Raw genomic sequence first — 56,592 nt, 5'->3', positions numbered from 1 at the left:
GTCCGCTGCACCCGCGTCTTCGCCGAGGCGGCGCGGATCTTCCTGTCCGGCGGCGCGGCGTGACCGGCCGCACCGGCCACGCCTGGAGCGTCCCGATGCGGCCGGGGCCCACGAACTCGATGGCCGACGTCGCCGGGCTCAGGGTCGGGCACGCCCAGCGGGTCGGCGAGGGGTACCTGACCGGGGTGAGCGTCGTCGTGGCTCCGCCCGAGGGGGCAGTGGCGGGCGTCGACGTGCGAGGCGCGGCGCCCGGCACCCGCGAGACCGAGCTGCTCGACCCGCGCAACCTGGTCGAGCGCGTCCACGCGATCGTCCTGACCGGCGGGAGCGCCTTCGGCCTGAGCGCCGCCTGCGGTGTCATGCAGCGCCTGGCCGACGAGGGGATCGGCTTCCCGGTGGCGGGCGGCGTCGTCCCGATCGTGCCCTCGGCGGTCATCTACGACCTGGGGCGCGGCGGCGGCTTCCGCGCCACACCGGACGGCGAGCTGGGCGCCGCCGCCTACGACGCCGCCGTCGCCGCCACGCCGTCCGCCTCCGCCTCGTCCGTCTCCGCCACGTTCGCCCCGGCCGCGGCCGCTCCGGCGCGCAACGGGTCCATCGGGGCGGGCACCGGCGCGGTGGCGGGCGGGCTGGCCGGCGGCGTCGGGACGGCGAGCGCCGTCCTGCCCTCGGGCGTCACCGTGGCCGCCCTCGCCGTCGTCAACGCCGCCGGATCCGTCCTCGACCCCGGCAGCGGCCTGCTGTCGGGCACCAGGTACGGCCTGGCCGGCGAGTTCGGCGACATCGGCGAGCCCGACCTCGACGAGGTCACCCGCTGGCAGCCGGTGAAGGCGCCGTCGTTCAACACCACGATCGGCGTCGTGGCCACCGACCTCACGCTGTCCAAGGCCCAGTGCGGCAAGCTGGCCGGAGTGGCCCACGACGGTCTGGCCAGGGCGATCAGGCCCGCGCACACGATGGTCGACGGCGACACCGTCTTCGCGATGTCCACCCGCGGCCGGCCCGGCGCCGACACCGAGCTGCACGACGTGCTGGCCGCCGGGGCCGACGTGTTCAGCAGGGCGATCGCGCACGCCGTCCTGCACGCGACGGGCAGGGAGGGCGCGCCCGCGTACCTGGATGTGTTCCCGAGCGCGCGCAAGCGAGGATGAGGGGGTCGGACATGACCGAGGGGCTTCCGATCGGAGACGGGTGGGTGCCGGTGGCCGACAGCGCCCCGGTCGTCTTCCCCTACGACGGCACGACGGTGGCGCACGCGCCCGTCGGCACCGTGGCGCTGGCCGGAAGAGCCGTCGACGAGGCGCTCGCCGTGGCGCCCGCGATGGCGCGCACGCCCTCGCACGCCCGCCGCGCCGCGCTGCTCGGGGCGCACGACGCGCTGGCGGCGCGCAGGGCGGAGTTCGAGCGGCTGCTGGTGCTGGAGACCGGCAAACCGCTGGTCGACTGCCGGGTCGAGGTCGCCAGGACGCTGGTCACGCTGGCCACCGCGGCCGAGGAGGTGGCCAGGCTGCACGGTGAGACCGTGCCGATGGACCTGCTGCCCGCGGGCGAAGGGCTGGTCGGGTTCTGGACCAGGCGGCCGATCGGGGTGGTGGTCGGGATCACCGGCTTCAACTATCCCCTCCTGCTGGCCGCGCACAAGATCGCACCGGCGGTGGCGGCGGGCTGCCCGGTGATCGTGAAGCCGGCCCCCTCGACGCCGCTGGCGACGCTCGGGCTGGTTGAGCTGCTGCGCTCGACCGGCGCGCTGCCGGCCGCCGCCGTCCAGCTGGTCACCGGCGACGTCGAGGTCGGCAGGGCGCTGGTGGAGGACCGGCGGATCGGCGCGGTCTCCTTCACCGGGTCGGCCGCGGCCGGGCACGCCATCGCGCGCAACGCCGCGCCCACCAAGGTGCTCCTCGAGCTGGGATCGAACGCAGCGCTCGTCGTGGCGGCCGACGCCGACTTGGCGGCCGCGGCCGACGCGGTGGTCAGGGGCGGCTACTACGCCTCGGGGCAGGCCTGCATCTCGGTCCAGCGGGTCGTCGTCGAGCAGAGCGTGCGGGCGGAGTTCCTCGACCTGCTGGCCGCGCGGATGAAGGACGTCGTGGTCGGCGACCCGCGCTCGCCGGAGACCAGGGTGGCGGCGCTGATCGACGAGCGGTCCACCTCGCGCGTGCTGTCGTGGGTGGAGGAGGCCGTGGCGGCCGGGGCCGAACTGGTCACGGGCGGGACGCGTGAGGGCACGGCGATCGCGCCGGCCGTGCTGGCCGACGTGCCCGACGGGGTGGCCGCGTGGGACGAGGAGATCTTCGGGCCCGTGGTGTGCGTGCGGACCGTGAACGGCATCGAGGAGGCCTTCGAGACCGTCAACAGGTCCCGGTACGGCCTGCACCTGTCGGTCTTCACCAGGTCGCTGGCGACGGCGTTCGCGGCGATCGAGCGGCTGGAGGCGGGCGGGGTCGTGGTGAACGAGGTGCCGGGCTTCCGGGCCGACAACATGCCGTACGGAGGGGTGAAGGACTCGGGCGCCGGGCGCGAGGGGCCGCGCTTCGCCATCGAGGAGTTCACGGTGACCCGGATGGCCATCATCCGGCCGTGACCGCTCCCACGGCCGGTCCTGGACGTGAAGATAGTTTTCCCGTTTGATGGTGATCGTGGCGAATATCTCGCGCAGGACCGTCATCAAGGGCGCGGCGCTCGCCCCCGCGCTTCCCATCGACGCTGTGACGGCCGGCCCGGACGTGCCGGCCGTCACGGACGTGCCCGCGGACCTCGAGCAGCGGGCGATGGCCATGGACCCGCCGGTGTTCCTGCTGGAGTCGGCCGTCCCCCCGCACGTCAGCGGCGACGGCCTGTCCATCGCCGGCCAGGTCGCCGTCTGCGGGAAGCACTCCCTGCGCTGGGACCACGCCGAACGCGCCGTCATCACCGTGCGCGCCCCGCTCAGGTGGGCGCCCGACCCCTACCGGCTCGGCGACGACCAGGCCTGGCAGGGACTGGTCGACGCCTTCTGCGTGTGGATCCACAACGACACCCCCGTCGACGACGTCGTGCGGTTCGAGTTCGGCCGGGGCGACCGGACGGACGTGTGGTTCGAGTTCCACCTGAACTACTCGGGCTGGCGCACGGCGTGGGTGCGTTACGCCTACGACATGCACGGCAGGCCCAGATCCGACATGGACACGCTGCGGATCGTGGCGCCCGGCCGTACCGGACGGCTGCATCTCGACCAGCTCATGCTCAACGTGCCGCTGCGGCCCGACGCGCCGTGCCGCGACCACCAGCTGCCCGACATCGCCCCCGAGGGCGACGAGTACGACAACCAGCACTGGCAGGCCCTCCACCTGTTCGACCGGCTGCTGTCAACCCGGAAGCCGCAGGTGCGCCCCCCGACGCGGGAGGAGAGCGCCGACCTGCGCGCGCTGGTCACCCGCTACCACGACGAGTACCTGATCGCCCAGGTCAAGCCCGACCTGGCCGCCCTCACCGCGCAGGCCGACGCGCTCACGGGCCGTCCCGTGCACGCCTACCAGTCGCAGATCTACCCCGCCGAGATCGCCGCCGAGCTGAAGGCGTTCGTCGACCCCGTCACCCTGCGCGCCTGCACCGACCTCATGAAGACCATCGCGCAGGGACACCAGGCCAGCCCGCCCGACCGGCCCGCGCTGGCCGCCCTCTACCTCAGGATCGTCGACCACCTGCGCGAGCAGGGGTGGACGCGCGGCAGCTGCCAGGGCACGATCCACCACCTCGGCTACGACGTGCGCGGCTACTACGACTCCGTCTACCTCATGCGCGACGCGCTGCGCGAGGCCGGCTGGTTCGAGCAGGTCCGCGCCGACCTCGACTGGCTGACCGGCCTCGGCAGGATCTTCCGCGGCTGGAAGCACCGCATGGCCCACGGCTCGATCATGGACCTGTTCAACACCACCGTCCGCGGCATGCTGGCCGCGGTGCTCCTGCGTGACACCGAGGCCGAACAGGTCGCCTACCTCAAGGCCCTGCGCGACTGGCTCGACACCGCCCTGCTGCCCACCGACGGCATCCAGGACGGCATCAAGATCGACGGCACCGCCTTCCACCACGTCGGCTTCTTCCCCGACTACGTCCGCGACGGGTTCACCGGCCTGGCCCCGCTGGTCTACCTCATGCACGGCGGCGCCTTCGCGCTCTCCTCCGAGGCGTCCGGCTGGCTGAAGAAGGCCCTGCTGGCGCAGCGCGTCTACGCCGGACGGACGCAGTGGCCGATCTCCATCAGCGGCCGCAACCCCGGCGGCACCACCGCCCTGTCCATCGTGCCCTTCCAATGGCTGGCCCAGATCGACGACGAGATCGGCGCCGCCTTCCTGCGGCTGCTGCCGTCCTCGCCCACGCCGCAGCAGCAGGAGATCGCCGGCAGGCTCGCCGCCAGGGGCGTCACCGCCGAGCCTGCGCCGAGCGGGAACTGGGCGCTCAACTACGCCGCGCTCAGCGTCCACCGCCGCGGCGAGTGGCAGGTCACCGTGCGCGGCCACAACCGCTACCTGTGGTCCACCGAGATCTACGTCGGCGCCAACTGGTACGGCAGGTACAACACCTACGGCCAGATCCAGGTCGTGCACCGCGGCACCAACCTCGACAGCGGCTACGCCCAGCCCGGCTACGACTGGAACCGCAGGCCCGGCACCACCACCATCCACAAACCCCTCGACGCGCTCAAGGGCGACCTCACCGGCGCGATCGAGGAGATGCTGCTCACCGACTCCCGGTTCGGCGGATCCTGCGCCATCGACGGGCAGCACGGGATGTTCGCCATGGACCTCCACGAACACCCCAAGTACGAAGGCACCCACCGGGCCAGGAAATCGGTGTTCCTGTTCGACGACCGCATCGTGGCCCTCGGCACCGGCATCGCCAACGCCGACAGCGGACACGAGACCGAGACCACCCTCTTCCAGACCACCAGGACCGGCCGCGTCGTCATGGACGGGACCGACGTCCCCTTCCCCTACGAGCGGCTCGACCTCTCACCGCGCTGGCTGCTCGACGACAAGAACATCGGCTACTACCTCGCCTCCGGCCAGCGCGTCGGCCTGACCCGCGCCACCCAGGCCTCCCGCCACAACGCCACCGAGGCGCCGACCGGCGGCGCCTTCTCCACCGCCTGGATCAGGCACGGCGCCGCGCCCCGCGACGGCTCCTACGAGTACGCCATGGTCGTCGACACCACCGCCGAGCGGATGGCGGCCTTCGCGGCCGACGTGCCGTACACGGTGGTCCGGGCCGACGCCGCCGCGCACGTCGTCGCCGACCGCGCCACCGGCGTCACCGGCTACGCGGTCTTCGAGCGGGTACGGCTGGCCGGCCGGGTGCTCGCCGTCGACACCCCGTCGCTGCTCATGACCCGCCAGGACGGTGCCGACCTCGTCCTCGCGGTGGCCGATCCCGACCTGCGCCTCTACAACGGCATCGACCCCGACCAGTACGAGCGGGGCCGGTACGTCGGCCACTACAGCCCCTGGTCGCGGCCGTGGCTGACCAGCCCGAGCCACCCCCACCTGCTGCGGGTGACGCTCGCGGGACGGTGGCGGCGCGCGGAGGGGCGGTGCCGGGCACGGATCACCGGGGACCGGACCGTCGTCGAGTTCGAGACGGTCCACGGCATCCCGATCCAGGTCCGCCTCACCCCGTCGACGTGACGCCTCCGTCCGGCCGTGGCCCCACCTGACCACCGGCGTCCCAGCCCTGCGCTCCGGGCCGCGGCTCGCGCTTCGGCCCGGGCGTCCAGGGCCGTCAGGTTCCACGGCTGGTCGGCGCGGACGGGCCGCGCCGCCGAGCGGATTGCACGTAGTGCAATTCTTGCGTATTGTGCAAATCATGGATGCGGTGGAAGAGCGTCGCAGGCGCAACAGGGCACGCAAGCGACGGCTCATCGGAGACGCGGCGGTGGGCCTGGCTTTGGAGGGAGGGCTGGAGAGCCTGACCGTCGAGGCGATCGCCGAGGCGGCCGACATCTCCACCCGGACCTTCTTCAACTACTTCTCCACCAAGGAGGAGGCCCTGACGGTCGGCCCCTCCTGGTCGGCGGAGGAGCTGGCGGCGCTGGTGGCCGCGCGTCCCGCGGACGAGCCGGCGGTCCGGTCGATGCGGGTCATGGCCAAGGAGATCGCCGAATCCTACGTGCCCAGCCGCGAGCAGGTCGCGCTGTGGCGCCGTCACCCCGAACTGCTCACCCGGGCGCGCAGGCCCGCCGACCAGGAGCAGATCTTCGTGACCCTCATGCGGGCCGTGGCCGAGCGGACGGGGGCCGACCTGCCGCATGAGGTCTACCCCAGTGTGCTGGTCGTCACGACGTTCTCCATCATCGAGTGGGCCGTACGGGCCTCCTGGCGGGACGGCGTCGGCAAGCCTCTCGACGATCTGATCGACGAGGCCTTCGACCTGATCGAGCACGGCCTGTAGAAACCCGCCTCGCGGGAACCAGAAGATCCACAGACGGTCTGCTCGCCGCGGCACGCCCTGATGAACGGCTCGTTCATCCTGCTGGGGGTGCTGCTGGGAGCCGGTCTCGCGCTGACCCGGCGCGCCTGGCCGCAGGGCCGCGGCACGGTCGTCGGGGGCGCGCTGGTCGCGTCGGCCGCCGTGAGCTGGATCCTGGTCGGCCTGGCGCCGGAGAACGAGAACATCGTCGTGCACGGTCTGGGCGCCTTAGGGATCTTCGCCCTCGGGAACGCGGGAGCGCTGGTGCTCGGATTCGCCACCCGCGGCGCCCCCGGGTGGCGGGTGCCCGCGGTGCTCGGCCTCCTCGCGGGCGCCTTCGGGCTGGTCATGGCGGTCCTGTTCCTGTGCAACCAGTTCCTCGGGCTCGGGCTCGGCACGATGGAGCGGCTGGTGATCTACCCGCTGATCGTCTGGGCGGCGACGGCGGGCGCGTTCATGATCGTCGGACGGCGACGGTGAGCGGGCGCGCGCCCGGCCGTCTCAGCGCCGTCACCTCCACCAGGGAAAGGTCCCCCATGACACCGAGCATGCAGGCGCGGCTGACCACCGTCATGGTCAGGCTGATGGGCGTCAAACGGCGCATGTACGGCAGCGCGGAGAAGGTGCACCGGAGCATCGCCGCCGACCGCCGGCGAGGCCCCGCCGTACCGCGCTTCAAGGACCGGCTCTGCGTCGAGGAGCAGCACGTGGCCGGTCACCGCGTCTACACGGTGAGCCCGAAGAGCGGGCGCGCCAAGCGTCACCTGCTGTACCTGCACGGCGGCGGCTGGTCCCTGTCGATCACCTCGCTGCACTGGGACCTCATCGGCACGCTGGCCGAGCGGCTGGGCTGCTCGATCACCGTCCCCCTGTACCCGCTGTCCCCCGAGCACACCGCCCGCGACGTGTGGGCCATGCTCCTGCCCCTCTACCGGGAGCTCGTCGAGTGGTTCTCCCCTGAGTGCCTGACCGTGATGGGCGACTCCTCGGGCGGCAACCTGTCCCTGTCCCTGGCCATGCAGGCCAGGCAGGCCGGTCTGCCGCAACCGGCGCACCTGGTGCTGGTGTCGCCGTGCGTCGACATCTCCATCAGCGACCCGGTCATGCCGGCGCTGGAGCGGGTCGACCCGATCCTCGCCCGCGAGGGCGTGCGCGAGGCCGGCCGCCTGTACGCCGGAGGCCTGGACCCGCGGGATCCGGTGGTCAGCCCCCTGTACGGCTCGCTCCGCGGACTGGCCCCCATCGCGGTCTTCACCGGCACCCGCGACATCCTCAACGCCGACGCCCACCGGCTCAGGGACAGGGCGCGCCAGGAGGGCGTGTCCGTGGACGTGTTCGAATACCCCGGCATGCTGCACGTCTGGCCCCTGTATTCCCTGCCCGAGTCCAGACGGGCGATCGACGAGATCGTCGCGATCGTCGAGGGGGGCCGCGACTGACACCGCCGGACGGTCCTCGCCCACCACGGAGAGCTGTCCTGCCCCGTCCCCAGGACGGCGACTCGACCGCCAGGCCTCGCTGCGCCCGGCGGTCGAGCCGCGGTCATCAGCGCGGTCATCGGCGGGTCATCGGCGTCTGCCTCCTGCTCGCCGTCACCGAAGCCCGCGCCGAAGCCCGCGCCGAAGCCCGCGCCGAAGCCCGCGCCGAGGGCCCGTCAGTCGCCTTGGCCTTCCTCGGCGGCCTGTCGATCGGGCGCGGCCTTGATGCGCCAGCCCGTCGCGGCCTCTCGCGTCTTCCAGAGGGTGGCGTAGAGACCGCCCGCAGCCAGCAGGCCGTCGTGGGTGCCGCGCTCGGCGACCCGGCCGCCGTCCAGCACGACGATCTGGTCGGCGTGCCGTACGGTGTTCAGGCGGTGGGCGACCATCAGCACGGTACGGCGCCGCGCCAGCGCGCGCACGGCGGCCGCGACCGCGGCCTCGTTCTCCGCGTCGAGCGCCGAGGTGGCCTCGTCCAGCAGCACGATGGGGGCGTCCTTCAGCAACGCCCTGGCGATCGAGACGCGCTGGCGCTCGCCGCCCGACAGCGAGGCCCCGCGCTCGCCGACCTGTCCTGCCCATCCGCCGGGCAGGCGCTCGGCGATCTCGTCGCAGCGGGCCAGCCCGGCGGCCTGCCGTACCTCGGACTGGCTCGCCTCGGGCCTGCTGAGCCTGATGTTGTCCTCCAGGGTGCCCTCGAACAGGTAGACGTCCTGGGAGACGAGCGAGACGTGGTCCATCAGGTCGGTGAACGTCAGCTCTCTGACGTCGGCGCCCGCCACGCGCACGCTGCCCGACGAGACGTCGAAGAACCGGGCGACCAGGTGCAGGATCGTGGTCTTGCCGGCGCCGGAGGGGCCGACGAGCGCGGTGACGGTTCCGGGGGCGACGGTCAGGCTGACGTCCCGCAGGAGCGGGCCATCGCCGGTGTAGGAGAAGGACACGTGGTCCAGCTCGACGGAAGGCTCGCCGAGCGCCGCCGAACGTGCGGGTTCCGGAAGCGGCGGCGTGGCGAGCAGGCGTTCGAGCCGGTCCAGGGAACCCGCGCTCATCCGCAGGACGGCGCTGATCGCGGCGGCGTCCCGCATCGGCTCGACGTACCTGGCGGCCAGCACCATCGCGGTGATCAGGGCTGCCGCGTCGAGGCTGGTCGCGATGGCCGCGGCGGTCAGCAGCAGAACCGCGAACGCGCCCTGGATGGACAGGCCGAGCGCGGTCAGGGCGGGCAGCGCGGTCCGGATGCGCCGCGTGGTGGCGCGGCGGTGCTCCTCGACCGCGGCGGCGAGCAGTTCCAGACCCTTGCCGGTACGGCCGGCCGCCCGAAGCACGGGCTGGGCCTGGGCGAACTCGACGGTTCTCGCGCCCAGCTCGGCGGTGGCGGCGTCGATGTCGTGGTCGGCGACGGTGATCTTGTCGCCCATCCAGCGGGCCGCCAGCCAGACGATCGGGGCGACGGCCAGCGCGGCCAGCGCCATCCGCCAGTCGGTCGCGGCCAGCACGGCGATCGTCACCGTGGGCGCCACGGTCGCTGCGGCCAGCGGCTCGAGCAGGTGGGCCGGGGTCTGCAGGATGTTCATGACGCCCGCTCCCGCCAGGCGGCCGAAGGGGCCGACGCGGGCCTGGCCGAACCAGCCGAGCGGCAGCCGTACGACGTGGTCGCCGAGACGGTCCAGCAGGAGCCGGCACAGGCCGTAGCCGGCCCGGCGCGCCTTGATCATCGCGGCCCGGTGGACGAGGCCGTAGAGCGCGGTCAGCGCGAGCAGGCACAGCAGCGGTGCCGTGGCGTTCGCGCCGGTGAACAGCGCCCGCAGGATCGGCAGCAGCAGGCCGAGGACGGCTCCCATGAGCGCGGCGGAGGCGGTCATCGACACGACGGCCAGGCGCAGGTCGCGGGCATGGGTGGGGGCGGGGGCATGGGTGGGGGCAGGGGCATGGTCGGCGAGGGCGATCAGGCGGCGGATCACGCGGCCACCGCCTGCTGCGCGGCCCACAGGCGGGCATAGCGCCCGTCCGCCGCCAGCAGGTCGTCGTGGGTGCCGCGCTCGGCGACGCGGCCGCCGTCCAGAACGACGATCTGGTCGGCGAACTGGACGGTGTACAGCCGGTGGGCGATGACCAGCAGGGTCCTGCCGCGCATGAGCCGCGACAGCGCCTCCTGCACCGCGACCTCGGACTCGGGGTCGGCGAAGGCGGTGGCCTCGTCGAGCACGAGGACCGGGGTGTCGGCGACCAGGGCGCGGGCGATCGAGACGCGCTGCGCCTCACCGCCGGAGAAGATCGCCTCCTCGCCGACCACCGAGCCGTAGCCGCGGGGCAGTTCCAGGACGCGGTCATGGATCAGGGCCGCACGGGCCGCGGCGTGCACCTCCTCGTCGGAGGCGTCGGGCCTGGCCAGGGCGATGTTGTCGCGCACGCTGGCCCGCAGCAGCCGCACGTCCTGCAGGACGAAGCCGACCCGCCGGTACAGCTCGGCGTCGGGCAGGTCGCGAAGGTCGACGCCGCCGACGCTGATGGTGCCCCGTGCGCCCTCGTGCAGGCGGGCCAGCAGGGCGGCCAGCGTGGACTTGCCCGCCCCGGAGGGGCCGACGAGCGCCGTCACCGTGCCGGGGGAGAGGGTGAGGTCGATGCCGTGCAGGACCTCGTGCTCGCCGTACCCGAAGCGGACCCCGGCGAAGACCACCTCGCTGCCGCTGGGCGCGGGGCCTGCGGGAGGGTCGGTCCTGGTGGGCGTGCGCAGGAGGCCGCCGATCTCGTCGACGGCGGTGCGGGCGAACTGGATGTCCTGCAGGGTGTATCCGAGCGCGAGCAGCGGCGCGGTCAGGCCGGGCGCCAGCAGCAGGTACGGCACGACGTCGGCGGGCGCGAGCGCGCCCAGCCAGACCAGCAGTCCGCCGCCCGCCAGCGCGGTGGCCGTCGCGACGGGAGCGGAGTAGACGACCGTACCGGTCACCATGGGCCGGTCGACCGAGCGCGACCAGTCGTCGAGGTAGCGGCTGAACGCGCCGGTCGCGGCCCGCCAGCGCCCGTGCTCGCCGCCGGTCCTGCCGAACACCTTGACCACCGCGATGCCCTGGACGAACTCCACCGCGGCCGCGCCCAGCCGGGCGAGGGCGTCGTGGTAGCCGGCCATGCCGGCGGTCGCGATGTCGTTGACCTTCTTGTAGAACACCGACCCGACGACGACGGGGAGCAGGACGATCCCCGTCAGGGCCGGGCTCACCCACAGCATGTACGCCAGGGACAGGGTGGGCACCAGCAGGGCGCCGACCGCGTCCATCAGGCTCTGCGCGACCAGCCGGTGCAGGGAGGCCACGTCGTCGGTGACGGCCTTGCGCACCCGGCCCGAACCCTGTCCGCCGAACCAGTCGAGCGGCATCCTGGCCAGGTGCTCGGCCATCCTCGTGCGCAGGTCACGCTGCAGGTCGTTGTCGGCCACGTTGGTCAGGACCGTGACCCCGACCGTGCACACCGCCCTCACCAGCAGGGCCGTCGCCGCCACCGCCGCCACCCACCACGCCGCCGCCGGCGAACCGCCGGCGAGCAGGTGACGGGCGAACTCCGCGATCGCCACCGGCGGGGCCACCGTGGTGACCGCGACGATCACCTGCAGGGCCGCGGCCGCGGCGAGCTTGCCGCGGATGGGGCGAAGGAGCCGTGCGAACACCACGTACGAGGAGCCAGGTTGTAAGGCCATGGGGGGAGGTCGCCTTCCAGGTCATGGATTCGGTCGGCGCGGCACGGAAGCACGCGCGCCTTCTTTGATGCTCACCTGGATCCACATTCAACCCCGGCGGGGCGCGGCCCGACGAGGGTGCCGGGCAGGGGCCGCCTCAATCGGCGTCCGGCACGCCCGCTCGTCGGGCCGTGTCAGGCGTCGTGGGGTCTGGCGGGGCGGACGAGGCCGCTCTCGTAGGCGAAGACCACGACCTGTGCGCGGTCCCTGAGCCCCAGCTTCAGCAGGACCCGGCTGAGGTGCGTCTTCACGGTGGCCTCGGCCAGGTGCATCGCCGTGGCGACCTCGGCGTTGGACAGCCCGCGCGCCACCTGGATGAGCACCTCGTGCTCGCGGGAGGTGAGCAGCCCCAGCCGCTCGTCCCGCTCGGGGGCGCCCGGCGCGAGCTGGGGGGCGAACTTCTCCAGCAGGCGCCGGGTGATCCGCGGGGAGACCGCCGCGTCGCCCGCCGCCACGTTGCGGATCGCGGCCAGCAGTTCCTCGGGCCGGGTGTTCTTCGGCAGGAAGCCCGAGGCGCCGGCCTTCAGCCCGGCGAAGGCGTACTCGTCCAGGTCGAAGGTGGTCAGGATGAGCACGCGTGAGCGCGGGGAGTCCCTGACGATCCGGCGGGTGGCCTCGATCCCGTCGACGCCGGGCATGCGGACGTCCATCAGCACGACATCGGGGCGTAGCAGCCGGGTCATCCGGGCGGCTTCGTCGCCGTCACCCGCCTCGCCCGCCACCTCCATGTCCGGCTCGGCCTCGAACACCATGCGGAAGGCCATGCGCAGCAACGACTCATCGTCGGCGATCAACAGCCGGATCGTCACGCCGTGCCCTTCCCCGCCAGGTCCGCGGCGAGGTCGAGGCTCGCCGCGACCCGCCAGCCCCCGTCACGCAGGGGACCGGCATGGAGGGTACCGCCGTAGGCGGCGACGCGCTCGCGCATGCCGGCCAGGCCCCGCCCTGGCGCGCCTTCCGGCGTCCGCCCGGCGCGGCCGTCGTCGGTGACCTCCACGTCGGCGCGCCGCGGCGTCAGGTGGACCCGGACCTCGGCCGTCGCGCCGGGGGCGTGCCTGAGCGTGTTGGTCAGGGCCTCCTGGGCCAGCCGGTAGACGGTGAGCTGGGCGGCGGCGGGGACCGCCGCGGGGTCACCGGTCACCTCCAGGCGGGTCGGCAGCCCGGCCGCGCGCATCCTCTCGGCGAGCGGACCGAGCTGGGCGATCCCGGGAGCCGGATGGAGCAGCTCGCCGGACTCGCCCTGCTCGCCGGAGCCGAGGGAGCGCCGCATGTCGGCCAGGGCCTGCCGCCCGGTATCGGCGATCTGCTCCATGGCGGCGGCCGCCCGGTCCGGGGCGCGGTGCCGGATGTACGCCGCGCTGTCGGCCAGCGCCACCATGACCGACAGGTTGTGGGTGACGATGTCGTGCATGTCGCGCGTCATCCGGGCGCGCTCGTCGGCCACGGCCAGCCGCGCCCGCTGCTCGCGGTCATGCTCCAGCGACGAGACGTACGCCCGCCGGGCGCGCGTCCACAGGCCCGTGGTGAGGGCGGCGGCGGCCATCGCGGTCAGCGCGGCCACCGTGAACGGGAACTGACCGGGCGGCGCCCACCGTGCCGCGGCCAGCAGCACCCCCGCCTCCAGCGTGAGCCCGGCCGCCAGCGCCTGCCGCCAGGGACAGTAGGCGCCGACCGTGTAGAGGGCGACCAGCAGCGCGGCGTCGGCGGGAAGCTGCACGTCGGCGGCCCATTGGATCGCGGCCGCGGCGGTGATCGCGCCGAACGTCGCCAGCGGCGCGCGTCGTCGCCACGCCAGGGGCGTCACCAGGGCCACCTGAAGCAGCAGCGACCACGGCTGGCCGCGTGTCAGGACCTGGCCGGGCCCGAGCGTGGCAAGAAAGATCACGGCCGCCAGCAGGGCGTCGGCAGGCACGGACGACCATCGAGTGAGCGCTGCGAGGCAGGCCACGGGACGATCGGCGCGTTTCATGCCGCTCACCCTAGTTGTCCTGGGGATTCACTCCCCATCCTCCTCAAGGAGGAACATCCGGGCACCTCAACCAGAAGTCGTAGATGTGGATCAGCCGTACGCCGCTAGCTCGGCGCCGCGCCCCGCTGCCAGCCTCGTGGCACTCATCTCGTCAGGAGGCTCACATGCCCTTCATCACCAAGGCCGCAGGCGTCGCCGCGCTGGCGATGGCCGCGGCCATCGCACCCACCAGCATCCACGCCGCCTCGGCCGTCCCGACCCGGCAGGAGCAGGCCGCGCAGCGGATCACGATGACCCTGCCCGCGCCGACCGAGCCGAATCCCGTCGGCACCATCGCCGTGCGACTGGTGGACCGCTCGCGTCACGACCCCCTCGTCAGGTCGAAGCCCTACCGGGAGCTGATGGTCAGCCTGTGGTACCCGGCGAAGGACGGCGGGTCCCTGCCCGTCGCTCCCCAGATGGCGCCCTTGGCCGCGGCTGACTGGGACCGTCATTCCGCGCCGCCCATGGGCATCGCGGCGGGCAAGGTGGACTGGGCCGCCACCCCCACCCACGCCCGCGTCGGCGCGCCGGTGGACCGCCGGGCCGGCAGGCTTCCCGTCGTGGTCTTCGGCCCCGGCGACGGGGGCCCGCGGACCCTCGGCACCTCCTTGGTGCAGGACCTGGCCGCGCGCGGCTACCTGGTCGTCACCGTGGACCACACCTACGAGGCCGACCAGGTGGAGTTCCCCGGCGGGCGGGTCGTGCGCGCTCTGCCCCTGCCCAGCAAGCTGACTCCGCGCGTCATCGCCAAGCTGCTCGCGCAGCACTCGCAGGCCCGTATCGCGGACATGCGCTTCGTCCTGGACCAGATCGCCGCGCTGGGAGAGGGCCGCGGCTTCGGCGAGGAGGGCGGGCAACTGCCCGCCGGGCTGAGCGGCGCCCCCGACCTGTCCCGGGTGGGAATGCTCGGCCAGTCCCTCGGCGGGTCGGTGGCCGCGCAACTCGTCCACGACGACCGGCGCGTGGTCGCGGGCGTCAACCTCGACGGCGGCTACGTCGGAGGGGTGGCCAAGACCGGCGTCGCCAAGCCGTTCCTGCAGCTCGCGGCCGAGGCGCACACCCGGGCGAGCGAACCGAGCTGGAAGTCCTTCTGGGCGGCCACCACCGGCTGGAAGCGGGAGCTGCGCTTCGCGGGCGCGGCCCACGGCTCGTTCACCGACCTGCAGGTGATGATGCCGCAGATCGCGGCGAAGCTGCCCCAGGTGCCCGTCGCCGACTTCGTCGGCACGATCGACCCCCGCCGGTCCGTGTCGGCCCAGCGCGCCTACGTCGCGGCCTTCTTCGACCTGCACCTGAACAAGAAGCCCACCAGGCTCTTCGACGCCCCCGACGCCCGCTACCCCGAGGTCTCCCTCATCCCCTGAGCCGCCTGGGCTCCACCGCCGGATCTCCGGCCGGACCCGCGGGCGCGCGTCCGTCGTTCGCCGTGTCCGGCCGGGGGCGGGTACCGGCCACCTGCTTGTTCCGGACGCGGCGCGGCTGAGGTGTCGGTAGGGTGCCCCCGGTATGGGTGATAGCTCGGACATGTCGTGAGAAGTGGGGGTGCCGTCGCATCGGGGTCCGGCAGGCGCCGCGCCTGGGCGGGAAGCCGGGGCGCGTCGATCAGTCACCGACCGGCAAGGCGGGTCCGGCCGAGCGGGAGCTCAACCGGACGGCGGTCCGGTACGCGGTGTGGCTGCGCTCGGCGGTGAGCGCGGCCTGCGCGGTGTTCGGGGTCCTCGAGGTGCCGGTCGAACGCCGGCCGGCCGCGCTCGCGGTGATGGCGGTCGTGCTCGGCTGGTCCGCCGTCCGCCTGGTCACCCTCGGTCGCCGCACCACGGGGCGGATCGGGGGCCTCGTCGCGATGGACGCGGTGGCGCTCGTCGTGATCGGCGCAGGTCAGGTGGTGGCCGGCCCGGGGTACGCGGGCGGGTGGGCGTTGGCGCTGATCTCCATCGCCGCTGTGACCTCGTCGTACGAGTGGCCGGACAGGCCGCTCGTCGGCATCGGGCTGACCCTGCTCGGGCTGGGCGCCAACGTCGCCGGCTATGCCGCGCAGTCCGGCGCATGGGCGCCGGCGGTGTTGCCGGGCCTGCGGGTGCTGGTCGAGATCGCCCTGTCCCGGCTGTCGTACCTGCTGGTCCGGTCACAGGCGCGGGCGGCGGACCGGCTCGGCGAGCGGATCGCCGCCCGCCGCAGGCGGGCCGCCGTCGCGGCGGCCAGGCGGGCGGCCGAGCGCGAGTACGTGGCGACACTGCACGACACGGCGAGCACGACCCTGCTGATGGTCGCCGAAGGGCACGGCCGGGCGGGGGTGGCCGAGCGGGCACGCCACGATCTGGAGGCGATCGCCGGCGTCCCCGGCACGGACGCCGGCCACGTCGAGCTGGCCGCTCTTCTCGCCACCGCGGCACGCCACGACGGCGTACGGGTCCACGAGGCGATCGACGCCATGCCGCCGCTGCCCGCGGCGCCCGCCCTCGCGATCTTCCATGGCGTCAGGGAGGCCCTGACCAACGTGGCCAGGCACGCGGGCGTCGCCGAGGCGTCGTTGCGAGCCGGGCTCGACGAACGGGGCAGGGTGGTCGTCGAGGTGCGCGACCGCGGCCGCGGCTTCGTACCCGACGACGTGGGACCGCATCGGCGTGGCCTGTCCGGTTCGATCGCGGGGCGGATGGCCGGCGTCGGCGGCCGGGCGACGGTGGCCTCGCGGGTCGGGTACGGGACCACGCTGCGCTGGATGTGGCCGGTGGAAGGCGATGACTGACGAGAACGCCGACCGGCTCGCCGCCCAGATCGGAGATCGGCTGCTGCGCGGCGTGCGGATCTCCGTGCTGGCGGTCGCGGTGACCGTGCAGTTCAGCCTCTCCCTGCCCGAGCTCCTGCGGAACAGCTCCCGCTACGCTCCGCTGTGGCCGCAGGTCGTGGCGTTCGCGCTGTTCGCTGTGGTGGCCGCCGGCTCCGCGGCTTTCCTCGCCTGCGGCGGGCGCATCCCGCGCCGCGCCCGGGTGGCCGGGGTGTGCCTGGCGCTGCTGGCCGTCGCCGCGGCGGCCGGGTCGGCACCGCCGGGCAGCCACCTGGAACCGGCCGACTGGTACTTCGGGCTGGCCGGCTGGCACGGCGTGCTGCTGTTGTTCGACCTGCGCCTGCGCTTGCTGGCCGCCTTCCTCGGCGCGACCCTCGTCATGACCGTGGTCAAGATGGTGGCACCCGGGATGCCCGACCTCAGGGCATGGGCGGCGATGGCCGTGGCCGCGGTGTCGGTCTACGGCTTCCAGCTGGCGCTCGGGCTGCTGGCCCACGGCGTCCAGCGGATCTCCGTCCGGGCGCGGGAGGCCGCGGCGGAGGAGGAACGGATCCGGACGGAGGAGGAGACGGCGGAGCACCGGCACCGCGATCACCAGCGGCGGTACGCGGCGCTGCTTCCCACGCTGGTCCCGCTGCTGGCCGGGCTCGGGTACGGCTCGCTCGACCCTGCCCATCCGGACGTCCGGCGCCGCAGCGCGCACGAGGCGGCCAGGATGCGCCGGATGTTCGCCGAGAGCGACGACGTGCCCGACCCGCTGATGCACGAGCTGCAGGCGGTGATCGAGGTGGCCGAGCGTCGCGGGGTGGCGGTGCGGTTCGCCGCCCGGGGCGTGCCCAGGACGCCGCCGAAGGAGGTCAGGCGCGAACTGATCGAGCCGGTGTCGGCCATGCTGGCCGCGGTCGCCTCCGACGCCCGGGTCACCCTGGTCCGCGCGTCCGACCAGGTCCGGGTCAGCGCGGTCGGCGACGCACAGGACCACACGCACCTGGCCCGCCGGCCCGGGCGAGTGAAGGTTCATCACATGGTGACGGAGGATCGAGCATGGGTGGAGACGGTCTGGCAATCACGGTGACGCTGGTCGACGACCATCCGGTGGCGCTGGCCGGGACGGAGGCCTGGTTCGCCGCGGCGAGCCCGCCCATCGACGTGGTCGCGGCCGGGGCCTGCGCGCAGGTCGCCTGGACACCGCCGGGCGACTCCGCCGCGGTCGTCGTGCTCGACCTGCAACTGTCGGGGCCGCAGCCCGCCTACGCCGACCTGAGACGACTCGTCGACGACGGCAGGCAGGTCATCGTCTACACCATGCGGGAGGACGAGAACACCGCGCTCACCTGCCTGGACATCGGCGCGTTCACGTTCCTGACCAAGGCCGAGGGCAAGGAGCACCTGGTCGCGGCCACGGTCGCGGCCGCCCACGGCCGGCCGTACACGCCGCCGGCGCTGGCCGGGGCGTTCGGCGTGAACACCCGGCCCGACCGGCCGCAGCTGTCCCAGCGCGAGCAGGAGGTGCTGATCGAATGGTTCCAGTGCGAGTCGAAAGAACTCGTCGCCGAACGGCTGGGCATCACGCCGCGCACGGTCAGCTCCTACCTGGACCGCGTGCGGATCAAGTACGCGAGCGTGGGCAGGGAGGCCAGGACCAAGGCGACCCTCGTCGCGCGCGCCCTGCAGGACGGCCTCATCGGCATCGACGATCTGTGATCGGACGGGCGCGTAACGCATTGCGGGTCGAACGACCGTCACCCGCGAAGATCACCTTTTCCTAGGGTGTGGGGCCACGCCATAACGAGAAGATACGGAGACGGTGTTGTCGATGGCTTCACTCAAGCGAGCGGTACTGGGTGGTCTGGGGGCGGGCGCCCTGCTGACGGCGGTCATGGGGGTCTCGCTGTCGCCTGCCGCCTGGGCCGACCCGGCCGACAACAAGCTGACCGCGGGGGAGACGCTCAAGCCGAACCAGACCGTGAAGTCGGCCAACGGCGAGTACAAGCTGATCCAGCAGACCCAGGGCAACCTCGTCCTGTACGGCCCGGGCAACGAGGCCCTGTGGTCGAGCCCCACCGCGGGCGCCCCGGCGTACGCGACGATGCAGCGCGAGGGCAACCTGGTGATCTACAGCGACACGAACAAGCCGCTGTGGAGCACCAACACGGCCGGCAATCCCGGCGCGTACCTCGCGGTGCAGAATGACGGCAACCTCGTCATCTACTCCGCCGCCAACCAGGCTCTGTGGTCGAGGCAGGGCTACCTCGGCTCGCTGCCCTCCGGCCACACGCTCAAGGCCGGGCAGGGTGTCCAGTCGCGCAACGGCGAGTACCGGCTGATCATGCAGAAGGAGGGCAACCTCGTCCTCTACAACCGGGCGAACAAGCCGCTCTGGACCACGCCGACGGCGGACCAGGCGGGCTCTCGCGCCGTCATGCAGAAGGAAGGGAACCTGGTGATCTACAACGCCGCCAACCAGGCGGTGTGGACCACCAAGACCGCGGGCAACCCCGGCGCCTACCTCGCGGTCCAGAACGAGGGCAACGTCGTGATCTACACCAAGGACAACAAGCCGCTCTGGTCCACCCGGTAACCGGGCAGGCGTGGGCCGCCAGGCGCGGCCCACGCCCGCTCCACCGGGTTTGGCGCGTTTCGCGGAGGTGGGGGCCGGTGGGCACGGGGCCGCGGCCTCGGGCGGGTCAGTTCGGCGGGTCGAACCGGCCGTCGACCGCGGTCCAGCCGCCGTCGACGTAGAGCACCGAGCCCGTGACGAAGCTCGCCGCGTCGGAGGCCAGGTAGACGACCGCCCCCGCCATCTCGGGAGCCTGCGCCCACCGGCCCAGCGCGGACTTGGCGGCATAGGCGTCGTACCAGGACGGGTTGTCCTTGATCTGGCGGGTGAGCGGCGTCTCCACCACGCCGGGGGCCACCGCGTTGACGCGCACGCCGTACGGGCCGAACTCGGCGGCGGCCGTCCTCAGCAGCTGCACCAGGCCCGCCTTCGTCGCCGAGTAGACGCCCTGGCCCGGCTCGGTCACCGACGCCCTGATGGAGGCGAAGCCGACGATCGAGCCCCCGCGGCGCTCCACCATGCCGGCGCCGAACGCGCGGACCACCTCGAACGAGGCCCGCAGGTTGAGATCGACCACCCGCTCGAACTCCTCGGCGGAGTAGTCGAGCAACCGCTTGCGGACGTTCGTGGCGGCGGTGAAGACCAGCACGTCCACCGCGCCGAGCTGCGCGGCGGCGGCGCGCACCGCCGGGCCGTCCAGGACGTCGAGCGGGACGGCCGTGCCGCCGCACAGGCCCGCGGTCTCCTCGGCGGAGGGCAGGTCGCGGTCGGCGCACACCACCTCGGCCCCGTGCGCGGCCAGGGCCAGGGCGGACTCCCTGCCGATGCCGCTCCCCGCGCCGATGACAACCGCCCGCCGCCCGTCCAGCCGGAACAACTGCTCGTAGTCCATGACCGTCACCCTACCCACTGGTCCGACCAGTGCACTAGGTACGCCTTGGCTTCCGCGATGACCTCTCCTTCGCGGACCGTCATAGGCTGCGTGGGTGCTGATCGAGGAACGCGCACCCGGCGACGGTGAACTCCGGTCCCTCCTGGAAGCCGCCTTCGCCGAACTCGTCGCCCGCTACGGACCCGAAGGACGGTCAGGCGTGGACCCGGCGGCCCGCTTCCTGATCGCGGTCGCCGACGGCACGGCGGTGGCGTGCGGAGCCCTCCAGCCGGTCGACGCGGTGACGGCCGAGGTGAAGCGCATGTACATGCGGCCCTCCCACCGAGGGCTCGGAGCGGCCAGGGCGCGGCTCAAGGCGCTGGAGTCCATGGCCGCGGACGCCGGGTACGCGCGCATCCGCCTGACCACCGGCATCAGGCAGCCGGAGGCGATCGCGCTGTACGAGAGCTCCGGGTACGCGCGGATCCCGGCATACGGGAAGTACGCCGACGAGCCGGCCAGCAGGAGCTACGGGAAGGACGTGGGGCGGTAGGTCAGAGCTTGCGGACGTTGGTGGCGCAGAAGTCGAAGCTGTCCTGGCTGCGTTCGACCAGGTCGAACTCGACGGGGTCGCCGGCGTGGAGCACGCGGTAGCCTGCGCCGACGATGTCGCTGAAGTGGGCGAAGGCGTCCTTGCCCGGCGGGAGGTCGGGCGAGGAGATCGCGCCCCAGCCTTTCTCCGGCTTCCAGAACTTGACGGTGCCTCGGGTCATGCAGAGATCATTCCACGTCGGGCCAGATGCACGTCGAGGTGACGCCGATACCGAGGACGTCGCCCTGGGTCCACGACAGGGAAAGGATGAAGTCGTCGGGACGGCTTCGTCCAGAGACGTCAGGTTCTTTGGTCTCGAGCCCGTTCACGTGGGTGACGACGTGGCCTTGTTCTTGCCAGTGGGCTTTCACTTGGTTCGCGACGTCGACGAACCGCTCCTTGGGGATGCCACGAAGGTAGTACCGGCGGTTGACCATGATGCGCTCCGCCGAGCCGCCGTCTGTGGCCCCCACACAGCGCGCATTGTTCAAGCTCGGGAGGAAGAGGTCCAGTTTCGGCTCCGGTTGGATGACGGCGACGGTTGCCCGGATGAGTTGCTCGACACGGGCGACGGCCTGGGCCTCGGTCACGGAGGGTTGGTTCATGGTCTGAATCTCCGAGCATGCGGTCAGGGCGATGACGAGGACTGCGATGATCCGCTTCATCGGTGATTTCCTGGGCGCGTGGTGACCTCGTGCTCTTGTCCCGCGACGATGCGAGCGAGGTTCTTGAGAGAGCTGGAATCCGGGTTCCAGTAGTCGGAGTGGGCTTTGAAGGTCAGGTAGAAGGGGCCGTCTTCGACGTAGAACCGGCGGGCGCCGAAGCTGTCGTCTCCTGGGTCGTTTCCGAAGCGCGCCAGGTCCGCCACCGGGTCTCCCGCAGCCTCTCCCGCCCACACCCTCCCAGGACCGACCCCCAGTTCCTCCGCCCGCCGTACCCCCACCCCGGGGCTGCCGACGAAGACCAGTTCGTCGGCGAACCGCCCGTGCCGCAGGAGGGCCGCCTTGCCGGTCACCAGTGACCCGTAGCTGTGCCCCAGCATCGTGAGTTTCGCCTTTCCCGAAGGGTCGTGGCTGGCTCGCAGCCCGTCCACGAGTGACGCCAGCGCGCGAGCGCCCGTGTCGGCGGCGCCGTCCGTCGCCACGCTCCGGCCGGGGACGGTCAGCTGCCAGTCGATCTGTGGTGCCCGGTAGCCCAGCCAGGCGATGGAGGCGATCTTCGGGCCGGGCGCGAAGTAGTGCGCCTGGTCCCACAGCACCGCGGCCCGGTTCAGGTCCTCGTGGAAGGAGGCGAGCCTGGTGTTCATGCCGGGCACGTACGTCACCACGCGGTCCGCCGTGTCGGGGTCGCCGAAGGAGATCGCGGCCTCCCCGAGGGAGCGGACGTCGAAGGACAGCAGGTAGGCCGGCGGCCGGCCGTTCCTGCCGCCCTGGGCCAGGCCCTGCTCGATGACCTTCACGTGGTCGAGTTCGCGCATCACCCGGTCGAGGACGGCCGGCCACGTGAGCGCGAGGTGCGGGTCGGGCGGGACGGTGGTGAGCAGCGCGGCGAGCCTGGCCTTCTCGGTGGCCAGCAGCGCCCTGTTGGCCCGGTCGCGGACGGTCACGGGCAGCCCGTCGAGGAACCCGGCGGCGGGCAGCGCCTTGAGCACCTGGTCGCGGGCCGTGGTGTCGAGCATGCGCCACCACGCGCTCACCCGGGCCGCGAGCGTCGGGTCGGCCGCCTGCCGCTGCAGGTCGAGCAGCCGGGCGAGGGCGGCGGTGTCGCCCGCGGCGGCACCGTTCAGCAGGCCGGTGGCGGTGGAGGGGGCGTGCCCGCCGTACAGGCCGAAGGCGACCAGGGGCGCGGGCGCGAGCTCGCCGCCGTCGCGCAGGATGAGGGCGAGGCGGCGGCGCAGGTCGCCGGCCTGGGCGGCCGCCCACGCGCCGATGGCGGCGACCTCGGGGGCGCCGAGGCCGGCCGCGGCGCGCGGCAGCTCGTCGGCCGCGATGATCAGGCCGGTGATCAGGCGGCGGAGCTGGGCGGGCTCGACTCCGGCGAACGAGCCGTGGACGGCGCTCACCGCGGTGGCGGGCCGGCTGGGGGAGGGGACGGCGTCGCCTTCTGCCGCGATCCTGCGCAGGGCCGACTCCAGCGCCGCCACGAGGGCGGCGCGCTGCCTGGCGAGGTCGGCGGCGAACGCGGGCGCGCCGCCGCCGACCCAGGCCTGGGCCGCCAGGGCCCGTGCGGGCTCGTCGAGGATCCCGGCGACCTCGGCGGCGTGCCGTACGGCATGCTGAAAGCCCACCATGGCCACACAGAGTAGCCGGGCGGCTACCGGATCAGCTCGCGGATTCCAGCAATGCGGCCGCCCGGGCGCGGTAGTCGGCCACCCCGCGCAGCTTGACGTGCTCGTAGCCGCGGATCACGTCGGGCAGCTCGGCCAGCTGGAGCACCTTCTCCTCCGGCAGGCCCGACGACAGGGCGCGCAGCAGGTCGCCGGTGTACTCCTCGGCGAGGCTCCGCTCGGTGCTGCGCACCTCGCCCAGGCCGAACGGGTCGAGCTTGGTGCCGCGCAGCTTCCGCATGCCGTACAGGGCCTTGAAGGCGGGGTCGAACCACGGGCCGAGGGTGAGCTTGCGCTTGAGCCCGAGCGCGCGCAGCACCGGCGGGTGCAGGTTGTAGGCCACGCGGGTGCCGGGGCCGAACTCTGCGGCGATCCTGGCCCGCTCGGCCGGGTCGAGGTGGAGGCGGGCGACCTCGTACTCGTCCTTGTAGGCCATCAGCTTGTACAGGTGCGTGGCGTAGGCCTCGGTGACCGCGGCGGGCGCCAGGGCGTGCACCTGGCGCACGGCCGCCAGGTAGCGCTGCGCGTAGCGGGGGTTCTGGTAGGCGACCAGGTCGGGCACCCGTACGGCCAGCAGCCGGTGCAGCTCGCTGCCCTCGCCGGCGAAGGCGATTCGCCGCAGCACCTCCGCCGACGGCGCGGCCGGGACCGGGGCGGGGAAGAGGGCGTCCACCGCCGACGGCGCGGCGATGACCGCGCGGCCCCAGTGGAAGGCCGTCGCGGACCTGCCGAGGGCCTTCTCCATCGACGCCAGCGACAGCGGGATGAGGCCGAGCTGCCAGGCCGCGCCCAGCACGATCGTGTTGGCCTGCATGTGGTCGCCGAACAGCGTCTGCGCGAGGCGTTCGGCGTTGAGCGCCACGACCGAGCGGGTGCGCGCCTCCAGCGCGGTCAGCTGCGGCCCGAGGTCGGTGACGTGCGTGGACGGGTCGACGACCATGCCGCCGGTGGGCGACAGGTGCGTGGAGACCACCGCGACCGTGCGCGTGGGGGAGGCGGTGCGAAGGTGCCTGGGGTCGGTCGCGCCGATCACGTCGAGCGCCAGGTAGGCGTCGACGGAGGCGGCGGTGGCCTGGCCCGACCTGTCCTCCTCGCCGTCGAACAGGCGGAGGTCGGAGACGACGGTGCCGCCCTTCTGCGCCAGTCCGGTCTGGTCGAGGCCGCGCGACTGGCGCCCGTCCATCAGGGCGGCCTTGCCGAGCAGCCGGGCGACCGACACCACGCCGGTGCCGCCGATGCCGACCAGCCGGATCGTGGTGTCCTTGGGGTGGATGTCCGGCAGGGGCAGGTCGGGGGGAGTGGGGACGGTCGTGCGCTTCTTGGCGCCCGGAATGATCGTCAGGAACGAGGGGCAGTCACCCTCGACGCACGAGTAGTCCTTGTTGCAGGAGGACTGGTGGATCTCGGTCTTGCGGCCGTACTCCGTCTCGACCGGCAGCACCGACAGGCACTCCGACTTCTGCCCGCAGTCGCCGCACCCTTCGCACACCCGCTGGTTGATCGCCACCCGCTTCACCGGGTCGGGCAGCTCGCCCTTCTTGCGCAGCCGGCGCTTCTCCGCCGCGCACTGCTGGTCGTGGACCAGCACGGTGACGCCCTCGACGGCGGCCAGCTCACGCTGCGCCTGTTCGAGCTCGGCACGGTCGCGCAGCGAGGCGATCGGCGACAGCCGTACGCCCTGGTAGCGGGACGGATCGTCGCTCGTGACGATCACCTTGCGCACACCCTCCAGCTCCAGCCAGTGGGTCAGCGACGCCACCGACAGCGCCGGTGTGATCGTCTGTCCGCCGGTCATGGCGACCGCGCTGTTGTAGAGGATCTTGTAGGTGATGTTGACGCCGGCGCCGACCGCCGCCCTGACGGCCAGCGAGCCGGAGTGGTGGAAGGTGCCGTCGCCGAGGTTCTGGAAGATGTGCCGGGTGCCGGTGAACGGGGCCTGCCCGATCCACTGCGCGCCCTCGCCGCCCATCTGGGTGAGCCCGGCGAGCCGGCCCTTGCCCTCGGGGTTGAGCACGACCATGGTGTGGCAGCCGATGCCCGCCGCCACGACCGAGCCCTCGGGAACGGCGGTGGAGCGGTTGTGCGGGCACCCGGAGCAGAAGAACGGCGTGCGGGTGGGCCCGAGCAGCTTGAGCGGCTCGCGCGGGCGCGGCAGGTCGATGGACAGCCGGTCGGCCAGCACGCGGGCGACCAGGTCGGCGTCGACGCCGCCGTGGTGCGGGACGACCGCCTTGCCGGTGACGGCGGGCGCGTCGGGCGTGCCGTACAGCACGTCCTTGACCAGGCCCTCCAGCAGCGGCGCCTTCTCCTCGACGACGATGATCTCCGACAGGCCCTCGGCGAACTCCCGCACGATCTCCGGTTCCAGCGGCCACAGCATGCCGATCTTCAGCAGCCGGATCTCGTCGGTGAGGCCGAGCTTCCTGCACGCCTCGCGCACGTCGTAGTAGGCGGTGCCGGCGGCGACGACGCCGATCGTGGCGCCCGGCGCGGCGCAGGTGATCTGGTTGAGGCCGTTGGCGCGGGCGTAGGCGCGAGCCAGCTCCAGGCGCGGCCCGACCAGGGTGCGCTCCATGTCCAGCGAGTACGGCGTGAGCAGCGTGGCGTCGGGCGTGTGCCGGTACGGCCTGCCCTGCCACATCACCTCCGGCATGACGGGCTTGACCCGGTCGGGATCGAGGTCGACGGTCGCGGTGGCGTCCACCACGTTGGCCACCGCCTTGATCGCCACCCACAGGCCGCTCGCCCGGGACGCGGCGATCGCGTGCCTGCCGAGGTCGAGCAGCTCCTGGACGGTGCCGGGGAAGATCACCGGCATGCCGAGGGCGGCCAGCGTGCTCTCGGTGGCGCTGGGCAGGGTGGAGGACTTGCAGGTCGGGTCGTCGCCGCAGAGCGCGATCAGCCCGCCCTCGGGGTGCGCGCCGACGAAGTTGCCGTGCCGGAGGGCGTCGGCCGCGCGGTCGACGCCGGGGGCCTTGCCGTACCAGACGCCCAGGACGCCCGTCTTGCGCGGGTCGGGCAGGGAGGGGACCAGCTGGCTGCCCCACACCGCGGTGGCGCCCAGCTCCTCGTTCTGGCCGGGACGGTGGACCACGCCCTCCGGCTTGGTCCTGGCCAGCTCCTGGTCGAAGCCGCCCAGGGGCGATCCCGGGTAGCCGGAGACCATGGCGCCGGTGTCCAGGCCCGCCCTGCGGTCCGCGGCCAGCTGGTCCTCGATCAGCCGCACCAGCGCCTGCGTCCCACTCATGAAGGCGTCGCTCGTCATGCCGTGAGATTATTTCAAGGATCGCGGCAGGTGATGTCAATACTTGCGGTGGTTTACGCCGCGGTTAGCATCTGTGGTCATGGATGCTACGGATCGCGCAATTCTTCGCCTCCTGCAGGAGGACGGTCGGCTCAGCAACATCGAGTTGGCCGACCGGGTACGGCTGACGCCGTCGCCCTGCCTGCGCCGGGTGCGCAACCTGGAGGACAGCGGGGTGATCTCCGGCTACCGCGCGGTGGTGGACCCGCCGTCGGTCGGGCGCGGCTTCCAGGTCCTGGCCTACGTCGAGCTGGAGGGTCAGGACGCCGAGACCGTCACGGCCTTCGAGTCCGCGGTGATGGAGGTGGAGGACGTCGTCGAGTGCCTGCGCATGTTCGGGCGGCCCGACTACGTGCTAAGGGTCGCGGTGGCCGACATGGACGCCTACAGCCGCCTGTGCCTGGAGAAACTCGGTCGGCTGCCCGGGCTCGACAAGCTCACCTCGCAGATCGCGATGAAGGCGCTCAAACCGGGCGGTTCGCTCCCGCTGTGACGCCCCCGCGGGGGACGAGGGGCTGCGAGCGGCGGGGCCAGGCGGCACGGGGAACGGCGCCGGCCTGGCCTCCTCCGATCGTGCGTTCGGTCCATCTCAGCCGCGCAGCACCTCGTCCAGCCTGGCGGCGAACGGCCCGGCCGCCGTGGTGAACCCGGCGTGGTCGCCGGGGAAGACCACCGGCTCGACGCCCAGGGCCTCGGCCAGCGCGATCGCCGTACGGCGGGCCAGCTGCCCGTCGGTGGTCTCGCCGATGCCGACCACGATCCTGGGCCGGCCGGCCCGCAGCGTCTCCACGTCGGGCCGGAAGCGGCTCAGCGGCCTGACCCCGTGCGCCAGGAAGAAGGCGAGGTTGCCGCCCATCCTGCCGAACATCTCCATCTGCTCGGGCGTCGGCGGCTCCTGCGGCGGGGTGGGGGCGTTCTCGCCCATGCCGATGAGCTCCTCGAACCGCTTCATGCCCGCCGGCACCCCCTCGCGGTGGTAGGCCGCCTCGACCTCGAGCATTCCCGCGGTGACCGTGTCGGCGTCGGGCAGCAGCGCGACGCACGGCGGCTCGTGCGCGACCAGCGTGTGGACCAGCGAGGGGTGCCTGGCGGCCAGGTTGAGGGCGATCTGGGCGCCGCCGCTGCTGCCGAGCACGTACGCGGGCGCGCCGCCGAGCGCGGTGAGCAGCGCCGCCGCGTCGTCGCCGTGGACGTCGACGTCCTGGTCGAGGGTGGGGTCGTCGGGAACGCTGCGCGAGTTGCCGCGCGGGTCGTAGGAGACGACCGTGTAGCGGTCGGCGAGCGGGGCGGCGATGGCCGAGAAGATGCCCGCGTCCGCGGGGCCGCCGGGGATCATCAGCAGGATCGGGCCCGAGCCCTGCACCTCGTAGTAGAGCTGCGCGCCGGGCACCTGCAAGGTCTCTGTCTTCGTCATGCGAGGAGCTTCTCACCGACAAATTTTTTTGTCAAGGGCCTCTCGTTGGCCGGGCCCGGCGACCGCGCGGTCTCCGGGGCGCCGGACTGCCGCGACGACCGGGCCGGATCCGTCAAACGTCCGGCAAATCCTCACGCGTCATCGGAAGAGCAGTCGGCGTCGCGTTAAAAACCTGGCTACATCCCACCGGCATGCGCGGCGGTTGAGTTACAGTTCTCCGCTTTCCCCCTCAAAACAGCGCGCCGAGCCGCCCTTACCGCCGGATTGACATGGCGTTGAGGAAGAGGTTGCCTGAAGTATGCCTAGATCGCCGTGGACCGGCGACGGGTCTGCGGTGCCGAAGGCCGGAGAAGTGCGAGCTTGATCTCTGGCGGAGGATGCCTATGGCAATCTACGAGTACCGCTGCGCCGATTGCGGGCGATTCGAGGTGCGGCTGCCGATAGGCACCGCCACGACGACGTGCGACTGCCCCACCTGTCAACGCCCTGCCCAACGGGTCTTCTCCTCGCCGTACCTCAGCCGGGTCGCCCCGGCCGTGGCCGCCGCGCGCGCCAGCGAGGAACGCAGCCAGGAGGCGCCCGAGGTCGTCACGAGCGTGCCACCGGCGCGGCGGCGCAGGTCGCCGCCGCACCCCGCGCTGTCGCGCCTGCCCCGGCCCTGACAACGGAATCAACGCGGACACGCGTGCGTGAACCGCTCACGCGCGCGTACGAACACGGCGGCACCCACCGGGCCGTCCGGCGTGGGTGATGCCGCCACACCACAACACCAGGAGGTGCGTCGCTCATGGGAGCCGTCGGACTGCTCTACGTCGGCGCGGTGCTCTTCATCAACGGACTGATGCTCCTGAAGAAGGTGGAACCGCGCGCGGCAGGCGTCTTCAACCTCTTCGTCGGGACGCTGCAGGTGATAACGCCCACGGTGCTGATCATCACCAGCGGTGGGGACGCGTTGACGATCCTCGGCGCGTCGGGGATCTATCTCTTCGGTTTCACCTACCTCTACGTCGGGATCAACCTGCTCGGCGGGTTCGACTCGACTGGAGTCGGCTACTTCTCGCTGTTCGTGGCCATCATGGCGCTCGGGTACTCGTGGGCGAACTTCCAGCTCCTCGGTGATCCGGCGTTCGGCGTCATCTGGCTCTACTGGTCGTACCTGTGGTTCCTCTTCTTCGTGCTGCTGGGCCTGAAGAACGAGCAGATCACCACGTACACGGGCTGGGTCACGGCGATCGAGGGATGGGTCACGGCGGCGATCCCCGCGTTCATGGTCCTCACCGGCTACTGGCGGAACACCAACGTCATCGCGATCGTCCTCGCCGTTTTCGGCCTGGTGGTCTTCATCGCGCTGTGGCCGCTGACCCGCAAGCGGGAGCCCGCCCCCGCCGAGCCGACGCCGAGCGACCAGCTGGGCGCGGAAGGCAGGCGCCGGCCCCGTTGGACGTGAGACGAGGAGATCCGCAACCGGGAAGGAGGTGATGCCCGCGCCGCCATCGAGTCTCCACCGACACCATCAGCAAGGAAGGCATGCACCATGCCCAATGTCGTCTTCGGCGTCGACCAATCGATGTCCATGCGCGACCAGAAGATCCCCGGGCACAACCGCTGGCACCCGGACATCCCGGTGGCCGACATGGTACGTCCAGGGGACGAGTTCCGAGTCGAGTGCAGGGAATGGACCGACGCCCAGATAGGCAACAACGACTCCGCCAACGACGTACGCGACGTCGACCTGACCGTCGCGCACGTGCTGAGCGGACCCATCGGGGTGGACGGCGCCGAGCCGGGCGACCTGCTGGTCGTCGACATCCTCGACCTCGGCGCCGTGCCACAGCAGGTCGGGGACGCGCCAGGACAGGGATGGGGGTACACCGGCATCTTCGCCAAGGCGAACGGCGGTGGATTCCTGACCGACTACTTCCCTGACGCCTACAAGGCGATCTGGGATTTCCACGGACAGGTCGCCACATCCCGTCACCTGCCAGGTGTCCGCTACACCGGCATCACCCACCCCGGGCTCTTCGGCACCGCGCCATCGGCCGAGCTGCTCGCCGCCTGGAACCGCCGGGAGCAGGCACTCATCGACACCGATCCGGATCGGGTCCCGCCGCTCGGCCTGCCACCGCTGGCCGAGAACGTCATCGCCGGTACGGCGGGCGGCGACGTGGCCCAGCGGGTCGCCAGCGAGGGCGCCCGCACCGTTCCGGCACGGGAGAACGGCGGAAACCACGACATCAAGAACTTCACCCGCGGGGCCAGGGTCTTCTACCCCGTGCACGTGAAGGACGCGAAGCTCTCCGGAGGTGACCTGCACTTCAGTCAGGGCGACGGCGAGATCACCTTCTGCGGGGCGATCGAGATGGGCGGTTACATCGACTTCCACGTCGACCTCATCAAGGGCGGCATGGAGAAGTACGGTGTCACCACCAACCCGCTCTTCATGCCCGGCAACGTCGAGCCTCGCTACTCGGAGTTCCTGTCGTTCATCGGGATCTCCGTCGACCACGACACCGACACCAACTACTACCTCGACGCGACGGTGGCCTACCGCAGAGCATGCCTCAACGCCGTCGAGTACCTCAAGAGGTGGGGCTACTCCGGAGAGCAGGCCTACCTGCTCCTCGGCTCGGCGCCGATCGAGGGGCGTGTCAGCGGCATCGTCGACATTCCCAACGCTTGCTGCTCGCTCTACCTGCCCACGGCGATCTTCGACTTCGACGTCCGTCCGAACCCGGAGGGGCCCGTCAGGAAGGAACGCGGGCAGTGCGCGGTGACGAGCTGACCGCCACCGAGGGCCGGACGGCCCTCGCGGACAGGAACGGCCGCCGCGCGATCCTTGATCGGTGAGGAGGAGCAACACGGAGCGCGCGGCGGCCGTGATCGCGCCATTTCCGGCTATTGACCGGCCTGCCGGTTTATTAAAGTTTTGGTCTGTTTATCGGTATCTTGGGTTTCCTGGGTGATTCGGGGTCAAGCGCCTTCCGTGCCAGGTCGGAGGCGCTTTCGCGGTGTGTCGCGATCATTCTGTCGACAGTCAAACCGGCCGACCAAGTACGAAGAATGCGCAAAAATCCGGTTATTCTCGCGTGTAGTCCGCAACCCCAGCCAACTCCCGGCCACGAGTACGCGCCGGCCACGTCGAAGGGTTGATTCATGAACAATGACGCCGTGTGGGTCCGTAGCGTGACGGGCATCCAGTTGCACCACACCACGGACCTCCAGGACGCCAGCCGATTCCTGGGCAACGCGGTGATGGCGCTGCGAGCCGCGCACGTACGAACGGGCGACGGCCGGTACTTCGACCTCGCCGACCAGCTCAAGGTCATGGTGGCCGAGGCGCGCACGCTGGAGGGCCAGGCCAGGGAGCGCATGCAGGCGCTGCACTCCGCCGACCCCCAGCAGTTCGTCCGCTGCCGCGAGGGCGAGGAGCCCTGGCCCGACGAGATCCAGGCGGGCTTCGTGCCCCGCCACACCTGCAACGATCGGTGCCTCTACCACGATCACGACGTGCTGGACGCCATCATGCAGTGCATCTGCGCCCGTCCCCCGTGCCGGGCCTGCGCCATCGCCGGCGCCCCGTGACGCGAGCGGTACGGCTCGTCACCCGGCACACCCCTGCGCGGTGAACCTTCTGCGCCCGGCGTGCGAAGGTCCCTGAGCGCCACGGTGGACAGGCGCGGACTTGACCCGATCCGTCAGTAAATTCGGACTTGACGGAGTGTGGGCAGGTATGGTCGGCTCTTACCTTTCGTGATCAGTCGGCCACATATCCGGGGGAAAGCCAGTCATGCCGCGGCTGTCCTGTGTCCTGCTCGTCTGCGCGCTGGTCGCCGGCGTGCCCACGGCGGCGCACGCCGTACCCGTGACCGGGCGAGCACCGGCCGGTGCGGCGGAGGCCGGATGGCGCGCCGCCGCCGAGGACGGCAGGCCGCGGATCGAGCCGGTACCCCGGGTGCGGGTCCCGGCGGCGGCACAGGCAGGGACGGCGCGCAGGCCCTCCCTGGCGGCAGGGGCCGGAGCCGAACGGCCCCAGGGCCCGGGCGAGCCGGCCGTGACGATCCCCGCAGGCCCTACGCTGGTCGACCAGGTGATCGCCGAGGCCGGCAAGCGGATGTCGGGGCCGGCCCCCTCACCCGAGCTCGTCCTGCCCGCCGCCGAGCCGGGCGGACTGACCCTGCTGCCGGTCCCGAAGGGCCGCAGGCTCCCGCTGCCGCCCGAGATCCGCCTCCCCGTGGTGGGAGAGGGGCTGCCGGTGGCCACGTTCAAGCTGTGCGCGTCCAGTGCCGCGCTGCCCGCCGCGTGCTCATCCGCGCGGCCGGTGGCCACGCCCGTCCAGGCGGACGTCACCGGCGACGGCATGCCCGACCTGCTCGCCACGCTGGTGCCGCAGCAGGCCGAGGGTGAGCGGGCCGGCATCGGCTTCGGCGTCGTCCAGCTCGGCGGCCCCGTCAAGGCGCAGGTGTGGGCGGAGTACGCGGTCGGTTCCGGCACGGTGGTGAAGGTCGGCTTCGACGGCTACCGCAGGGGCACCGCGCTGGCGGGCCGCGACTGGGGCGTCTTCACCGTCGACCTGCCCGCGCTCGCGGCCGGGCGCGTCGACGTGCGGGCGACCGTACGGCGCAGCGCCCCCGGATCCTCCGCCGCCACCATCGCGGGACTGGAGGGCAAGGCCGTGGTCAGCCTGCGCCAGACGCCTGCCACCGAACGCTTCAGCGCCCACGCCAGGCTCGACGGCGGCCGCAGCGCGCTGACCGCCACCGCCTCGGCGCCCGCCGAGCTCGACGCCCTCGTGGTCGCGGAGCGGCGCCGGTTCACCCAGGTGACGGTGGACCGGATGGGCACCCGGCTGACCGCCGAGCTGACCAGGCCCGGTGCCGTCCACTTCGCCGGCACCGCGCCCATCGCCAGGGCGAGCTTCCACGACTACGTGTTCAGCGACGGCAGGCTGTCCAGGGCCGCCGGGCTGTCGATCACCCGGCTGCCGCGCGAGTTCCGCGCCACCGCCACACCCCAGGGGCTGTCGGTCACCTCCGGCGCGCCCCGGGCCAAGGCCGCCGACCTGAGCTTCTACGACGCCGCCAGGGACCAGACGGTCGTCAGCGCGCGCCTGACCGGACTCCCGGCGACCATGACCGTCGAGCACGACGCCGCCGCCAACCGGATCGTCCACACCGCCAGCTCGCCCATGGGTCAGCTGACACTGCTGCTCCAGCGCGGGCAGGGCGCGATCGCCGCCCTGCCCGGCGACCATGTCACCATGATCAAGGACGGTGGCCGGCTGGGGGTCTCGGGCAGGCTGGCCGGGGTGGCGGGCTTCGACGCCACGTACGGCGCCGCGCCGCGCGTCCGGCTCGAGCTGGGGTCGGGCGGCAGGCCGTTCACCGGGGCGGCCGACATCGACGGGACGCACCTGGCCAGGCTGGAGATCTCCAACACGCCCGCGAAGGTGACCGCGGACCTGGATCCCGGCGCCCGCACGGCCCGCTACACCGCGCGCGGGACCATCGAACGGCTGCGCGCCGCCTACGCCAACCGGAAGACGGGTCTGAGCGTCGACGCGAGCGTGCGCGGAGTCAGAGGGCGCGTCAAGGCGTCGTGGGCGCTCGGCCCGACGACGACCGTGGAGGTGGCCGCCCCCGGCAGGCTCGGCCGGATCGACCTGCACGCGGGCGCGCCGCAGGGGGTGGTGCGGGCGAGCGTGAAGGGGGTGCGCGGGCACCTCACCGCGGTGGCCGACACGGTGGGCAGGCGGCTGGAGTGGACCGCCGACGCGCCTGTCGCCTCGGTCGTGGCGTCGGCGAGGGCGGGGGAGCTGCGCGCCGGTTTCACCGTCACGGGGGTACCCGCCCGCTGGGCGGCCACCTGGGCCCTCCCTGGCACCGCGCCCTCACCTGCATCCGCGCCCTCACCTGGAACCGCGCCCTCGCCTGGCATCCAGCCTTCCGTCACTCCGGCCGTCACCGCCACCCCGGCGGCCACCGCCACCCCGGCAGTCACCAGCACCCCGGCCGCTACCGGCACCCCCGCCGCCACCCAGGTGAGCTTCCGGGGGCTGTCCGGCCCCATCGGCTCGGCGACGATCGCCGTCGCCAACCACGCCGTCGCCACCGCGCCCATCGGCCCGCACCTGGCCGCCCACCACGACGCCGGCACCGGCAGGTTCGACGCCAGCGTCCGCCTCGACGGCCTGAGCAGGGCCGACCTCGCAGGGAACGCGACCGGCACCGGGTTCACCGCCGACGTGCAGGCCGCCCGCCGTCCCCTCGCCGTGGACGCCGACCTGCGCACCGCCACGGGAGACCGCTTCGGGGCCGCGGCCACGCTCGGCCCCGCCCCCGGCCGGATCGCGATCTCCAGCGCGAACGGCCGGCTGACCTACGACGCCTCCACCGTCAACCTGACCGGCCAGGTGTGGCTCGGCAACGCCGCCGCCGTCCCCGACGCGCCACACGTCAAGGGCGGGATCTCGCTCGTCGACGGCGGCACCCCCGCGCGGCCCGGCCTGCGGGCCCACGTCGACCTCGAGGGACTCCCTGGCACGGTGGACGTCGACCTGGCCAGGAAGACCTTCACCTTCTCCGGCTTCCACCCAGCGGGCCGCAGACTGGCCCTCTACCTCGACAGCCGCGTGCTGGCCCCGGTCCCGATCAGGGCCAGCGCCACCCTCACCGGGCTGCCGTCCGCGGTCACCCGCATGACCGTCGGCCCGTTCGCCCTGCAGGGGCAGTCCGTCACGGCCGGCTACGCCGTCGAACCCGCCGCCACGCTCGGCAGCCTGGAGGTTCGCGCCGAGGCCGACCAGGGCAGGCTGCGCGGACGGGTGCTCGTCGACCCCGTGCCCGCCGCGGTCTCGGTCACCGGCGCGTACGGCGGCCGCACCAGGATCCGGGTGCGCAACTCCGCCCCGGTGGAGCGCCTGGAGGCGGCCGTGACGTCGGGCGCGGCGACGGGATCGCTGCGGTTCACGGACGTCCCCTCGGTCTTCGGCCTCGACGCCGACACCAACGCCTCGGCCCTGCGGCTGCCCACGCTCACCTACAAGGCCGACGCCGGCACCCTCGACGGGCTGCTCGCCGTCCAGGCGGGACTGATCGAGAAGGTCTACCGGCCGTCGCGGGGCCGTGTGCTCGACACCGTCCTGGAGGTCGGCGACCTGGCCGCCGACACCACCGCCAGGATCAACCCCGACCTGTCCATCGACCTGGCCTCCAAGCCATCGCCCACCCGGTTGCTGCGCGCCCGCACGGGGCTGGAGCTGGAGCCCGTGCCGGCGCGGAAGGTCTCGGCCCGCAAGGACGTGCCGTACGCGGGCGGCTTCCTCGCCTACCGGCTCGACGGCCGGTTCGGGCTCGGTCCGAGCAGGATCGACGAGGTGACGATCGCCGTGCACGCGATGTCGTGGCTGCGGATCCGTCCCGGCAAGGTGCCTTTCGGGGCGGCGGCGCCGGCGGCCTTCGGGTTCGTCTCGCCCGGGTTCGAGGGCGGCTACGACCGGCTCGACCTGCGGGCACGCGGGGTGGACCTGCGGCCCGACGTCCGGCTGGACGTCAAGGTCACCCGGAGCGTCGGCGCCGACGTGTTCGCCGAGCGGGTGCGGATGGGCAGGGCCACCTCGCTGCGGCTGCGCCGCTACGACCAGCGGATGCGGCCCATCAGCTCCAGGCAGGCGATCACGGCGGGCAGCGTGCCGCTGGCGTGCGTGACGGTCGGCACCAAGCCGGGCGTCGTGCCCGTCCGGCGGGGCGACACGCTGACGCTGCGCGGGGCGGAAGGGCCGCAGATGGTCTCGCTGCTCGACCCGGGCGGCCAGGTGCCCGGGTACGCGATCGACCTGCTCACCCACTTCATGTCGCCGTTCCCCGGGGCGGAGTGGAAGGTCTCCTCGGTCGAGGCGGGCCGCTGCGACTAGGCCGGGCGTCCGGGCGGGCTGCGGGCATCTATGAAGGGACACCGCACCCGTACGGAGGAACCCATGATCGCCCGGATCTGGCACGGCGCCACCCCGATCGAGAAGTCAGCCGACTACCTGAGACTGATGCGGGAGGTCGCGATCCCCGACTACCGGTCGACGCCGGGCTGCCGGGGCGCCTACGTGTTGCGTCGTGAGGAGGGCGACGTCGCCCACTTCATCACGCTCACCTTCTGGGACAGCGAGGAGTCGGTCGCCGCGTTCGCGGGCGACGACGTCACCGTCGCCAAGTACTACGACTTCGACGCCGACTACCTGCTGGAGCAGGAGCCTCGGGTGACCCACCACGACCTGTACGACCGGTGAAGCCGCCGCTGCCGGCCAGCTGGCACCGGGGCGCCGCCGGCTGGCTGCCGGCCGCCGCGCAGCCTCGAAAAGTTGAGGGGTGAGGCTCACAAGCGTTCACGATCGTTGGGGTGATGCTCGCGGGTCGCCAGCATTCCTACATCCCCACCCCCCGAGGAGCACACCCCGATGTGGATTGGAAAAGCGCTGCTCGCCTGCGCGCTGCTGACCACCGCGGCCGTCCCCGCCGCGACCGCCTCCGCCGCGACCGCGCCCGCCGCCACCGCGCCCGCCCGGGAGACGACGCTGCGGGTGAAGATGTCGGGATCGGGCGTCGACACGCTCAACCCCTTCCTCGCCTTCTTCAACGGCGCGCTCGACATCTTCGGCACGATCTACCCCTCGCTCAACTCCCTCGACGAGAACGGCAAGCCCGGACCCTACCTGGCGACCTCGTGGACCCAGGGCCCCGACCAGCTGACCTGGACCTTCAAGCTGCGGGAAGGGCTGAAGTGGAGCGACGGGCGGCCGATCACCGCCGAGGACGCCGCCTGGACCCTCGAGCTGATCAGGACCGACACGGTGGCGGGCACCGCCAACGGCTCGCTGGTCAGCAACTTCGAGAAGGTGACCGCGCCCGATCCCACCACGCTGGTGATCAAGACCAAGAAGCCGCAGGCGAACGTCATGTACGTCAGCATCCCGATCAGCGGGATCCCCATCGTGCCCAAGCACGTCTGGGAGCCGCAGGTGAAGGGGCTGAAGGACTACAAGAACGACGCCTTCCCCGTCGTCGGCTACGGGCCGTGGACGCTCACCGACTACAAGCCCGAGCAGTACGCCAAGTTCGACGCCAACAAGGACTTCGTGCTCGGCGCGCCCGGCTTCGACCACATGGTCCAGCAGAGCTTCAAGGAGTCGGACGCGGCCGTGGCTGCGCTGCGCAGCGGCCAGCTCGACTACATCAACGGCGTCAACCCGACCCAGTTCACCGCGCTGAAGGGCGACCCGTCGCTGCTGGCCGTCCAGGAGGTGGGCAACGGCTGGACGGGCATCGAGCTGAACCCCGGCGCCAAGACCCGCAGCGGCAAGCCCATCGGGACGGGCCACCCCGCGCTGCGCGAGCAGGTGGTGCGTGACGCGATCGCGCTGGCCATCGACAAGCCGACGCTGGTCACCAAGGTCATCAACGGCCTCGGCCAGCTCGGCCACGGCTACCTGCCGCCCGCCTGGCCGCAGTGGAGCTGGAAGCCCACCGCCGAGGAGGAGCAGCGCTTCGACCCCGCCAAGGCCAACCAGCTGCTCGACTCCGCCGGCTACGCCAAGGGCGCCGACGGCGTCCGGGTCGACCCGAAGAGCGGCAAGCTGCTGGCCTTCAGGCTCGGCACCCACTCCGACGACTCCGCCGACGCGGCCATCTCCACCTACCTCGTCGGCTGGCTGCAGGCGATCGGCATCAAGCTGACCATCCAGCCGCTCAGCATGAGCGCGCTCAACAGCGACCTGGCCAAGGGCGACTGGGACATCCTGATGGACGGCTGGACCACCGGGCCCGACCCCACCTACCTGCTGGGCATCCAGACCTGCGCCGTCCTGCCGAAGGACGACGGCACCGGCGGCAACACCGAGGCCTACTACTGCGACAAGGACTACGACGCCCTGTTCGAGCGGCAGCTCACCAGCGCCGACCCCGCCGAGAGGGCCGGGATCGTCGCGGAGATGCAGCGCATGCTGTACCGGGCGAACGTCGACCAGATCCTCTACTACGCCAACACCCTCGACGTGGCCCGCACCGACACCGTGCGGGGCATCGTCACCGGCACGCCGAACGCCGAGGGGCTCCACCCGGCGCAGACCGCCTTCTGGAGCTACCTCAAGGCCAGCCCGCCTGCCGTGGCCAAGGCGCCGGCCGCCGGCGGTGGCGGCGGCTCAGGGGTGTGGCTCGGGCTGGGCGCGCTGGTGATCGTCGCCGTCGGCGGCGTGCTGGTGGTCCGCCGCAGGAAGACGGCGGGCGACCGTGAGTAGCCTCGCGTCACGCGGCGGGGCGGCCTCCGGTACGGCGGTGCGCGGCCTCGGCCGCCACCTCGCCGAGAAGCTCGCCGCCGCCGTGGTCAGCTTCTTCGTCACGCTCGTCATCGGCTTCGTCATCTTCAGCCTCATGCCGGCCGACCCGGTCAGGACCCTCACCCGGGGCCGTCCCACGAGCGAGGCCCAGCTGGCCCAGCTGCGCCTGCAGCTCGGCCTCGACGATCCGCTGTGGCGGCGCTTCCTGTCCTTCGTCGGCGACACCCTGCGCGGCGAGCTGGGCTACTCCTGGCAGTTCCAGCAGCAGGTCTCCACCCTGGTCGCCGATCGGCTCGGCCCCACGCTGCTGCTCATGGGGACCTCGGCGGTCATCTCGGTCGCGCTCGGGCTGTGGCTGGGCATGCGCAGCGGCTGGCGGCAGGGCAGCGTATTCGACAGGATCACCTCGGGCGCCTCGCTCACCCTCTGGTCGGTGCCGACGTTCTGGCTCGGCATGATCCTGCTGGTGGCCTTCAGCATCCCGGGGCTGTTGCCCGCGGGTGGGATGAGCGACCCGTCGCTGCCCGGGACCGACGTGCTCGACGTGGCCCGTCACCTGGTGCTGCCCTGCCTCACCATGGTCCTGGTGATCTTCGCGCAGTACGTGACGATCATGCGGTCCTCGATCATCGACGAGCGGGGCGCGGCCTACCTGCTCACCGCCCGCGCCAAGGGCCTCACCGACGGGGGCGTGCGCCGCAGGCACGCCGCGCCCAACGCCCTGCTGCCCTCGGTCACCATGATCTTCATGCACCTCGGCACGCTGGTCAGCGGCGCGATCACCGTCGAGGCCGTCTACTCGTGGCCGGGACTCGGCTACCTCACCTACCAGGCACTCAAGATCCCCGACCTGCCCCTTCTCCAGGGCACGTTCATCATCTTCAGCGCGAGCGTGATCATCATGAACCTGCTGGCCGACCTCGCCTACCGCTTCCTCGACCCGAGGGTGCGTGCCCAATGAGGTCGCTGTTCTGGGGCGTGGGCGTGCTGGCCGCCTTCGCGCTGCTGGCCCTCACCGCCCCCCTCTACATCGGCGACGCCGACCTCAACGTCGTCAAGGTCACCGGACCGCAGCTGTCGCCGCCCGTGGGCGGCTACCCGCTGGGCACCGACCAGGCCGGACGCTCGGTGCTGCTCCTGGTCATCTGGGGCGCGCGGGAGTCGCTGGCAATCGGGCTGATCGCCACCGCGCTCACCGTGCTGCTCGGCAGCGCCGTCGGCCTGCTGGCCGGGCACTACCAGGGCATGATCGGCAAGGCGCTCATGCACGTCACCGACTGGTTCATCGCGCTGCCCAGCCTCCCGCTGGCCATCTCGCTGTCGGCGGTGCTCGGCCAGGGCGCGGCCTCCATCACCATCGCCATCGCCGTCACCTCGTGGACGGCCACCGCCCGCCTGGTCCGCGCCCAGACGCTCGCCGTGGAGGCCAGGCCGTTCATCGAGCGGGCCAGGGTCCTCGGCGCCGGCAACGCCCAGGTGATGCTGCGTCACGTGCTGCCCAACGTCCTGCCGCTGATCCTGGTCTCCAGCACGCTGACCATCGCCTCGGCGATCCTGTCGGAGGCGACGCTGACCTTCCTCGGCCTGGGCGACCCGACCAGCGTGACCTGGGGCTCCATGCTGCAGGCCGCGTTCGCCGGCGGGGCGGTCACCGCGGGAGCATGGTGGTACCTGCTGCCGCCCGGCGTCGCGATCCTCATCGTCGTGCTCGGCTTCACGCTCACCGGGCGGGCCGTCGAGCACCTGCTCGACCCCAGGAGGTCCGCTCATGCTTGAGGTGCGCGACCTCACCGTCAGCTACGGCACCCGTGACGGCGCCGCCCAGGCCGTGCGCGGCGTGAGCTTCACGCTCGAGCGCGGCCAGACGCTCGGCGTCGCGGGCGAGTCGGGGTGCGGCAAGTCGACGATGGCGCTCAGCCTGCTGCGGCTGCTGCCCGCCACCGCCCGCGTCACCGGCCAGGTGCTGTTCGAAGGGGAGGACCTGCTCACCGCGCGGTGGGACAGGCTGCGGGCCGTCCGCTGGAACGCCGTCTCGGTGGTCTTCCAGGGCGCGATGAGCGCGCTCAACCCGGTCCGCACGGTCGGCGACCAGATCTGCGAGCCGATCCTGTTGCACGACAGGGTGGGCGTGAAGGCCGCGCGCGGGCGGGCCGCCGAACTGCTGGAGGCGGTGGGCGTGCCCGCGCGGAGGGCGGGCGACTACCCGCACGAGTTCTCCGGCGGGCAGCGGCAGCGCATCATGATCGCGATGGCGCTGGCATGCCGCCCCGACCTGATCGTCGCCGACGAGCCGACGACCGCGCTCGACGTGATGGTGCAGGCGCAGATCCTGCGGCTGCTCGGCGACCTGGTCCGCGAGTCGGGCATCGGGGTCATCATGATCAGCCACGATCTGGCGGTCCTGGCGCAGATGTGCGAGCGCCTCGCCGTCATGTACGCGGGCCGGATCGTCGAGACGGGCCCGGCCAAGGAGCTGATCGCCGACCCCCGCCACCCCTACACCAGCGCGCTGGCCAGGGCCTTCCCCACCATCGGCGACCCGGCCTCGAGGCTGGCGCCCGAGGGACTGCCGGGCGACCCGCCGCGGATCGCCGACCTCGGCGACGGCTGCGCGTTCGCGCCCCGGTGCGAGTCTGCGGGGCCCGCGTGCCGTACCGGGGCGATGGAGTTGTGGCCGAGCGGCGAGGGTCGCGCGGCGGCCTGCGTGCACGTGCTGGAGGGAGGGGCGTCATGACGCCGGTGCTGGAGGCGCGCGGGCTGGAGATCGCCTACGGGCGGGCCCGCGCGGTCGACGGGGTCGACATCGAGGTACGGCAGGGCGAGATCGTCGCGCTCGTCGGCGAGTCGGGCTGCGGCAAGTCCAGCCTGGCCCGCGCGCTCGTCGGCCTGGTCAGGCCCACGCGCGGCGAGGTCCGCTACCGGGGCGCGCCCCTGGACTACCGGCGGCTCAAGGAGTACCGCCGCCACGTCCAGCTCATCCTGCAGGACCCGGGCGGCGCGCTGAACCCCCGGCAGACCGTCAGGGCGGCCGTCGCCGAGGGCCCCCGCCTGCACGGGCTGAAGGATGACCGGGTGACCTCGGCGCTGGCCAGGGCGGGGCTGCGGCCACCCGAGGACTACCTCGGGCGCTACCCGCACGAGCTGTCCGGCGGGCAGCAGCAGCGCGTCGTCATCGCGGGCGCGCTGGCCCTCGAACCCTCGGTGATCGTCGCCGACGAGCCCGTCGCCTCGCTCGACGCCTCGGTCAGGGGCGAGATTCTCAAGCTCATCCTCGGCCTCAGGGACGAGCTCGGGATGTCGGCCCTGGTCGTCACCCACGACCTCGGGCTGGCCTGGAACATCGCCGACAGGGTCGCGGTGATGTACCTCGGCCGGATCGTCGAGTCGGGCACCGTCGAGGAGGTGCTGATCAGGCCCCGCCACCCCTACACCAGGGCCATGCTCGCCGCCGCGTCGGGCACGGCGACGCCGCTGCAGGGCGAACCGCCCGACCCCGCCCGCATCCCCGCGGGGTGCCGCTTCCATCCCCGCTGTCCCAGCCGTACCGACGAGTGCGGCACGATCGACCCGCCCGTGCTCGCGGGAGTCGCCTGCCATCTCACGCCTTTGGAGGAGATTTCGTGATTCGTCCACCCGCTCTGCGTCCCGGCGACCGCGTGGCGGTGATCGCCGCCAGTGGCCCGCCCAACCAGGCCAACCTCGACAGAGGTCTGCGCGCCATGGAGACGGTGGGGCTCAAGCCCGAGGTCTTCAGCGCCGTGCGCATGGGCGGCACCGAGTACGACTACCTGGCCGGCGACGACGTCACCCGGGCGCGCGAGCTGACCGCCGCGCTCGCCGACCCCTCCTTCGCGGCCGTCTTCTGCGCCTGCGGCGGGTACGGCATGCAGCGCACGCTCGAACTGGTCGACTGGTCGCGCGTCCCCGCCGACCGGCCGAAGGTCGTGGTCGGCTACTCCGACGTCACCGCCCTGCTGGAGGCGCTCGCCGCCAAGCTCGGCTGGGTCTCCCTGTTCGGCCCCATGGTCGCCTGCGACGGCTTCTACGAGGGACCGGGACAGTACGACTTCGACCAGCTGATGAAGCTGCTGTTCACCCCCGAGCAGGTGCGCGAGCTGACCTTCCCCGACTTCAGGACCGTCGTGCCCGGCGTCGCCGAGGGCCGCACGCTCGGCGGCACCGCGACCCTGCTGGCCGCCTCCCTCGGCACCGACACCAGCCTGCCCGCCCGCGACGCCATCCTCTTCCTCGAGGACGTCGACGAGGAGCTGTTCCGGCTCGACCGCTACATCACCCAGCTGCGCCGCGCCACCTACAGCGACGGGGTGGCGGGCATCCTGCTGGGCACCTTCACCGACTGCGGCGAGCCGCGCGACGTCGAGCGCATGCTGGTCGAACGGCTCGGCGACCTCGGGGTGCCCGTCATGGCGGGCGCCGACATCGGCCACGGCATCGCCATGCAGACCTACCCGATCGGCGTGCGGGCCCGCCTCGACACCGAGCGCGGCACGTTGACCTTCCTGGAGCCCGTGCTCACCCCGCCCGCCGTCCACGACGAGGCCGGCGGAGCCGACCCGGCCTGAGAGCGCTCCGCGGGGCGCCTCAGTCGCGGGGCGCCCTGCGGACCACGGACGGCAGCAGCTCGCCCAGCCCCTTGGCGGTCATCGGCTCGGCGGGCACCAGGGCGAAGCCCGGGGAGGCGGACAGGTCCTCGGCGAGCGCCGGGTCGGCCAGGACGCCACCGGCGGGCGCCAGCGACGTCAACCTGCTGGCCAGGTTGACGGTCGTGCCGAACACGTCGCCCATCCTGCTGATCACCGGGCCGATCGCCAGGCCCACCCGCAGGTCGGGCATGGCCCGGTCGGGGGCGTGCACCTCCAGCAGCCGCAGCGCGATCTCGGCGGCCACCCGGGCCAGATCGGCCACGAACAGCACCGAGTCGCCCAGCGTCTTGACCACCCTGCCGCCCGAGGAGGTGACGACGTCTGCCGACCGGCCCTCGAACCGCTCCACCAGCCCCGCCAGCTCCTTCTCCGCGATCTGGCGGCTGAGCCTGGTGAATCCGACCATGTCGGCGAAGCCGACGGCCAGCCGTACGGTGCCGACCTCCTGGTCCACGATGCGGCCCGCGGCCGAGGCGAGCTGGCGGCGCCAGGTGTAGACCAGCAGCTGTTCCAGGGAGGGCACCACGCGGTCGGCGCGCGCCCGCCAGGCCTCCGGGCGCTTGGCCAGCGGCACGCCCGCCAGGTCGAGCGTCTCGGCGCCCAGCTCGGCCTGGGACTCGGCCAGGCTCGCCGTCGCCCTGCCGAGCGCCCTGGTCACCAGGAGCATGTGCTCCTCGTCGTAGCAGCCGTCGCTGACCAGGGCGACCAGCGTCTTCAGCGCCTCGACGTCGGCCTCGGTGAAGACGACCGCGTCGTCGGCGACGTTCGGGAATCCCAGCGCGCGCCAGTAGCGCCGCGCGCGGTAGACCGGCACCCCGGCCATCGCGGCGACCTGACGGCTGGTGTAGCGCCTGGGCTGGCGAAGGAAGGCCTCCGACAGCAGGTCGATCTGGGACTCGTCGACCGTCATGGGGACATTGCACCACACACCTGGCGTAGTTAGCGTTCAACACCATGAGGTCTTATGCCGTCCAGCTCTACACCCTCCGAGACCATCTGGCCGCCGACCCCACCGCCACCCTTTCCAGACTCGCCTCCCTCGGCTACGAGGCGGTCGAGCCGTTCACCCTCACCCCCGTCGAAGGCTTCGAGATCCACTCCGCGCACGCCCCGCTGCTGGGCCCCGGCAGGGAGGAGTACCTGAAGATCGCCGGCACGCTCATCGTGCCCATGGTGGACCCGGCGGAGTTCACCACCGCGGAGGGGATCAGCAGGACCGCCGACGCACTGAACGCCGCGGCCGCCTGGGGGACGGAACGCGGGGTGCGCGTGGGCTACCACAACCACCACTGGGAGCTGGCCTCGCACGTCGGCGGGCGGCACGCCCTCGAGGCGCTGGCCGACCTGCTGGACCCCGGAGTGATCCTGGAAGTGGACGTCTACTGGGCCGCGGTCGGCGGCGCCGACGTCCCCGAACTGCTCGGCAGGCTGGGGGAGCGGGTGCGGTTCCTGCACGTCAAGGACGGCCCGGCCAACCTGAAGGACCCGATGACCGCCGTGGGCGCGGGCACGCTGCCCATCCCCGACATCCTCGCCGCCGCGCCGCAGGCCATGCGGGTGGTCGAGCTCGACCGGTGCGCCACCGACATCTTCGAGGCGCTGGCCGACTCCCTCGCCTACCTGCGCGAGGTGGACCGGTGACCGGTGTCGCGATCGTGGGGTGCGGCAACATCAGCAGGCGCTACCTCGACAACTTCGCCGCCATGCCCGAGCTGCGCGTGGTCGCCTGCGCGGACCTGGACGCGGACCGGGCCAGAGCCGCCGCCGAGAAGTACGGCGTGCCCGTCGCGGGAGAGGTGTCGCAGGTCCTCGACCACCCCGACGTCGAGATCGTCGTCAACCTGACCGTGCCCGCCGCGCACGCCGAGGTCGCCATGGCGGCCGTCGCCGCCGGACGGCACGTCTACAACGAGAAACCCCTCACGCTCGACCCCGCCACCGGCCGCGAGCTGCTGGCCGCCGCCGAGCGGGCCGGGGTCAGGGTGGGCTGCGCGCCCGACACCTTCCTCGGCGCGGGACTGCAGACCGTCGCCCGCGCCCTGGCGGACGGCGCCATCGGCAGGCCGCTGTCGGCGATCACGATCCTGCAGGGCCCCGGCCCCGAACGCTGGCATCCCAGCCCCGAGTTCTTCTTCAAACCCGGCGCCGGACCGCTGTTCGACATGGGCCCCTACTACCTGACGGCCCTGGCCGTGCTGTTCGGCCCCGTCACGAAGGTGGCGGCCAACGGCAGCAGGGCGCACGCCCGGCGCACGGTCGGCTCAGGCCCGCTGGCCGGCTCCGTCTTCGACGTCGAGGTGCTCACCCACGTCAGCGCGCTGCTGGAGTTCGCCGGCGGGCAGCGCGCCACGACCGTCTTCTCCTTCGACTCGCCGCTGGCCCGCGGCGACTTCCTCGAACTCACCGGCACCGAGGCCACGCTCGCCGCGCCCGACCCGAACAACTTCACCGGCCCGGTACGGCTGCGCCGTACCGGAGCGCCCGATTGGACCGACTTACCGGTGGAGGGCACCACCCTGGGACGCGGCATCGGCGTGCTCGAGATGGCCCGCGCCATCGCGGCGGGACGGCCGCACCGGGCCTCCGGCGAGCTGGCGGCGCACGTGGTGGAGGTGATGGCGGCGATACTCCAGTCGGCGGAGGAGGGACGCTTCGTCCCCGTCACCTCCACGTTCGTCCCTCCCGAGGTGTGGGAGGACCACCCGGCCGGCTGACCCCGGCTGGTGAGGCGGTCGCGCCACGTGCTGCCGCGCCCTACAGCAGCGTGGCGCCGACCGCCTGGAAGCCGGCCAGCGCGCGGTCCAGCCGGGCCAGCGTGTCGGGGTGCAGGATGATGCCGGCCGTCTCCAGGTTCTCGGTGATGTGCGCGGGCGTCCTGCTGCCGGGGATCGGGACGACGTGCTCGTCCTGGTGCAGCAGCCAGGCCAGCGCGAGCTGGGCCGGGGTGATGCCGAGCTCGACGGCCAGCGTCCTGATCGGCGCGAACCTGTCGTTGTTCGTGGCCAGGTTGGCCGGGTCGAAGCGCGGCGCGTTGTGCCGGAAGTCGCCCTCCTCGAGCTTGGTGACGCCTCCCGTGAGGAAGCCGGAGCCCAGCGGGCTCCAGGCCACCATGCCGACGCCCAGCTCCCGTGCCGTCGCCAGCAGGTCCGGCTCGATCGGACGCCACATCGACCACTCGACCTGCACCGCCGTGATCGGCAGCACGGCGTGCGCCGCGCGCAGCTGCCCGGCGGTCACGTTGGACAGGCCCGCGTGCCGTACCAGACCGGCCCGGACCAGGTCGGCGACCGCGCCCATGGTGTCCTCGACGGGCACGCCGGGGTCGGGGTAGTGCAGGTAGTACAGGTCGATCACGTCCGTGTCCAGGTTGCGCAGGCTGCGCTCGGCGTACCCGCGCACCAGCGAGGGGTCGGCGTTGCCGCGCAGCTCGCCGAAGGCGTAGCCCACGGGGATCGAACGGGTCTCCACCCCGGGCGGGACGGCCAGCCCGAACTTGGTCGCCACCACGACCTCGTCCCGCCTGCCCTTGACGGCTCTGCCGACGAGGCGCTCGTTGTGCCCGTCGGGCCCGTAGGCGTCGCTGGTGTCGATGTGGGTGCCGCCGTGATCCATGGCGTGCCGCAGCGCGGTCAGCGCCGAGTCGTCGTCGATCTGCCCGTAGATGCCGGGCGAAAGGACCATCGCCCCGAAGCCGATCGGCGGGACGGTGAGCGTGCCAAGAGTTCTCATGTCTCCGAGCATCCGCCCCCGGGTCCGGGCCGGTCCAAGACATGCCGGTATAACCGATGGTTATGGACATCCATCTGCGGGAGCTGCGGTACTTCGTCGCCGCCGCCGAGGACCTGCACGTGACACGGGCGGCCGAGCGGCTCTTCGTCTCCCAGCCCGCGCTGTCCAAGCAGCTCAGGGCGCTCGAGCGGCAGATCGGCTGCACGCTGTTCGACCGGGTGCCGGGCGGCCTGGCGCTCACCCGCCAGGGGGCGGCGCTGCTGCCCGTCGCCCGCGACCTGCTCGCCCGGTGGGACGAGGGTCTCGACCTGGTACGGCAGGCCGCCCCCACGGGAACGCTCGTCGTCGGCCTGCAGACCGCCGTCGGCAGGGGCATCCAGGCCGAGGCGCTGCGCCGCTTCAGGGAACGCATGCCGGGCTGGACGGTGTCGCTGCGCGTGGTCGGGTGGGAGGACCCGAGCGCGGGACTGGCCGACGGCACCTCGGACGTGGCCTTCCTGTGGTTGCCCGCGCCCGAGGGGATCGCGACCTTCGTGCTGTCGACCGAGCAGCGCTTCGTCACCCTGCCGGAGGCGCACCCGCTGGCCGGCCGGGAGGAGATCGCCTTCGCCGACCTCAGGGACGAGCCGTTCGTCGCGCTGCCCGCGGCGGCGGGGCCGATGAGGGAGTTCTGGCTCGGCAGGCCCGACGCGGTCGTCGGCGCGGAGGCGAGCTCGGCCGACGAGGTCTTCGAGGCGGTGCTGGCCGGGCTGGGCCTGGTCCTGCTGGCGGAGGGCAACGCCCAGCTGTACAAGCGTCCTGGGCTGGTCAGCCGGCCGGTCGGCGGGCTGTCGCCGGCCCGCCTGGCCATCGGGTGGCGGGCGGGCGACCACCGCCCCGCGGTGACCGCCTTCCTGGAGGCGCTGGCCGCCGTGGTCGGCCCGGACGGCCCGCACGGCCCGGAGGACCCGCACGGCGCGGACGGCTGATCATGGCGCAGGGCGGGAGTCCGGATAGCGCTTTCAGTGACGGGTGAGGTGGAATGTCAGGAGTTGACCTCTGACCTTCGGGAGACCCTGTGCCCCTGTTCGACCTCCCCCTCGACCGGTTGCGCGAGTACCGCCCGGAGCGTGACGAGCCCGCCGACTTCGACGCGTTCTGGAGCGACACTCTCGCCGAGGCCGCCGAGCACGATCTGGCTCCCTCGTTCACGCCCTACGACATCCCGCTGACCGCCGTGGACGTCTACGACACCTCCTTCGCCGGCTGGGGCGGCCACCGGATCAACGCGTGGCTGATCGTGCCGCGCGGGGCCGAGGGCCCCCTGCCCTGCATGGTGCAGTACATCGGCTACTCGGGCGGCAGGGGCTTCCCCCACGACCACCTCACCTGGCCGGCCGCGGGCCTGGCCGTCCTGGTGGTCGACACCCGCGGGCAGGGCGCGCACAGCCCCACCAGCCCCGGCGCCACCGCCGACCCGCACGGCGGCCGGTCGCCGCAGGCGCCCGGCATGATGACCAGAGGCATCCTCGACCCCGCCGACTACTACTACCGGCGGGTGTTCACCGACGCCGTGCGGGCGGTGGACGTGGCCGCGGGCCACCCGGCCGTCGACGCGGGCAGGATCGTGGTGTCGGGCGCCAGCCAGGGCGGCGGCATCGCCCAGGCGGTCGCCGCGCTGCGTCCCACGGTGCGGGGGGCGCTGATCGACGTCCCGTTCCTCACCCACTTCCGCAGGGCGGTCGAGATCACCGGCCGCGACCCCTACCAGGAGATCGTCCGCTTCCTGGCCACCCAGCGGGCCGACGCCGGCACCGTGTTCCGCACGCTGTCCTACTTCGACGGCCTGAACTTCGCCGCGCGCGGCCAGGTGCCGGCGCTGTACTCGGTGGCGCTGATGGACGACGTCTGCCCGCCCTCGACGGTGTTCGCCGCCTACAACCACTGGCAGGCGGACAAGGAGATCACCGTCTGGCCGTGGAACAACCACGAGGGCGGCGGCGGCTTCCAGCGGGAGGAGCAGCTCAGGTACGTGGCCAAACTCCTGGCCTAGTCGGCACGGATCGTCAGCGGGCGGCGCGGAGCGCCGCGAGCAGGCCGTGGACGCGTGAGGGGGCCTCGCGCGGCGCGCCGCGGGTGAGCTCGCCGCCGATGCCGACGGCCACCGCGCCCGCGGCGATCCACTCGGGCGCGGTGGCGGCGCTGATCCCGCCCGTCGGGACGATCGGCGCCTGCGGCAGCGCCTGCAGGATGTCGCGCAGCGCCTGCGGGGAGCTCTGCGTCGCGGGGAACAGCTTGACCAGGTCGGCGCCGGCCTCCAGCGCCCTGACGATCTCGGTCGGCGTCAGGGCTCCGGCGACCACCGGCACGCCGTGGCGGTGGCCCGCGCGGATCACGCCCGCGTCGAGCGTGGGGCAGACCAGGAAGCGGGCGCCCGCCTCGATCGCCATTCCGGCCTGGACCGCGTCGAGCACGGTGCCCGCGCCGACGAGCGCGCCGGTGGCCAGCTCGCGGACGGCGGCCAGCGCGCCGGGCGTCGACAGCGACACCTCGACGGCGGCAAGCCCGGCGGCCGACAGCCGCCTGCCGTACGTGACGGCCGTCTCGGCGGACGGTGCGCGGATGATGCCGATCACGCGGTCGGCCACCAGGCGTTCGGTCAGCCGCCACCGGAAGTCACGCACCGGGAGCCCCCGTCCACAATCATGAGTGATGAGATGATTTCCCGGCACTGGTGGAAAAGCAAACCCGCGAGCGATGGGGGATGTGGTGACGCGTCCTGACGTGGTCGGTGTCGGAGAGGCGATGGTGCTGCTCCAGCCCGCCGAAGGAGAGCGCCTGGCGACCGCCGGCCGGATGGGCGTGCACGTCGGCGGCGCCGAGCTGAACGTGTGCGCGGCCGTCGCCCGGCTCGGCGGCACGGCCTGGTTCGCCTCGCGCGTGGGCGCCGACCCGTTCGGCGAGCGGGTCCTGGCCGTCGCCGCGTCCCTCGGCGTCGGCACCTGCCTGGTCGGCCGCGACGGCACCAGGCCGACCGGCGTGTTCTTCAAGGAGGTGCTGCCGGACGGGGTCAGGCGCGTGCACTACTACCGGTCGGGGTCGGCCGCGGCCGGGATGGACGACAGCGACGCCGCCGCGATCCTCGACGCCCGGCCGAGGGCGATCGTCGTCAGCGGCATCACGATCGCCCTCGGCGAAGGGCCCGAGCGGCTGGTCCGGGCCCTGGCCGAAGGCGCGCGCTCAGCGGGGGCGCTGCTGGTCGTCGACCCCAACCTGCGCCCGGCGCTCGGCCGCCAGGACCGCGTGCTGGCCACGGTACTCGACCTGCTGCCACGCACCGACCTGCTGGTTCTCGGCCAGGACGAGGCGGAACCGCTGTTCGGCGCCACGGCACCCGCCGACGTGTTCGCCGCCGCCCTGGCGCGCCGCCCCGAGGGCGTCGAGGTCGTGCTGAAGGCCGGCGCGGACGGCGTCTACTACCACGGCGAGGACGGCGCGGCCGGCCACCTGCCGAGCGCCGCGCGGGTGGTGCGCGACCCGGTCGGCGCGGGAGACGCGCTGCTCGGCGGCTACCTGGCCGCCAGGCTCTCCGGCGCCACGCGCGAGCACGCCGCTCGGGTGGGCAGCGTGCTCGCCGGGCGCATCGTGGAGGTGCACGGCGACGTCGAGGGCCTTCCCTCCGCCGCCGAGGCCGCCGCGCTCCTGATGGTGTGATCGCCTCTCACGAGGCGTCCTGCTGACCCGTGACGTGGAAGGCGACCCCGCCCTCCCCGTCGGTGTCGGCGTCCAGTGACTTGTCGTCCAGGACGCTGGCCGCCACCGGGTCGAGGTAGACCCTGGCTCCTTCCTTCTCCACCACCTCATCGGTCGGTTCAGGCGCGTCGGCCATGCTGAGCACCAGGGATCCCTGGTCGTCGCCCTGTGACGAGATGCGGATACCGCTGGCCTCCGCATCCTGCCGGGCGGTCAGATCCTTGATGACCTGGGCTGCGTTTGGCGTCAGAGTGAGCACTACGGCTCCTCCTCGTTCTCGGTTGCAGGGTTTCGGGGTCCTTGCCCCGCCAGCTCCGCGCTACACACCTTCTCCGCTGCCGACGGGCACCGGTCACGCGAAGGCGGGCATGATCCGGTCATGGATCAGCCGCAGCTGCTCCTCGACGGAGGCCACCTCCGGCAGGTCGCGTCCCATGAACTGCTTGACCAGCGTCGCGTCCGTCACCGCGAGGATCATGTGGTTGACCCCCGACGGCTCGATCTCGCGCCTGATCTTCTCCACGCACTCCTCGGGAGTGCCGGCGATCGACAGCCGGTCGCCCAGCTCCGGGCTGGTCAGCTCGATGGCCCTGGCCAGGTCGCCGGCCCCGAGCGCGTCGACGACGGGCTTCATCACGTTCGGGTCGACCCCGTTGCGCTCCAGCTGCTCGGCCGGCATCGACGAGGCGTAGAGGCCGACCATGCTGCGCGCGGCCTCCTTGGCCACCGCGGAGTCGGGTCCCGTGGCGAAGACGACCCAGGCTCCGATGTCCATCGCCGTCCAGTCCTTGCCCGCCTTCTCGGCGCCGGCCCTGAACTCCGACACCAGGTAGTCGTAGGCCTCGCGAGTGTAGCTGAGCGCGTGGTGCACGCCGTCGGACAGCTCTCCCGCGGCGCGGAAGGAGCGGGGGCCGCGCATCGCGCCGAGCTTCACCGGCACGTGCTCCTGCACGGGCCTGGCGAAGGTGAACAGGCCGTTGTAGCGGAAGAACTCGCCCTCGAAGGTGATGACGCCGTCGTCCAGGAGCGTGCGCACGACGTGCGCGGCCTCCTTCACGCGTGACAGCGGCCTGGTGGTCGCCCAGTCGATGCCGTACTGGGCGAGCAGCCCGAAGTTGCCGCTGGACAGGACCACCTCGGCGCGGCCGTCGCTGAGCTCGTCGAGGGTGGCGGCGGCCTGCGCGATGAGCGAGGGCTCGCGCAGCACCACCGAGGACAGGCTCGGGCCGAACCTGACCCTGCTGGTCTGTTGCGAGGCGGCCGCGAACAGCAGCCAGAGGTCCTTGTGCCAGGTCTCGTCGGCCGCGTAACAGGCGTGGAAGCCCAGCTCGTCGGCGACCTTGATGGCCTCCAGCGACTCCTGGAGCGGGTAGTCGGGCAGCATCACGTAACTGAACTTCATCGCTCCTCCTGCGTTCTCGGCCAGATCATGTTGAGGATGGCCAGCACGCCGACGTTGACCGCCAGGCCCGCCCCACCCAGCGTGAAAGGCCCGGAAGGGCGCCACCCGAGCAGCCGCGCCCGCAGCGCCGCCAGCACCACCATCTGGAAGCCCAGGTAGATGCCCAGCGTGGCGAACGAAATGATCTTCACGAGGGCGTCCTCGGAGATGATCGACCCCAGCACCACGAGCGCGGGCACGATCGCGGCCACCAGCAGCGTGTACGGCGGGACGTGCCGCGCCGCCGAGAACCGGCGCAACAGCGCGCTGCCGGCGATCATGCCGTCGCGGGCGTAGGAGTACAGCAGCCGGCTGGCCGCCGCCTGCAGGCTCAGCGCGCACAGGCTCATCTCCCTGCGGAACTCGGAGGTGTAGCCGAGGTCGGCCAGCCTGCTGTCATCCGTCGAGGTCATCGAGCAGCTCCTCGCCCGAGATCACCTTGTGCGCGAAGTGCCGGTGCATCCAGGCCAGGTGGTCGGCGCGGGAGCGGGCCAGGCGCAGCGTGTCCCAGTTGGGGAAGGTCTGCTGGGTCACGTGCTCGGTCATGAGGGCCGGATCCACCTCGTAGACGTGCTCGAACCTGGTGATCGCCACCTCCGAGGCGCGCTCGGGCGGCGGCGGGGTCATCTCGTCGTGGTAGCGGTAGCTCACGGCTCCTCCAGACCCGGCTCGTAGGCGCGGTCGAGCAGGTACTTGCCCGGGTTCATGATGTTGCGCGGGTCGACGGCGCGCTTGACGGCGAGCATGATCTCGAAGCCGCCGCCCAGCTCCTCCGGCACCAGGTCCACCTCGCCCTCGCGGCAGGAGCCGTGGCACGCGCTGATCGAGCCGCCGTTGGCCAGCGCCACCGCCGCCAGGTCGCGCTTGGCGGCCACCCACGCCGTCCAGGCCGCGTCGTCCAGGCGCTGCTCCCAGATGCCGATGTCGATCTCGGTCAGGTAGTCGGCGCCGGTGGGGCCGTTGGTGTAGGCGAACATGCCCCAGTCGTCGAACACGTCCGACTCCCTGCGCAGCCGGTCGGCGATCTCGTGCCATGCCAGCCGTACGGCCGGCAGCCGGGAGTAGTTGATCGAGGCGTCCTCGCAGTGCCAGCTCATCGGCACCACCTGCCCCGATCGCGTCCGCCCGTGCAGGGGCGTGGCGTAGCGGTCGTGGCGGGCGGCCCAGTCGCCCTCGGAGATCTCGTCGCCGAGGTAGCGGGCGCCCGACGAGCGGGCGATCCGCAGCAGCCGCCGGCCGCCGGCGCGCACCTCGTCCTCGTAGCCGTACAGGGCCGCGCAGACCAGTGCCTTCACCGACGACGGCTGCGGGATGTAGGCCTCGTCGTCACGCCGCAGGTAGGCGACCTTCCACTCGTCGAACAGCACCGCGCCCGCGAACGTGGCCACCCCGGCCCGGGCCAGCCGCCCGACCGCCGCGTAGGCGCTGTCGTAGTCCTCGAAGGCCCAGAACGGCGAGAACTCGGCCTCGGGCTTGGGGAACAGCTTCAGTGTCGCCTCGGTGGCGATGCCGAGCGTGCCCTGGTGCCCCATGAACAGGTGCTTGAGCTGGTAGCCGCTCGACGACTTGGTGATCTTCCGGCCGATGCCGTCGCCGACGTGGATGACCTTCCCGGTCGGCAGCACGTGGTCGAAGCTCAGCACCAGGTCGCGGCTGTGGCCGTACCGGGAGCCGATGAGCGACCAGCCGCTGGTGCCGATCCTGCCGCCGACCAGCGAGCACGGGTAGGAGGCGGGGTCGTCGGGAAAGATCAGGTCGTGGCGTGAAAGCACCTCGTTGAGCTTCAGCGCGTTGATGCCCGTGCCAACTGTGCAGGTCCTGTTCTCGAGGTCGATCTCCTTGATCTGGTTGATGCGCTTCACATCCACGACGATGCCTCCGCGCAGCGGCACCGCGCCGTCGGTCAGCCCGGTGCCGCCGTCGCGCGGCACCACCGGGATCCGGTAGGCGTGCGCGAGCCGCAGCACCTCCGCCACCTCCTCGGTGGAGCCCGGCAGGACCACCAGGTCAGGCATCCGCTCCGCCCACCGGTGCACGGGGAAGGGGGCGGGCACGCGCGTGCGGTTGAGCCGGTCGGCCCGGCCCGTCAGCACGTGCTCGGGGCCGAGGACCTGGCGCAGCTCCTCCAGCACCGGGTCGTCCATGGCGATGGTCATCAGGCCACCCCCAGCGATTCGGCCAGCAGCTCGTGCAGGTCGACCACGCCGATGGCGCGGGCGCCGCCCGCCTCGGTGAGCGGCCGCTCGGCCCACGGGCAGGCGGTGACGAGAGTGTCGACACCGAGCTCGGCCGCCTTGTCCATGCGCATCCGGCTGATCCTGGCGGTCAGCTCCGGCTTCTCGACGCCCAGCCCGCCGCCCGCGCCCGAGCAGTACGACCACTGGCTGACCCGGTCCACGTCGTGGAAGGTCAGGCCGGGGATGGCGCGCAGGATCTCGCGCGGCTCCCGCCAGATCCCCTTGCGCTTGTTGAGCCGGCACGGGTCGTGGTAGGTCACCGTCCGCTCGACGGGCACGTGCGGCACCAGCCGCCCGTCCCTGAGCATCGCGGCCAGCAGTTCGACCACCAGCACCACCTCGATGTCGAAAGACTCCCCGAAGTACCTGGGGTAGTCCTCGGTGAAGGTGATGTAGTCGTGCGGGTCGAGCACCAGCACGCGCCGCACGCCGCTCGCCCGCCAGTCCTCCAGGTTGTGCCTGGCGAAGCGGAGCGCCTGCTCCTCGTAGCCCATCTCGGCGGCGGGCCCGCCGCAGCACCACTGCTCGTTCATCAGCCCGAACGGGTAGCCCGCAAGCTCGAGCATCCGCGCGACCGCCCGGGGCGCCGTCGTCCGGTGGAAGGCGGCCTCGCAGTCGACGAACAGGATCGTCTCCCCGCCCACCGGCAGGTCGAGGCCCTGGGCCCAGTCGCGCACCCGCTCCTGGGACACCCGCGAGGTCACGGGTTCGTGCGTCAGCTCGTCGGTCAGCAGGTTCCACCGCTGCCATCCCGGCTGGTGCACGCCCTCCCGTACGGCGAGGGCGCGCACGGCCTTGACCAGGTCGACGGTCCTGGTGCGGAAACGGTAGAAGTCGCCGGTGAACAGCGAGTTGGGACAGCGCAGCTCGCACGCGCCGCATCCGGTGCAGTTGACGTAGTCGGCCGCGACGTCGGCGACCTCGAGGGAGCCCTGCTCCATCGCCACCACGTTGGCGTGGAAGGCGGTGGGGCTCCACGACTCGTTGCGCGTGACCTGCAGGACCGGGCAGACCTCGCGGCAGAACTTGTGGCCTGAGGAGAAACAGTTGTAGGCGGCGTTGCGCCACTCCTCAGCGAACCTCTTCTCGGGATCAGGCACGGGTCGGCCTCCCTCAGATCGGGTTGCGATTAAAACTATGAGTTCATATTTCAGAATGCAATATGCTGGCTGCCGTGGATCAGCTCCCCGACGCCGCCGTCTTCGCCCCCGTCGACGACGGATCCGGCAGGGTCGAGGTCGTCGTACGGCGCCTGGCCGAGGCGATCGCGCTCGGCCTCATCGGCGACGGCGACCAACTGCCCGCCGAGCTCGACCTGGCCGCCTCGCTCAACGTCTCCACCGTCACCCTGCGAGCCGCCCTGGCCGCGCTGCGCGAACGCGGGCTCGTCGAGACCAGGCGCGGCAGGGGTGGCGGCACGTTCGTGCGCGGCCCGGCCGACCCCTCCACCGCCAGGCTCAGGACCAGGCTGCGCGAGCTGACCAGCTCCGAGCTGCGCGAGATGGGCGACTACCGGTCCGCCATCGCCGGCGCCGCCGCCCGCCTGGCCGCCATGCGCGCCTCGGCCGACCAGATCGCCCGGCTCCACCACGTCGTCGACCGCCTCGAAGCGGCCGCCACGGTCGGCGAGCGCCGCCGCGCCGACGGCCGCTTCCACATCGAGGTCGCCGCCGCCGCCCAGTCCGTCAGGCTCACCCGCGCCGAGATCGACATCCAGTCCGAGGTGGGCGAGCTGCTCTGGCTCCCGTACGGCGAGGCCGTCGACCGGGAGGAGGTGGTGCGCAGCCACCGGCAGGTCATCGACGCCATCACCGCCCGGCAGCCCGACCGGGCACGAACGTTGACGGAGGAGCACCTCGACAGGGGCACCGAGCGTCTGATGGAGTTCCATTGGCGACTTGTCACCCAGGACCAACGGGAGTGGCGATGAGCGATCCACATGTTGCCCTCGTGGCCGCCAGGGTCCACGCGATCGTCGAGGACGTCTTCCGCGCGCTGGAGGAGATCAGGACCGGCGTCGAGGACAGCTACCGGTCCCGCTTCACCGCCGCCGACCTGGCCGGCGTCCGCCCCCAGATCTTCGGCTGCCTGCGCCGCCTGCACGGCATCGCCGCCGGCGCCGGTGTGATCGTCGCCCCCGGCGTGCTCGCCGACCGCCCGCGCTGGCTCGACTGGTGGCAGACGCCGCCGGAGGACGACCCGATCTTCCTGGACGTCGACCTCGACCCCGAGAGCCTCGACTTCTACGACTACACCGCCGCCGAGTGGTTCGCGGTGCCCCAGCGCACCGGCCGCCGCCACGTCGTCGGGCCCTACGTCGACTACGGCGGCACCGACACCTACATGCTCACCTTCACCACGCCCGCCCGCGCCGGCGACCGCTTCCTCGGCGTGGTCGGCGCCGACGTGCGCGCCGCCAGGTTCGAGGCGCTCCTGCTGGGCGTGCTGGCCGCCTGCCCGACCCCGGTCACCCTGGTCAACGCCGAGGGGCGGGTGGTGGCCGCCAACTCGCCGCGACTGCCCGCCGGATCGCTGCTCATGGCCGAGACGGCCGACAGCGAACGGCTGCCCGGCGCACCGTGGAGCGTCGTTTCCGGCGTCCGGGAAAGGGCAGTTAAGCTGGCCTGACGATCTTGCATGGAGGGCTGGCTTTGATCCCGCGGCACGAGTTCACCTTCGACCCGACCTACGGCTACGACCTCGACGCGCTGCTGGCCGTACCGGCTCCGCCGGCGCCCGCCGACTTCGCGGCGTTCTGGCGCGGCACACACGAGCAGGCGATGGCGGTCAGCGTCGCGCCCAAGCTCGGCCCCGCCGAGTGGGAGGCCGACGGCCTGCGCTTCCACGGCGTGACCTACACCTCCGTCGACGGGTTCAGGATCGGCGGCTGGCTCAGCCTCCCGCTCGACGGCCGCGTCACCAGGGCGCGCGTCGTCGCCCACGGCTACGGCGGCCGCGA

52 protein-coding genes and 1 pseudogene (2 of these 53 only partly in view) are annotated in these 56,592 nt (G+C 72.5%); 34 read left to right on the top strand and 19 right to left on the bottom strand.

The window, feature by feature from the left end:
* From ACWEVS_RS09250 to ACWEVS_RS09220, 7 genes and pseudogenes are all read left to right on the top strand, one after another.
* A protein-coding gene (locus tag ACWEVS_RS09250) for a M20 family metallopeptidase (RefSeq protein ID WP_452550753.1) crosses the window boundary here: on the top strand, window positions 1–63 show its final stretch. The gene continues 1,119 nt to the left of window position 1, outside the view; only the last 63 of its 1,182 coding nucleotides appear in the window; its start codon lies beyond the left edge, outside the window; it ends in the stop codon at window positions 61–63.
* Window positions 60–1,151: a P1 family peptidase gene (locus ACWEVS_RS09245; protein ID WP_452550752.1), complete on the top strand. Its 1,092-nt coding sequence runs from the start codon at window positions 60–62 to the stop codon at window positions 1,149–1,151. The genes ACWEVS_RS09250 and ACWEVS_RS09245 overlap by 4 nt, the downstream gene beginning before the upstream one ends.
* Window positions 1,152–1,162: 11 nt before the next feature.
* Window positions 1,163–2,581 carry an aldehyde dehydrogenase family protein gene (locus tag ACWEVS_RS09240; protein ID WP_452550750.1) on the top strand — a complete coding sequence of 473 codons (1,419 nt, stop codon included), beginning with the start codon at window positions 1,163–1,165 and terminating at the stop codon, window positions 2,579–2,581.
* Between the two features lie 55 nt (window positions 2,582–2,636).
* The gene (locus ACWEVS_RS09235) at window positions 2,637–5,660 is read left to right on the top strand and encodes a chondroitinase family polysaccharide lyase (protein WP_452550748.1); all 3,024 of its coding nucleotides are present in this window, start codon (window positions 2,637–2,639) and stop codon (window positions 5,658–5,660) included.
* 178 nt (window positions 5,661–5,838) lie between these two features.
* A complete protein-coding gene (locus ACWEVS_RS09230; RefSeq protein WP_452550747.1) occupies window positions 5,839–6,423 on the top strand; it encodes a helix-turn-helix domain-containing protein in 585 nt (194 codons plus the stop codon).
* Window positions 6,424–6,477: 54 nt separating this feature from the next.
* A pseudogene (locus ACWEVS_RS09225) lies at window positions 6,478–6,921 on the top strand (DUF998 domain-containing protein); the annotation flags it as partial.
* A gap of 56 nt (window positions 6,922–6,977) precedes the next feature.
* Complete coding sequence (locus ACWEVS_RS09220; protein WP_452550745.1) at window positions 6,978–7,880, top strand: alpha/beta hydrolase; 903 nt, start codon at window positions 6,978–6,980, stop codon at window positions 7,878–7,880.
* Window positions 7,881–8,095: 215 nt separating this feature from the next.
* On the opposite strand, the gene ACWEVS_RS09215 is transcribed toward ACWEVS_RS09220, so the two are convergent.
* The 4 genes from ACWEVS_RS09215 to ACWEVS_RS09200 all read right to left on the bottom strand — a co-directional run bounded on the left by ACWEVS_RS09215 (window position 8,096) and on the right by ACWEVS_RS09200 (window position 13,618).
* Window positions 8,096–9,880: an ABC transporter ATP-binding protein gene (locus tag ACWEVS_RS09215; protein WP_452550743.1), complete on the bottom strand. Its 1,785-nt coding sequence runs from the start codon at window positions 9,878–9,880 to the stop codon at window positions 8,096–8,098.
* Window positions 9,877–11,610, bottom strand: a complete 1,734-nt coding sequence (locus ACWEVS_RS09210; protein WP_449922695.1) for an ABC transporter ATP-binding protein — start codon at window positions 11,608–11,610, stop codon at window positions 9,877–9,879. The genes ACWEVS_RS09215 and ACWEVS_RS09210 overlap by 4 nt, the downstream gene beginning before the upstream one ends.
* Window positions 11,611–11,783: 173 nt before the next feature.
* Entirely contained in the window at window positions 11,784–12,458 is a 675-nt protein-coding gene (locus tag ACWEVS_RS09205) for a response regulator transcription factor (protein ID WP_354913397.1), read from the bottom strand.
* Complete coding sequence (locus ACWEVS_RS09200) at window positions 12,455–13,618, bottom strand: sensor histidine kinase (protein ID WP_452550741.1); 1,164 nt, start codon at window positions 13,616–13,618, stop codon at window positions 12,455–12,457. Before ACWEVS_RS09200 ends, ACWEVS_RS09205 begins: the two co-directional genes overlap by 4 nt.
* Before the next feature lie 164 nt (window positions 13,619–13,782).
* Here ACWEVS_RS09200 and ACWEVS_RS09195 point away from each other — a divergent pair, with 164 nt between their 5' ends.
* The 5 genes from ACWEVS_RS09195 to ACWEVS_RS09175 all read left to right on the top strand — a co-directional run bounded on the left by ACWEVS_RS09195 (window position 13,783) and on the right by ACWEVS_RS09175 (window position 19,026).
* On the top strand, window positions 13,783–15,024 hold the full coding sequence (locus tag ACWEVS_RS09195; protein WP_452550739.1) for an alpha/beta hydrolase family protein: 1,242 nt from the start codon (window positions 13,783–13,785) through the stop codon (window positions 15,022–15,024).
* 146 nt (window positions 15,025–15,170) lie between these two features.
* Complete coding sequence (locus ACWEVS_RS09190; RefSeq protein ID WP_452550738.1) at window positions 15,171–16,406, top strand: sensor histidine kinase; 1,236 nt, start codon at window positions 15,171–15,173, stop codon at window positions 16,404–16,406.
* Entirely contained in the window at window positions 16,399–17,520 is a 1,122-nt protein-coding gene (locus ACWEVS_RS09185; RefSeq protein ID WP_452550736.1) for a hypothetical protein, read from the top strand. The genes ACWEVS_RS09190 and ACWEVS_RS09185 overlap by 8 nt, the downstream gene beginning before the upstream one ends.
* A complete protein-coding gene (locus tag ACWEVS_RS09180; RefSeq protein ID WP_452550734.1) occupies window positions 17,490–18,149 on the top strand; it encodes a DNA-binding response regulator in 660 nt (219 codons plus the stop codon). The genes ACWEVS_RS09185 and ACWEVS_RS09180 overlap by 31 nt, the downstream gene beginning before the upstream one ends.
* A gap of 112 nt (window positions 18,150–18,261) precedes the next feature.
* Entirely contained in the window at window positions 18,262–19,026 is a 765-nt protein-coding gene (locus tag ACWEVS_RS09175) for a hypothetical protein (RefSeq protein ID WP_449922683.1), read from the top strand.
* A 106-nt stretch (window positions 19,027–19,132) separates the two neighbouring features.
* On the opposite strand, the gene ACWEVS_RS09170 is transcribed toward ACWEVS_RS09175, so the two are convergent.
* A complete protein-coding gene (locus ACWEVS_RS09170; protein WP_452550733.1) occupies window positions 19,133–19,897 on the bottom strand; it encodes an SDR family NAD(P)-dependent oxidoreductase in 765 nt (254 codons plus the stop codon).
* Between the two features lie 94 nt (window positions 19,898–19,991).
* Here ACWEVS_RS09170 and ACWEVS_RS09165 point away from each other — a divergent pair, with 94 nt between their 5' ends.
* Window positions 19,992–20,429, top strand: coding sequence for a GNAT family N-acetyltransferase (locus ACWEVS_RS09165; protein WP_452550731.1), 438 nt, complete (start codon window positions 19,992–19,994; stop codon window positions 20,427–20,429).
* 1 nt (window position 20,430) lies between these two features.
* Here the strand turns inward: ACWEVS_RS09165 and ACWEVS_RS09160 are convergent, their stop codons facing one another.
* From ACWEVS_RS09160 to ACWEVS_RS09145, 4 genes are read right to left on the bottom strand one after another with little or no spacing between them, the layout of a single operon-like run.
* Complete coding sequence (locus ACWEVS_RS09160; RefSeq protein WP_449922677.1) at window positions 20,431–20,649, bottom strand: cold-shock protein; 219 nt, start codon at window positions 20,647–20,649, stop codon at window positions 20,431–20,433.
* Between the two features lie 7 nt (window positions 20,650–20,656).
* Complete coding sequence (locus ACWEVS_RS09155) at window positions 20,657–21,133, bottom strand: hypothetical protein (protein ID WP_452550730.1); 477 nt, start codon at window positions 21,131–21,133, stop codon at window positions 20,657–20,659.
* Complete coding sequence (locus tag ACWEVS_RS09150) at window positions 21,130–22,758, bottom strand: alpha/beta hydrolase (RefSeq protein WP_452550728.1); 1,629 nt, start codon at window positions 22,756–22,758, stop codon at window positions 21,130–21,132. Before ACWEVS_RS09150 ends, ACWEVS_RS09155 begins: the two co-directional genes overlap by 4 nt.
* A 31-nt stretch (window positions 22,759–22,789) precedes the next feature.
* Window positions 22,790–26,059, bottom strand: coding sequence for an indolepyruvate ferredoxin oxidoreductase family protein (locus tag ACWEVS_RS09145; RefSeq protein WP_452550726.1), 3,270 nt, complete (start codon window positions 26,057–26,059; stop codon window positions 22,790–22,792).
* 79 nt (window positions 26,060–26,138) lie between these two features.
* On the opposite strand from ACWEVS_RS09145, the gene ACWEVS_RS09140 reads away from it, so the two are divergent.
* A complete protein-coding gene (locus tag ACWEVS_RS09140; RefSeq protein ID WP_452550724.1) occupies window positions 26,139–26,591 on the top strand; it encodes an Lrp/AsnC family transcriptional regulator in 453 nt (150 codons plus the stop codon).
* Window positions 26,592–26,687: 96 nt separating this feature from the next.
* Here the strand turns inward: ACWEVS_RS09140 and ACWEVS_RS09135 are convergent, their stop codons facing one another.
* Window positions 26,688–27,512, bottom strand: a complete 825-nt coding sequence (locus ACWEVS_RS09135) for an alpha/beta fold hydrolase (protein WP_452550723.1) — start codon at window positions 27,510–27,512, stop codon at window positions 26,688–26,690.
* A gap of 383 nt (window positions 27,513–27,895) precedes the next feature.
* Here ACWEVS_RS09135 and ACWEVS_RS09130 point away from each other — a divergent pair, with 383 nt between their 5' ends.
* From ACWEVS_RS09130 to ACWEVS_RS09075, 12 genes are all read left to right on the top strand, one after another.
* Window positions 27,896–28,174, top strand: coding sequence for an FmdB family zinc ribbon protein (locus ACWEVS_RS09130; RefSeq protein ID WP_354913371.1), 279 nt, complete (start codon window positions 27,896–27,898; stop codon window positions 28,172–28,174).
* A gap of 125 nt (window positions 28,175–28,299) precedes the next feature.
* Entirely contained in the window at window positions 28,300–28,959 is a 660-nt protein-coding gene (locus ACWEVS_RS09125) for an AmiS/UreI family transporter (protein WP_449922668.1), read from the top strand.
* Window positions 28,960–29,046: 87 nt separating this feature from the next.
* A complete protein-coding gene (fmdA, locus tag ACWEVS_RS09120) occupies window positions 29,047–30,294 on the top strand; it encodes a formamidase (RefSeq protein ID WP_354913368.1) in 1,248 nt (415 codons plus the stop codon).
* Window positions 30,295–30,665: 371 nt separating this feature from the next.
* On the top strand, window positions 30,666–31,094 hold the full coding sequence (locus tag ACWEVS_RS09115; protein ID WP_354913367.1) for a hypothetical protein: 429 nt from the start codon (window positions 30,666–30,668) through the stop codon (window positions 31,092–31,094).
* Between the two features lie 205 nt (window positions 31,095–31,299).
* Window positions 31,300–35,421 (top strand): hypothetical protein, encoded by a 4,122-nt coding sequence (locus ACWEVS_RS09110; RefSeq protein WP_452550721.1) that lies wholly within the window; start codon window positions 31,300–31,302, stop codon window positions 35,419–35,421.
* Window positions 35,422–35,484: 63 nt separating this feature from the next.
* A complete protein-coding gene (locus tag ACWEVS_RS09105) occupies window positions 35,485–35,787 on the top strand; it encodes an antibiotic biosynthesis monooxygenase family protein (protein ID WP_354913363.1) in 303 nt (100 codons plus the stop codon).
* A 168-nt stretch (window positions 35,788–35,955) separates the two neighbouring features.
* Window positions 35,956–37,791 carry an ABC transporter substrate-binding protein gene (locus ACWEVS_RS09100; protein ID WP_452550719.1) on the top strand — a complete coding sequence of 612 codons (1,836 nt, stop codon included), beginning with the start codon at window positions 35,956–35,958 and terminating at the stop codon, window positions 37,789–37,791.
* The gene (locus ACWEVS_RS09095) at window positions 37,784–38,791 is read left to right on the top strand and encodes an ABC transporter permease (protein ID WP_449922661.1); all 1,008 of its coding nucleotides are present in this window, start codon (window positions 37,784–37,786) and stop codon (window positions 38,789–38,791) included. The genes ACWEVS_RS09100 and ACWEVS_RS09095 overlap by 8 nt, the downstream gene beginning before the upstream one ends.
* Entirely contained in the window at window positions 38,788–39,606 is an 819-nt protein-coding gene (locus ACWEVS_RS09090) for an ABC transporter permease (RefSeq protein WP_452550717.1), read from the top strand. Before ACWEVS_RS09095 ends, ACWEVS_RS09090 begins: the two co-directional genes overlap by 4 nt.
* Entirely contained in the window at window positions 39,599–40,564 is a 966-nt protein-coding gene (locus ACWEVS_RS09085; RefSeq protein WP_452550716.1) for an ABC transporter ATP-binding protein, read from the top strand. Before ACWEVS_RS09090 ends, ACWEVS_RS09085 begins: the two co-directional genes overlap by 8 nt.
* Entirely contained in the window at window positions 40,561–41,454 is an 894-nt protein-coding gene (locus tag ACWEVS_RS09080) for an ABC transporter ATP-binding protein (protein WP_449922657.1), read from the top strand. Before ACWEVS_RS09085 ends, ACWEVS_RS09080 begins: the two co-directional genes overlap by 4 nt.
* The gene (locus tag ACWEVS_RS09075) at window positions 41,451–42,413 is read left to right on the top strand and encodes a S66 peptidase family protein (protein ID WP_452550714.1); all 963 of its coding nucleotides are present in this window, start codon (window positions 41,451–41,453) and stop codon (window positions 42,411–42,413) included. The genes ACWEVS_RS09080 and ACWEVS_RS09075 overlap by 4 nt, the downstream gene beginning before the upstream one ends.
* 19 nt (window positions 42,414–42,432) lie before the next feature.
* On the opposite strand, the gene ACWEVS_RS09070 is transcribed toward ACWEVS_RS09075, so the two are convergent.
* On the bottom strand, window positions 42,433–43,404 hold the full coding sequence (locus ACWEVS_RS09070; protein WP_449922653.1) for an adenylate/guanylate cyclase domain-containing protein: 972 nt from the start codon (window positions 43,402–43,404) through the stop codon (window positions 42,433–42,435).
* A 44-nt stretch (window positions 43,405–43,448) separates the two neighbouring features.
* On the opposite strand from ACWEVS_RS09070, the gene ACWEVS_RS09065 reads away from it, so the two are divergent.
* Entirely contained in the window at window positions 43,449–44,135 is a 687-nt protein-coding gene (locus tag ACWEVS_RS09065) for a sugar phosphate isomerase/epimerase family protein (RefSeq protein WP_449922651.1), read from the top strand.
* Window positions 44,132–45,208: a Gfo/Idh/MocA family protein gene (locus tag ACWEVS_RS09060; protein WP_449922649.1), complete on the top strand. Its 1,077-nt coding sequence runs from the start codon at window positions 44,132–44,134 to the stop codon at window positions 45,206–45,208. The genes ACWEVS_RS09065 and ACWEVS_RS09060 overlap by 4 nt, the downstream gene beginning before the upstream one ends.
* Window positions 45,209–45,248: 40 nt before the next feature.
* Here the strand turns inward: ACWEVS_RS09060 and ACWEVS_RS09055 are convergent, their stop codons facing one another.
* Window positions 45,249–46,223, bottom strand: a complete 975-nt coding sequence (locus ACWEVS_RS09055; protein WP_449922647.1) for an aldo/keto reductase — start codon at window positions 46,221–46,223, stop codon at window positions 45,249–45,251.
* Window positions 46,224–46,285: 62 nt separating this feature from the next.
* On the opposite strand from ACWEVS_RS09055, the gene ACWEVS_RS09050 reads away from it, so the two are divergent.
* The gene (locus tag ACWEVS_RS09050; RefSeq protein ID WP_452550713.1) at window positions 46,286–47,191 is read left to right on the top strand and encodes a LysR family transcriptional regulator; all 906 of its coding nucleotides are present in this window, start codon (window positions 46,286–46,288) and stop codon (window positions 47,189–47,191) included.
* An 89-nt stretch (window positions 47,192–47,280) separates the two neighbouring features.
* Window positions 47,281–48,255: an acetylxylan esterase gene (locus ACWEVS_RS09045; protein ID WP_449922644.1), complete on the top strand. Its 975-nt coding sequence runs from the start codon at window positions 47,281–47,283 to the stop codon at window positions 48,253–48,255.
* A 13-nt stretch (window positions 48,256–48,268) separates the two neighbouring features.
* Here ACWEVS_RS09045 and ACWEVS_RS09040 read toward each other — a convergent pair whose 3' ends face one another.
* Window positions 48,269–48,886: a bifunctional 4-hydroxy-2-oxoglutarate aldolase/2-dehydro-3-deoxy-phosphogluconate aldolase gene (locus ACWEVS_RS09040; RefSeq protein WP_449922642.1), complete on the bottom strand. Its 618-nt coding sequence runs from the start codon at window positions 48,884–48,886 to the stop codon at window positions 48,269–48,271.
* An 85-nt stretch (window positions 48,887–48,971) separates the two neighbouring features.
* On the opposite strand from ACWEVS_RS09040, the gene ACWEVS_RS09035 reads away from it, so the two are divergent.
* Window positions 48,972–49,916, top strand: coding sequence for a sugar kinase (locus ACWEVS_RS09035; RefSeq protein ID WP_449922640.1), 945 nt, complete (start codon window positions 48,972–48,974; stop codon window positions 49,914–49,916).
* Window positions 49,917–49,923: 7 nt separating this feature from the next.
* Here ACWEVS_RS09035 and ACWEVS_RS09030 read toward each other — a convergent pair whose 3' ends face one another.
* The 6 genes from ACWEVS_RS09030 to ACWEVS_RS09005 all read right to left on the bottom strand — a co-directional run bounded on the left by ACWEVS_RS09030 (window position 49,924) and on the right by ACWEVS_RS09005 (window position 54,733).
* Window positions 49,924–50,214 (bottom strand): HesB/IscA family protein, encoded by a 291-nt coding sequence (locus tag ACWEVS_RS09030; RefSeq protein ID WP_354913333.1) that lies wholly within the window; start codon window positions 50,212–50,214, stop codon window positions 49,924–49,926.
* 93 nt (window positions 50,215–50,307) lie between these two features.
* On the bottom strand, window positions 50,308–51,357 hold the full coding sequence (locus ACWEVS_RS09025) for an LLM class flavin-dependent oxidoreductase (RefSeq protein ID WP_452550711.1): 1,050 nt from the start codon (window positions 51,355–51,357) through the stop codon (window positions 50,308–50,310).
* Window positions 51,354–51,809, bottom strand: a complete 456-nt coding sequence (locus tag ACWEVS_RS09020; RefSeq protein ID WP_452550709.1) for a hypothetical protein — start codon at window positions 51,807–51,809, stop codon at window positions 51,354–51,356. The genes ACWEVS_RS09025 and ACWEVS_RS09020 overlap by 4 nt, the downstream gene beginning before the upstream one ends.
* Window positions 51,793–52,047: a hypothetical protein gene (locus tag ACWEVS_RS09015; protein ID WP_452550707.1), complete on the bottom strand. Its 255-nt coding sequence runs from the start codon at window positions 52,045–52,047 to the stop codon at window positions 51,793–51,795. Before ACWEVS_RS09015 ends, ACWEVS_RS09020 begins: the two co-directional genes overlap by 17 nt.
* On the bottom strand, window positions 52,044–53,552 hold the full coding sequence (locus ACWEVS_RS09010) for an FAD-binding oxidoreductase (protein ID WP_452550705.1): 1,509 nt from the start codon (window positions 53,550–53,552) through the stop codon (window positions 52,044–52,046). The genes ACWEVS_RS09015 and ACWEVS_RS09010 overlap by 4 nt, the downstream gene beginning before the upstream one ends.
* Window positions 53,552–54,733, bottom strand: coding sequence for a (Fe-S)-binding protein (locus ACWEVS_RS09005; protein WP_354913323.1), 1,182 nt, complete (start codon window positions 54,731–54,733; stop codon window positions 53,552–53,554). Before ACWEVS_RS09005 ends, ACWEVS_RS09010 begins: the two co-directional genes overlap by 1 nt.
* A 74-nt stretch (window positions 54,734–54,807) precedes the next feature.
* On the opposite strand from ACWEVS_RS09005, the gene ACWEVS_RS09000 reads away from it, so the two are divergent.
* The 3 genes in view from ACWEVS_RS09000 to ACWEVS_RS08990 are tightly spaced (at most 23 nt apart) and all read left to right on the top strand, a layout consistent with a single transcriptional unit that may run on beyond the window.
* On the top strand, window positions 54,808–55,563 hold the full coding sequence (locus ACWEVS_RS09000; protein WP_449922630.1) for a FadR/GntR family transcriptional regulator: 756 nt from the start codon (window positions 54,808–54,810) through the stop codon (window positions 55,561–55,563).
* Window positions 55,560–56,261: a PDC sensor domain-containing protein gene (locus ACWEVS_RS08995; protein ID WP_354913319.1), complete on the top strand. Its 702-nt coding sequence runs from the start codon at window positions 55,560–55,562 to the stop codon at window positions 56,259–56,261. The genes ACWEVS_RS09000 and ACWEVS_RS08995 overlap by 4 nt, the downstream gene beginning before the upstream one ends.
* 23 nt (window positions 56,262–56,284) lie before the next feature.
* A protein-coding gene (locus ACWEVS_RS08990) for an acetylxylan esterase (RefSeq protein WP_449922628.1) crosses the window boundary here: on the top strand, window positions 56,285–56,592 show its start. 649 nt of this gene lie beyond the right edge of the window; only the first 308 of its 957 coding nucleotides appear in the window; the start codon lies at window positions 56,285–56,287; its stop codon lies beyond the right edge, outside the window.

Source organism: Nonomuraea sp. NPDC003754 (assembly GCF_053605785.1).
This window is presented reverse-complemented; position numbering and strand designations above follow the sequence as displayed.

Coding starts and splice junctions, on each gene's coding strand:
- ACWEVS_RS09240 (WP_452550750.1), top strand. CDS start 1,163: ATGACCGAGGGGCTTCCGATCGGAGACGGGTGGGTGCCGGTGGCCGAC.
- ACWEVS_RS09230 (WP_452550747.1), top strand. CDS start 5,839: ATGGATGCGGTGGAAGAGCGTCGCAGGCGCAACAGGGCACGCAAGCGA.
- ACWEVS_RS09220 (WP_452550745.1), top strand. CDS start 6,978: ATGACACCGAGCATGCAGGCGCGGCTGACCACCGTCATGGTCAGGCTG.
- ACWEVS_RS09210 (WP_449922695.1), bottom strand. CDS start 11,610: ATGGCCTTACAACCTGGCTCCTCGTACGTGGTGTTCGCACGGCTCCTT.
- ACWEVS_RS09200 (WP_452550741.1), bottom strand. CDS start 13,618: ATGAAACGCGCCGATCGTCCCGTGGCCTGCCTCGCAGCGCTCACTCGA.
- ACWEVS_RS09195 (WP_452550739.1), top strand. CDS start 13,783: ATGCCCTTCATCACCAAGGCCGCAGGCGTCGCCGCGCTGGCGATGGCC.
- ACWEVS_RS09185 (WP_452550736.1), top strand. CDS start 16,399: ATGACTGACGAGAACGCCGACCGGCTCGCCGCCCAGATCGGAGATCGG.
- ACWEVS_RS09180 (WP_452550734.1), top strand. CDS start 17,490: ATGGGTGGAGACGGTCTGGCAATCACGGTGACGCTGGTCGACGACCAT.
- ACWEVS_RS09175 (WP_449922683.1), top strand. CDS start 18,262: ATGGCTTCACTCAAGCGAGCGGTACTGGGTGGTCTGGGGGCGGGCGCC.
- ACWEVS_RS09170 (WP_452550733.1), bottom strand. CDS start 19,897: ATGGACTACGAGCAGTTGTTCCGGCTGGACGGGCGGCGGGCGGTTGTC.
- ACWEVS_RS09160 (WP_449922677.1), bottom strand. CDS start 20,649: ATGACCCGAGGCACCGTCAAGTTCTGGAAGCCGGAGAAAGGCTGGGGC.
- ACWEVS_RS09155 (WP_452550730.1), bottom strand. CDS start 21,133: ATGAAGCGGATCATCGCAGTCCTCGTCATCGCCCTGACCGCATGCTCG.
- ACWEVS_RS09150 (WP_452550728.1), bottom strand. CDS start 22,758: ATGGTGGGCTTTCAGCATGCCGTACGGCACGCCGCCGAGGTCGCCGGG.
- ACWEVS_RS09145 (WP_452550726.1), bottom strand. CDS start 26,059: ATGACGAGCGACGCCTTCATGAGTGGGACGCAGGCGCTGGTGCGGCTG.
- ACWEVS_RS09140 (WP_452550724.1), top strand. CDS start 26,139: ATGGATGCTACGGATCGCGCAATTCTTCGCCTCCTGCAGGAGGACGGT.
- ACWEVS_RS09135 (WP_452550723.1), bottom strand. CDS start 27,512: ATGACGAAGACAGAGACCTTGCAGGTGCCCGGCGCGCAGCTCTACTAC.
- ACWEVS_RS09130 (WP_354913371.1), top strand. CDS start 27,896: ATGGCAATCTACGAGTACCGCTGCGCCGATTGCGGGCGATTCGAGGTG.
- ACWEVS_RS09125 (WP_449922668.1), top strand. CDS start 28,300: ATGGGAGCCGTCGGACTGCTCTACGTCGGCGCGGTGCTCTTCATCAAC.
- fmdA (WP_354913368.1), top strand. CDS start 29,047: ATGCCCAATGTCGTCTTCGGCGTCGACCAATCGATGTCCATGCGCGAC.
- ACWEVS_RS09115 (WP_354913367.1), top strand. CDS start 30,666: ATGAACAATGACGCCGTGTGGGTCCGTAGCGTGACGGGCATCCAGTTG.
- ACWEVS_RS09110 (WP_452550721.1), top strand. CDS start 31,300: ATGCCGCGGCTGTCCTGTGTCCTGCTCGTCTGCGCGCTGGTCGCCGGC.
- ACWEVS_RS09105 (WP_354913363.1), top strand. CDS start 35,485: ATGATCGCCCGGATCTGGCACGGCGCCACCCCGATCGAGAAGTCAGCC.
- ACWEVS_RS09100 (WP_452550719.1), top strand. CDS start 35,956: ATGTGGATTGGAAAAGCGCTGCTCGCCTGCGCGCTGCTGACCACCGCG.
- ACWEVS_RS09090 (WP_452550717.1), top strand. CDS start 38,788: ATGAGGTCGCTGTTCTGGGGCGTGGGCGTGCTGGCCGCCTTCGCGCTG.
- ACWEVS_RS09085 (WP_452550716.1), top strand. CDS start 39,599: ATGCTTGAGGTGCGCGACCTCACCGTCAGCTACGGCACCCGTGACGGC.
- ACWEVS_RS09080 (WP_449922657.1), top strand. CDS start 40,561: ATGACGCCGGTGCTGGAGGCGCGCGGGCTGGAGATCGCCTACGGGCGG.
- ACWEVS_RS09070 (WP_449922653.1), bottom strand. CDS start 43,404: ATGACGGTCGACGAGTCCCAGATCGACCTGCTGTCGGAGGCCTTCCTT.
- ACWEVS_RS09065 (WP_449922651.1), top strand. CDS start 43,449: ATGAGGTCTTATGCCGTCCAGCTCTACACCCTCCGAGACCATCTGGCC.
- ACWEVS_RS09055 (WP_449922647.1), bottom strand. CDS start 46,223: ATGAGAACTCTTGGCACGCTCACCGTCCCGCCGATCGGCTTCGGGGCG.
- ACWEVS_RS09050 (WP_452550713.1), top strand. CDS start 46,286: ATGGACATCCATCTGCGGGAGCTGCGGTACTTCGTCGCCGCCGCCGAG.
- ACWEVS_RS09025 (WP_452550711.1), bottom strand. CDS start 51,357: ATGAAGTTCAGTTACGTGATGCTGCCCGACTACCCGCTCCAGGAGTCG.
- ACWEVS_RS09020 (WP_452550709.1), bottom strand. CDS start 51,809: ATGACCTCGACGGATGACAGCAGGCTGGCCGACCTCGGCTACACCTCC.
- ACWEVS_RS09010 (WP_452550705.1), bottom strand. CDS start 53,552: ATGACCATCGCCATGGACGACCCGGTGCTGGAGGAGCTGCGCCAGGTC.
- ACWEVS_RS08995 (WP_354913319.1), top strand. CDS start 55,560: ATGAGCGATCCACATGTTGCCCTCGTGGCCGCCAGGGTCCACGCGATC.